Raw genomic sequence first — 56,540 nt, 5'->3', positions numbered from 1 at the left:
AGGATGGGGATGCCATCGGCGCTGATCGGCTGGACCGTGTTACGGCTCTTGTCGAGCACCTGGCGGATGGCTTCGAGGTCTTGCAGGACGTGCGCGGGAGGCTTGGTGCTGGTCATGAAATCAGACACGTGACAGCTGATGGTCCTGTAGAGCATAGCCAAGCTTGCGGTAGAAGCGAAAACCTTCGCGCATCGCCTGGCGAACTTCGGGGGCTTCGACGACCACTTCGGCGATCCGGGCGAAACCCGCATGGCAGGGCGGCGGCGCCAGGCTGAGGTTGATCAGCAGCTCACCCGTCTGCTCGGCGGGCGTGGTCAGGCCGAGCACCACCGGGCTGTCGCTGGATGTTTCCGCAAGATCGTGGGGAACGAAGCTGTCCGGGCGGAAGGCCCACAGCTGGTCATCCAGACGCTGGCGCTGCTCGGCGTCGGCACAGTGCACATAGACCGGCATGCCCTGCTTCCAGGCCTTGTCCATCAGCCGGCAGGCGAAGGCCAGCCGCGCCGCGGGATCGGTGGAAGGCAGGACATAGAAATCGACACGGGTCATGGCGGATCACGAAGAAGGAGAGGGAAACGGCAAGGCCGCGACACAGGGGCGTCGCGGCCTTGGGCAGAGGCTTAGGCCTCGTTACTGCGGTCGAGCAGGTACTGCACCAGCAGCGGGACCGGACGACCGGTGGCGGCCTTGTCCTTGCCGCCGCTGATCCAGGCGGTACCGGCCACGTCCAGATGCACCCAGGGATAGGCCTTGGCGTAGCGCGCCAGGAAGCAGCCGGCGGTGATGGTGCCGGCCTTGGGGCCGCCGATGTTGGCCATGTCGGCGAAGGGGCTGTCCAGCTGCTCCTGGTACTCGTCGTGCAGCGGCAGTTGCCAGACGCGGTCGTCGGCGCGATCGCCAGCCTGCTTGACCTGGTCGATCAGGGCGTCGTCGTTGCCCATCAGGCCCGAGACCAGCGAACCCAGCGCGGTGATGCAGGCGCCGGTGAGGGTGGCGATGTCGATCACCGCCTTGGGCTGGAAGCGCTCGGCATAGGTGAGGGTATCGCACAGCACCAGGCGGCCTTCGGCGTCGGTGTTGAGGATCTCGATGGTCTGGCCGCTCATGCTGGTGACGATGTCACCCGGACGGGTGGCGGTGCCGCTGGGCATGTTCTCGGCCAGGGCCAGCAGGCCCACCACGTTGATCGCCGGCTTGAGCTCCATGAGGGCGCGGAAGGTGCCCAGGACGCTGGCGGCGCCGCACATGTCGTACTTCATCTCGTCCATGCCGGCGCTGGGCTTGATGCTGATGCCACCGGTGTCGAAGGTGATGCCCTTGCCGACCAGGGTGTAGGGCTGGGCATTCTTGGCGCCGCCCTTGTACTGCAGCACCACCAGGCGCGGCGGCTGGGCGCTGCCCTGGGCCACGGCGAGGAAGGAGCCCATGCCCAATTCGCTCATCTTCTTCTCGTCGAGCACCTCGACGGAGAGCCCGGCGTCCTTGAACTGCTTGCCCAGGGCCTTGGCCTGATCGGCCACATAGACCGGATTGCAGACGTTCGGCGGCAGGTTGCCGAAGTCCTTGGCGTAGGCGGTGCCGTGGGTGATCGCCAGGGCATGGGCCAGGGCGCGTTCGGCTTCCGGCTGGGAGGCCTTGGTGGTGACCAGGGTCAGCTTCTTCAGTGGCCGCGGCTCGGCCTTCTTGCTCTTGAAGCGATCGAAGACGTAGTCGCCATCGGCCAGGGTCTCGGCCAGCAGGCGCAGGCGGGCATAGCCGTCACGATTCTTGACCGGCACATCGCCGAGGGCGATGGCGGCGTCGCTGCCGCCCAGGCTCTTGAGCACACTCAGGGCGCCGCTGGCCAGTTTGCGGTACTGGCGGTCGGACAGCCCTTCGCTGGCGCCGCTACCCACCAGCAGCACGCGCTCGGCCTTGAGGCCGGGCAGGTTGGTCAGCAGCAGGGTCTGGCCGGCCTTGCCGGCGATGTCGCCGCGCTTGACGGCCGCGCTCAGGGCGCCGGAAGTGGCAGCGTCCACGGCGCTGGCCGCTGCGTCGAGCGCACCGCCTTCACCGACGGCCACGACCAGCGTGGCGGTTTTCAGGGTTTCCGGACGAGCGTTTTTGACGACGAATTCCATTAGGAGAAGCTCCCCAAGACAAACACATGAGTTCGCAGGATATAATGCGGGGCTTTCGCCAGGGCCTTTCCCGGCGATCGGCCTTCAACGGGTGGGCCTTGCAACGCAAGCCATGCAGCCGAGCTAGTGTGAGCGTTCGCGCCAGAGCCTGACAACCCTGGAGAATCCTGTTTGATCGTCTTCCGCTATCTGTCTCGAGAAGTTCTCACCACCCTCGGCGCGGTCAGTGCCGTGCTGCTGGTGATCATCATGAGCGGCCGCTTCATCAAGTACCTGGCCCAGGCGGCCCAGGGCCTGCTGGATCCGGGTGTGCTGCTGCTCATCATGGCCTACCGCATCCCCGGCTTCCTGCAGCTGATCCTGCCGCTGGGGCTCTTTCTCGGCTTCCTGCTGGCCTATGGCCGACTGTACCTGGACAGCGAGATGACCGTGCTCACCGCCACCGGCCTGAGTCCGCGCCGCCTGCTGGCCTACAGCATGGCGCCCGCCGCGCTGGTGGCCCTGGTGGTTGCCTGGCTGAGCCTGTCGCTGGCGCCCCTGGGCGTGCAGAAGGTCACCACCATCCTCAACCAGCAGGACGCCATGACCGAGTTCGACACCCTCGAACCCGGCCGCTTCCAGTCGCTGCGGGACAACTCGCGGGTGACCTACACCGAGCGCCTGTCGGCGGATCGCAGCCAGCTGGGCGGCGTCTTCATTTCCGAGCGCAACACCTCCACCGCTGGCGGCAAGGACCGTGGCGTGGGCGTGCTGGTGGCCGACACCGGCCGGCAGGAAATCCACCCGGACGGCAGTCGCTACCTGATCCTGCAGAACGGCTTCCGCTACGACGGCGTCCCCGGCCAGGCCGACTACCGCGCGGTGCAGTACGACACCTATGGCGTGCTCCTGCCCAAGCCCGCTGTCAGCGAGGACATCAGCGAGCGTGACGCCGTCACCACCGGCGAACTCATGCGCAGCAACGAGCTGCAGTATCGCGGCGAACTGCAATGGCGGCTGTCGCTGCCGATCCTGGTGTTCATCGTGACCCTCATCGCCGTGCCCCTGGCCAAGGTCAATCCGCGCCAGGGCCGCTTCCTCAAGCTGCTGCCGGCGATCCTGCTGTACATGGCCTACCTGTCGCTGCTGATCGCCGCCCGCGGCGCCCTGGACAAGGGCCGCCTGCCGCCGGCCATCGGCCTGTGGGGCGTGCACCTGCTGTTCCTGGTGCTCGGCCTGCTGCTGGCCTTCTGGGAACCGCTCAAGGCGCGTCTGCGCGGTCACAAGCCGGAGGTGGCGGCATGAACAAGCTCGACTGGTACATAGGGCGCACCGTCTTCGTCAGCATCCTCGCGGTGCTGGGCGTGATCGTCGGCCTGGCCCTGCTGTTCGCCTTCATCGACCAGCTCGGCGATTTCGATGACAACTACGGCGTCGCCGAGGCGCTCAAGTTCGTCCTCCTGACCTCGCCGCGGCGCGCCTACGAGATGCTGCCCATGGCCGCGCTCATCGGCTGCCTGATCGGCCTGGGCACCCTGGCCAGCAGCAGCGAACTGATCGTGATGCGCGCCGCCGGTGTTTCCCTGGGGCGCATCGTCTGGGCGGTGATGAAGCCGATGTTCGTGCTGCTCATCGCCGGCATCCTGGTCGGCGAATACGTGGCGCCCTGGTCGGAAAACCTGGCGCAGAGCGGCCGCGCCCTGGCGCAGAGCGCCGGCAAGGCGCAGAGCTCGCGCCATGGCCTCTGGCATCGTCAGGGTCACGAGTACACCCACGTCAACGCGGTGCAGCCCAATGGCCTGCTGCTGGGGGTGACGCGCTACGAGTTCGACGACAATCGCCACCTGCTGCAATCCAGCTTCGCCCAGCGCGGCATCTATCGCGGCGATCACTGGGAGCTGGAAAACGTCAGCATCACCGACTTCGGCAATCGCCAGACCAGCATCCGCCAGGAGCCCAAGGTGATCTGGAACGTCGAGCTGACGCCGCAGGTGCTCGACACCGTGATCATGGAGCCGGATGCGCTGTCGATTTCCGGGCTGTGGTGGTACATCCACTACCTGGCCGATCAGGGACTGAGCAACAAGAGCTACTGGCTGGCGTTCTGGTCGAAGATCTTCCAGCCGCTGGTGACCGCCGCCCTGGTGCTGATGGCGATCTCCTTCATCTTCGGCCCGCTGCGTTCGGTGACCCTGGGCCAGCGGATCTTCACCGGGGTGATCATCGGCTTCGCCCTGCGGATCTTCCAGGATCTGCTCGGGCCATCCAGCCTGGTGTTCGGCTTCTCGCCGCTGCTGGCCGTGCTGGCACCGGCGCTGCTCTGCGCCGTGGCCGGGGTGCTGTTGCTGCGCCGGGCTGGCTAGGGCCGCCCGGCGGCGCCGCTCGCTAGGCGGCGCCCTTGCTCGCTGCCGGCTGCGGCTGCAACCAGCCGGCGTGCGCTTCGCAGAAGTTCAGGATCCGCTGCACCCGGCGGATCTGATCCCGATGGCGGCATTCGCCCACCACGGTACGCACCAGCAGATCGACGTTCTGCATGTGGATCAGGCGCAAATCCGCGCTCATGTCGGGGCAGGCTTCCATCTCGTCGATGCGCGTCTCGCAACGCGAGAGCAGCCGCTCGATGAAGGCCGGGGAGAAGCGGGCGGGGGTCTGGGCCGTTTCCAGGTCCTCGACCGCCACCTGGGAGAGGGGGGAGAGCGTTTCCATGCGCAAGATCTCGCGTCCGTATCGATGTCTTACTATTGCATGCTTTGCCCTTGCGTTTCAGCTGCCGGTGGTCAGCTGGCTATCCGGTCATTTGCGGGGCTCAGCGCGGATGTCCGGGTGCTTCTGTCGCCACGTCGAGCAGCGCTGAACGCGCCTTAAGATAAGACTGCTTCTGCTGCAAGTCGGCCGGATGATCGATGGTGAGCCCGGCCAGATAGCCCTGCCAGGCGGCCAGGTAGGCCTTCTGTGCATTGCGCAGCCGTCGATCCTGGCCGGCGGGTAACTGGTCCGTGGCAGACTTCTCTTCGGCAGCGGCCCGAGCCTGGCAACTGCTCAGCCGCTGACGAAAGTCCGCCAGGCGCCCCTCTTCGCCCGCCAGGCGGGCGTTGTTGCCGTGCAGCACCAGCAATTCGCAACCATAGAGGGCGCTGTGCAACCGGGCCTGCAGCGTCCAGCTGGGCGAGCGATCCAGGTCGATAGCTGCACCTGCTGGCGTGACCGGTTGCTGCACGGCGCAGCCAACCAGGGTCAGCAGCAGGGCGAGTAGCAGGGGAGGGCGCAGGCGCATCTTCCGGTCTCGGTAAGCCTTTGGCAGGCGCCAGCCTACTGGTAACGCTGCCATTCCCGATACTTGTCCATCAGGTGGTCACCGACCGCCTGCCGGTGCTTGCAGTCCTCGCCGCTCAGCGTACTGGGTTCGCAGACGGAGCCGGCTGGGCTGTAGTGGTTGCAGCCGGTCAGTAGCAGGGCGAAGCCTAAAAGCAGAATTTTCAAGAGACGTACTTTCGCGAGTTCGAAGAGCGGGCGTTGAATTTCCAGAGTTCTAGCTAGCTAGTTATTTCGGCTATACACCTTCAAGCGCAACAGGATTGACCCGCTACTGATTTTGAAGGAGGTACCGAGGGTCGCTTCAGGTTGCTATGGTCGTCTATTTAGACGACAGGAGGTCATATGGATATAGTCAGAGGATTGTGACGCGGTTCTCATAAGGTAAAATGCTGCCCGCTGCGCAATGCAGTTTGCCAATGAAGGCATCGGAAGTCTGCCAAGGGAGTCAGCATGAAAGTCTTTCGTACCACCGTCACCGTTTTGTCTGCCGCCTGTCTGCTCACCCTGAGTGGCTGTGCGAGCATCGTCGGTAACAGCCAGTATCCGGTCGCTGTAAAGAGCACACCCGCTGGTGCCAGCTTCACTATCAAGAATCGTTCGGGCGAGCTCGTTCACACCGGCACCACCCCCGGAACCGTGACACTCAAGTCGGGCAGCGGCTATTTCACGGGTGAAGCCTACACCGTCACCTTCCACAAGGATGGCTACGCCGATACCACGACCCAGCTCAGCAGTAGCATGAGCGGCTGGTACTGGGGCAACATTCTTTTCGGCGGTCTGATTGGCATGCTGATTGTAGATCCGCTGACTGGTGCCATGTACAAACTGCCGGACTCGTCGAGCGGTGATCTGGGCGCTCCTGTCATGGCCAAGAGCGCCGGGCAAGACCTGACGATGCTCACCATCGATCAGGTGCCAGCAGACCAACGATTGAAGCTGATTCGTGTGAACTGAAAGAAGGCCCGTCATGAACGGGCCTTTTCGTATGTCTGCTCCAGAAAGCGCTGTAGGCGCTCGAAGGTCCGGTTGAAAACCGGAACGAAATCAGCGGGCACAAAAAACCGCCTTGAGGCGACGGTTTCTTGGGCTTCTAGGCAGCATAGGGACACCGGGAAGGTACAGCTTGGTGCCCGGGGAGGCTCGAACCAAAGGCTGTGTGCTGCCGTTCATGTGGTTTTTTTGCTGCGTATTGCCTGTCTACTCATAAATCTACTCGCTATTATTTTGCGTCTACTTAAAGCGTGAAATTTTGGGGCGTAAGAAAACGCACCACAGTCGATCGGTCGTGATGTGCATTTTGGGCGTGGGGTTAGCCGCGGCTCATTGGCCGGACAGTGTCAGTCGTGTTGACCATAGTCTTATTAATGCAGCAGTCTCTCGGTAGCCGGATACGCACTCGTTCAAGGATGACCAATCATCTCGATGCCAGTCGTTACCTACGGATGTACCGCATGCGATCTTAGGTGCTCTGACGTCGACAGGTGGGGCTACAGGTATTCCCTGTATGGAGAGCTTAAGGTACGGATGCGGGTCGCCATTGGCTGGTGCCGCGCATGCGATGACCTTGGAGTGATTGAAGTCCTACCTGATGCAGCTGGCGAGCTGGAGCTTCAACAAACGTTGGAGGCCTACCAGGTCGAACTTAGCGAGGTGTTTGCCAATGACCCACCCCGAAAGCGCTGGTGGCAGTTGTCGTCTATAAAAAGTACCAAGCAATCAAACTTGGAGTACTACATCAAGTCAACAGCGGAGGCGCTCGCTGAATATCAATTGGCGCGCAAGGCTTTGTCCTCAAGAGCAAGTCGTGGGCGCTGTCTGCGCTGTGGGTCTGATGATTGCCTACAGCTACCACCACATGAAGCCAAGTACTACGATCCGGAGCCAGTGCCTGAGCCTATTGGCCTTGAACATCCAGGGTGTAGCGGTCAGCTGACAATCTTCTGTGATGACTTACGCTTTAATATTCGACTGACTGAAAAGTCTTACAACCTTGAAGGTTTACTGGTTGATGAGAATTATTCGGGCGTTTGAAGGCGGCGTGCTCAAATTGTTTAACAGACATTGCCGGATCTGCCCGGTTGTGTGAAGCAGTGAGATGATGGCTCAATTCTGCGCCATCCTTGTTTTGCTGGACACCAAGGTGAAAACCTGGCCAGTGGAAATCAAATCTAATTTTGGTGGTAACTTGGGTCGATTAAATCCAACGACTAACAATTCAGTTTTTGGCTGCTAAAAATTTTGTATAAAAAAAGGGTGGAAATCTCTTTCTACCCTTCTCATAAACGCTTGATTTTTAGTGCAAAAACTGGTGCCCCGGGGGAGACTCGAACTCCCACTCCTTTCGGAAACGGATTTTGAATCCGCCGCGTCTACCGGTTCCGCCACCGGGGCAATGGCGGCGGAGTATAGGGACGCGGGCAGGCCCGGTCAATCTAAAGTGCTTTGGTGAAAAAGGTCGCTTCCGGTAAGCTGTGCGGCCTTTCGAGATCTACCTGCCATGCACGTCGCCGACTTCCATTTCGACCTTCCCGAATCCCTCATCGCCCGTCATCCGCTGGCCGAGCGCCGCGGCAGTCGATTGCTGGTGCTCGACGGCCCCAGCGGTGAGCTGAGTCATCGCCACTTCGCCGATCTGCTGGGTTATCTGCGACCAGGCGACCTGATGGTGTTCAACGATACCCGGGTGATACCGGCGCGGCTGTTCGGCCAGAAGGCCAGTGGCGGCAAGCTGGAGATCCTGGTGGAGCGGGTGCTGGACGGAGAGCGGGTGCTGGCCCATGTGCGCTCCAGCAAGTCGCCCAAGCCGGGCAGCCGCATCCTCATCGACGGCGGTGCCGAGGCCGAGATGGTGGCGCGCCACGACGCCCTGTTCGAATTGAAATTCGCCGAGCCGGTGCTGCCGCTGCTGGAGCGGGTCGGCCACATGCCGCTGCCGCCCTATATCGACCGGCCCGACGAGGCCGAGGATCGCGAGCGCTACCAGACCGTCTATGCGCGCAATGCCGGCGCGGTGGCCGCGCCCACCGCCGGACTGCACTTCGACGAGCCGCTGCTGGACGCCATCCGCGCCAAGGGCGTGGCGACCGCCTTCGTCACCCTGCACGTCGGTGCCGGCACCTTCCAGCCGGTGCGGGTGGAAAAGATCGAAGACCACCACATGCACCGCGAGTGGCTGCAGGTCGACCAGGCCGTTGTGGATGCCGTGGCCGCCTGCCGCGCCCGTGGCGGCCGGGTGATCGCCGTCGGCACCACCAGCGTGCGTTCGCTGGAAAGCGCCGCCCGTGATGGCGAACTCAAGGCCTTCGCCGGCGAAACGGACATCTTTCTCTATCCCGGCCGGCCCTTCCACGTGGTCGATGCGCTGGTGACCAACTTCCACCTGCCCGAGTCGACCCTGCTGATGCTGGTGTCGGCCTTCGCCGGTTACCGCGAGACCATGGCCGCCTATGCCACGGCCGTGGCCGAGGGCTATCGCTTCTTCAGTTATGGCGACGCCATGTTCATCACCCGCAATCCCGGGGCCCAGGGCCCGGAGAGCTGATATGAGTTTCATGAATTTCGAATTGCTGGCCACCGAGGGCAAGGCCCGTCGCGGTCGCCTGAGCTTTCCCCGCGGCGTGGTCGAGACCCCGGCCTTCATGCCGGTCGGTACCTACGGCACGGTCAAGGGCATGCTGCCCGACAGCGTCGCCGACATCGGTGCCCAGATCATCCTCGGCAACACCTTCCATCTCTGGCTGCGCCCGGGGACCGAGGTGATCCAGCGCCATGGCGACCTGCACGACTTCATGCAGTGGCAGGGGCCGATCCTCACCGATTCCGGCGGCTTCCAGGTGTTCAGCCTGGGCGCGCTGCGCAAGATCAAGGAGGAGGGCGTCTACTTCGCCTCGCCGGTGGACGGCGCCAAGGTCTTCATGGGCCCCGAGGAATCCATGGCGGTGCAGCGTGCCCTGGGCTCGGACATCGTGATGATCTTCGACGAGTGCACGCCCTATCCGGCGGACTTCGACACCGCGCGCCGCTCCATGGAGCTGTCGCTGCGCTGGGCCAAGCGCTCCCGCGAAGCCCATGGCGACAATCCCTCGGCGCTGTTCGGCATCGTCCAGGGCGGCATGCACGAAGAGCTGCGCCTGAGATCCCTGGAAGGGCTGGAAGGCATCGGCTTCGATGGCTACGCCATCGGCGGCCTGTCGGTGGGCGAGCCCAAGGAAGAGATGATCCGGGTGCTGGATTTCCTGCCACCGCACCTGCCGGCGGACAAGCCGCGCTACCTGATGGGCGTGGGCAAGCCGGAAGACCTGGTGGAAGGCGTGCGCCGCGGCGTCGACATGTTCGACTGCGTGATGCCCACCCGCAACGCCCGCAACGGCCATCTGTTCATCGACACCGGTGTGCTCAAGCTGCGCAACGCCGTGCACCGTCACGACGAGACGCCGCTGGATCCCACCTGCGACTGTTACACCTGCAAACATTTCTCCCGGGCCTATCTGCACCATCTGGATAAATGCGGGGAAATGCTGGGGAGTATGCTGAATACGATCCACAACCTGCGGTATTACCAGCGCGTGATGGCCGGTTTGCGCCAGGCTATCCAAGAGGGTAAATTGGCCGACTTTGTGGACGCCTTCTATGCTCGGCGCGGCCTGCCTACGCCGCCGCTCGACCGCTGAAAGCCCCTGTCCGATCGTCCAGGCGAAACGGCGCTCGCGCGTCCTTCGCCGGGTGCGTGAGCGGGGTGCCGAGGCGGTCGGAACGGCTGCGAGCGACCCCCGGCATCTCTTCTTTTTCCGTCATCCAACTCTGCAAGGAGTAGTGCAATGAGTTTTCTGATTTCCACGGCCCAGGCCCAGGAAGCTGCCGCGCCGGCCGCCAACGCTGCACCGGGAGGTGAATACATTCAGTTCATCTTCCTGATCGGCTTCGTGGTGATCTTCTATTTCCTGATCTGGCGTCCCCAGGCCAAGCGCACCAAGGATCACAAGAACCTGATCGGCGGCTTGCAGAAGGGTGACGAAGTGGTGACCACCGGTGGTATCGCCGGCCGCATCAACAAGGTCACCGACGAGTTCGTGGTGCTGGAAGTGTCCGACAACGTCGAACTGAAATTCCAGAAGGGCGCCATCGCCGCGACCCTGCCGAAAGGCACCCTGAAGGCGCTCTGAGCCTTCCTCAATCTAGCTAACACCGGGGCGCGCAAGGCGCCCCGCCTTTATCTCGGGCGGTGTCATGCTCAACAAATATCCCCTCTGGAAGTACCTGCTGATCCTGGCCGTACTGGTCGTGGGCGCCATCTATTCGGTTCCTAATCTGTACCCCGACGATCCGGCCCTGCAGATCAGCGCTTCCAGCACCGAACGCGCGGTGACCCCCGCCGAGGTCCAGCGTGTAGACGCGGCCCTGGCGCAGGCGAAGCTCGCCGTGAAGTCCAGTGATCTCAACGCCAATGGCAGCCGGGTGCTGATCCGCCTGACCCGCGCCGACGATCAGCTGCCGGCCCAGGAAGTGGTCCGGCGTACCCTCGGCGACGACTTCGTGGTCGCCCTGAACCTGGCTCCTACCACGCCGCAGTGGCTGCGCAAGCTGGGCGCCAGCCCGATGAAGCTCGGCCTGGACCTGTCCGGCGGTGTGCACTTCCTGCTGGCGGTGGACATGGACAAGGCCGTGGATGCGCGCCTGAAGGTCTATGACAACGAGGTCAAGACCCTGCTGCGGCGCGAGAAGGTGCGCTATCGCAGCATGCCCGACCAGAACGGTGCCCTGCAGCTTGGCTTCACCGACGCCGCCGACCTGCAGCAGGCGCAGAGCCTGATCCGCAAGAACTACAGCGATTTCGAGCTGACCACCGATACCCGGGGCGACCTGCAGGTGCTGCGTCTGCAGCTGACCGAGGCCAAGCTGCGCGAGATCCGCAACTATGCCGTCACCCAGAACCTGACCACGGTGCGCAACCGGGTCAACGAACTGGGCGTGGCCGAGCCGCTGGTGCAGCGCCAGGGCGCCGACCGCATCGTGGTCGAGCTGCCGGGCGTGCAGGACACCGCCGAAGCCAAGCGCATCCTCGGCAAGACCGCCAACCTGGAATTCCGCCTGGCCGCCACTGCGGACACCCCGCGCGCCTCCACCGAGAGCTTCGAATTCCGCGAGCCCGGTCGCCCGGCGGTGCCGCTGGAGCGTAACGTCATCATCACCGGTGACCAGGTCACCGACGCCTCGGCCAGCTTCGACGAAAACGGCCGACCACAGGTCAACATCCGCCTGGATGGCCATGGCGGCGATCTGATCAACCGCGCTACCCGCAGCAACGTCGGCCGCAGCATGGCCGTGGTGTTCATCGAGCAGCGTCCGGTCACCCGCTACACCACCCAGACCGTGGATGGCGTGCAGAAGGAAGTGGCGGTGCCCGGCTTCGAGGAAGAGCGGCGCATCATCAGCCTGGCGACCATCCAGTCGGCCCTGGGCAACAGCTTCCGCATCACCGGCCTGAACGGCTCGGGCGAGGCCTCGGAACTGGCGCTGCTGCTGCGTGCCGGTGGCCTGGCCGCACCCATGTACTTCGCCGAGGAACGCACCCTCGGCCCGAGCCTGGGCGCCGACAACATCGAGAAGGGCATCGATGCCTCGCTGTGGGGCATGACCTTCGTCTCGCTGTTCCTGATCGCCATCTACCGCTTCTTCGGGCTGCTGGCGACCATCGCCCTGGGCTTCAACATGGTCTTGCTGATGGCCTTGATGTCCATCCTGCATGCCACCCTGACCCTGCCGGGTATCGCCGGTATCGTCCTGACCATGGGCCAGGCGGTGGACGCCAACGTACTGATCTTCTCGCGGATCCGCGAAGAGATCGCCAACGGCATGCCGATCCAGCGTGCCATCCATGAGGGCTTCAGTCGCGCCTTCACGGCGATCCTGGACTCCAACCTGACGACCCTGCTGGTGGGCGCCATCCTGTTCGCCATGGGCACCGGGCCGGTCAAGGGCTTCGCCGTGACCATGTCGCTGGGTATCTTCACCTCCCTGTTCACCGCCATCTTCGTGACCCGTGCCATGGTCAACCTGATTTATGGCGGCCGGAACGTCAAGAAGCTGTGGATTTGAGGACGCGGCGATGAAAAAGACCATCAACTTCATGGGCGTACGCAATATCGCGTTCGCCATCACCGCGCTCCTGACCGTTCTGGCGCTGTTCAGCTGGTTCTACAAGGGGCTGAACTTCGGCCTGGATTTCACCGGCGGTACCCTGATCGAGCTGCGCTACGAGCAGCCCGCCGACCTTGGCAAGATCCGTCAGCAATTGCAGGGCGCCGGCTTCGGAGAAGCCGTGGTGCAGAGTTTCGGCGCCACCACCGATGTCCTGGTACGGATGCCGGGTGACGATCCCCAGCTGGGCCAGCAGGTGACCGGCGCGCTGCAGAAGGCGAGCACCGAGCGCTTCTCCCTGACCCGTACCGAGTTCGTCGGTCCGCAGGTGGGCGCGGAGCTGCGTGACCAGGGCGGCCTGGGCATGCTGCTGGCCCTGGGCGGTGTGCTGCTCTACGTGGCCTTCCGCTTCCAGTGGAAGTTCGCCGTGGGCGCCATCGTTTCGCTGGTGCACGACGTGGTGGTGACCCTGGGTCTGCTGTCGTTCTTCCAGATCACCTTCGACCTGACGGTGCTGGCGGCGGTCCTGGCCATCATCGGCTACTCGCTCAACGACACCATCGTGGTGTTCGACCGGGTGCGGGAAAACTTCCGGGTGCTGCGCAAGGCCAGTCTGATCGAGAACATCAACGTCTCGACCACCCAGACCCTGCTGCGCACCCTGGCGACCTCGATCTCGACCCTGCTGGCCGTGGCGGCGCTGCTGTTCTTTGGCGGCGACAACCTGTTCGGCTTCTCCCTGGCGCTGTTCATCGGCGTGCTGGCCGGTACCTACTCGTCGATCTATATCGCCAACGTGGTGCTGATCTGGCTGGACCTGAAGAGCGAAGACCTGATCCCGCCGCAAGCCAAGGAACTCGACGAGCGTCCCTGATGTCCCAGGCATGGCAAAGGGCCAGGTGCCCGCTATGACAGAGTAGTCAGGAGGTTGTAGTGAACAAGTCGATGCTCGTAGGTACGGTTCTGGGAGCCATCGTCGCCACCGCAGGTGGCGCCGTGGCGTACAGTTTCGTCGACCGCGGGCCTCAGTACGCCGAGGTCGTCGCCGTCCAGCCGGTCAAGGAAACGGTCAAGACCCCGCGCGAGGTCTGCAAGGAGGTCGCGGTGACGCACCGTAGGCCGGTTCAGGACCAACACCAGATCGCCGGGACCGCCGTAGGCGCGGTCGTCGGCGGTCTGCTGGGCAACCAGGTCGGCAACGGCAGCGGCAAGACCCTGGCGACCATCGCCGGTGCCGTCGGCGGTGGTTACGCCGGCAACAAGGGTCAGGAATACATGCAGAACCGCGACACCTACACCACCAGCCAGACCCGCTGCAGCACGGTCAATGACAGCAAGGACCAGGTGGTCGGCTATGACGTCAAGTACCTGCTGGATGGCAAGATCGGCCAGGTCCGCATGGACCACGAGCCAGGCAAGCAGCTGGAAGTGAAGAACGGCCAGGTGCTGGCCAGCCAGTGATCGGCGCTAGCGGCTGAAGCCCCCAGGGCTTCAGCCAACAAAAAACCCGCTACCAGGTGACTGGTAGCGGGTTTTTTGTTGGCGCTTGCGCGGTGGTTCGAGAGGGCTGTCGCTCCGGCCGGGTGCGCAGGGCGCCCTGGCCGGCGCCGTCATTTAGAGGGCGGGGCGGGGGGATTCTGCTTTGGGCCGAAGCCACCGCCGGGCGGAGATCCACGCCGGCGCCTCGAACAGACCGTTGATGCCGCGGGCTTCCAGCAGCTTGGCGATGGCCACCGGCACCAGGATGCCGAAGGCGCAGCCGGCGACGATATGCAGCAGGCCGTCGTTGATATGCAGGCCCTTGCTCAGGACGATGCGGGCGCCACTGCCGCTGAGCACGTGCATCACGTAGATGGGCATCGACAGCGCACCCAGGGTGAGCACCCACTGCAGCGGCCGCTGCGCCAGCACCATGCAGGTGGCGCTGACGAAGACGATGCCGTTCAGCGCCAGCACCAGGGTGGCCAGGCCGCGATCGGTGTAGACCAGGCCCAGCAGACCGTGGAACCAGTATTCGAGCACCACGAACAGCAGGCCGGAACCCAGCATCACGCGGCCGGCCTGCTCCTCGATGGCCTGCTTGAAGTTGTTGAACCAGACGCCGAAGGCGAAGAACACGAAGTTCTGCGCGGTAAAGGTGAAGAAGAAGTCTTCCGGGCCGGCGTTCTGGAACAGATAGACCAGGGCGCCAAAGGCGAACACGGCAAAGAAGGCCAGCGGCTTGGCCCAGCGATAGGCGAGCATGGCCAGGCAGAACACCAGGAACAGCGCATAGAGGAACCAGAACTGCTGGCGTGGTTCCCAGACCGTCAGGACTTCGCTGAAGCTGACGCCGCCATTGGTGTAGCGCGACATCAGCGCCTCCACCGAACCCTGGAGCAGCGACCACACCAGGAAGGGATAGACGATGGTGTCGATCTTGTTCACCAGCAGGCCGCCGGTGCCGCGCTTGACGAAGGAGTTGTAGAAGAACAGGCCGGAGAGGAAGAAGAACAGCGGCATGTGGAAGCTGTAGATGACGCTGTCCACCAGGCCGTGGAATTCGGCGTCCTGCAGGATGCCGGCGTTGAGCAGGCCGCGGACGACATGGCCATAGACGACCAGCACGATGCCTATGGCTTTCGCATAGTCGACCCAGAGATTGCGAGTGTTCATTGAATGATCCTTTTCAAAAGAGAACCTGTGCAGCTGAGGCCAAAACACTGGGGCAAACGAAAGCAGGGACGCTGCGGCGCCAGGACGCGCGTGGCGACAGGTTCGGTCATGGTAGGACTCCCGAAGGAACGACGTCCGTAAGTAGCCGGTTACAGGAAGGAGCTCCTTGCCCGCGCTCTGACCGTGGCTATCTGCCATTGTTCATGGCCTGTTTCCGGCGATACGTGACCGGGGCGACACTTTGGCCGCCCGAGGGGCAATTGTCCGACGAGCTGTAACCGGATGTTTAGAGGGAGTCTTTGACGAACTGCAGCTGCTTCTCCTTGAGCAGGGGCTCGTAGCGCGGCGAGGTATAGATCAGCAGGACCTGCTTCTTGCGCGCCGCCTGGGCGCTGAACTTGTAGACGACGGTATCGTGATCGAAGGCCAGATAGGCCTGGGCATCGTCGTCCTGATTCAGGCGCTCGAAGGCGGCGGCCGACGACTGGGAGGAGGGTTTGCCGTACTTCTGGGTGAGGCCTTCGGCAATCAGAAAGGACTGCGCCAGGGGCGTGACGATGGACAGGCGCAGGAAGCGGCCATCGATGAAAAAGGCGCCGGCCTCGACCTTTTCACCGGCGAAACCGAGGTCAGAGCATTCGAAATACTCGACGCCGACCACATCGATCTTGCGCGGCTGGAAGGTGCAGAGCTTTTTCGCCAGAAAGGCCTTCTGGTCGGTGCCGAAGGCAATGCCGGCGTAACCGTCCACGGCCCTTGCCGGCGCGGGGACGAGCACCAGCAGCGCCAACAGGGGCGCAAGAAGAGGCGACAGGTAGGACCTGACGGTCATGGTGATCCGGATTCCCTTCACGAAGGCCTGCAGGCCCACTCAACCCGACGGATGCTAAGAGCTCCGCCGGGGCTTTGCCACCGCTGTCGACGGCTTTTGTCGAGGGGTTCAGGGTTGGCGTCAGGCGATGCCGGGCGGAATCTGATCCTTGCCGTAATCCTTGAGCTTTTCCAGATTTTCCGGCTTCTGGTGCTCGGGGACGTCGTCGCCGTCGGCGGGGGTGTCCAGGGGTTCCTGATCGCGGGTGTCTTCGCTCATGGCAGCGCTCTCGGCAGGGGATGTCCGACTTTGAGGGGAGCGCCGCCCCGGCGGTTCCGCAGGATCAGCCGCCGCCGTCGTCGCTGAGCCAGCCTTCGCGGCAGGCCAGGCGCCAGGCGAGCAGTGCGGAGATCAGGCCACGCAGCGCCATGAAAGCGAGAAAGGCCAGCCACAGGCCGTGATTGCCGAGGCCGCGCAGCAGGCCGCCGAGCGGCAGCGCCAGCAGCAGGGCCAGCAGCATCGAGTTGCGCATCTCCCGGGCGCGGGTGGCGCCGATGAAGAGGCCGTCCAGCAGGTAGCTGACCATGGCGATCAGCGGCAGCATGGCCAGATAGGGCAGGTAGGCGTGGGCCGCCTGGCGCACCTCGGCGATGTTGCTCTGCAGGGCGACGAACAGATCGCCGCCGAGGGCGAAGGCCACGGCGAAGCCGAGGCTGGCCAGCAGCGACCAGCCGCCGGCGATTACCAGCACCCGCCGCAGGGTGGCGCCTTCGCGGGCGCCCAGAGCGTGGCCGGCCAGGGCCTCCACCGCATGGGCGAGGCCGTCGAGAGCGAAGGCGGTGACCAGCAGGCCATTGAGCAGCAGGGCGTTAACCGCCGCCGTGGTCTCGCCCAGCTGGGCGCCCTGGGCGGCGAACAGCAGGAATACCGCCTGCAGCGCCAGGGAGCGGATGAAGATGTCGCGATTGACCGCCAGCAGCGGCCGCCAGCTGGCGAGGCGACGCAGCGCCGGACGGTCGATCCGGCCGGACCACAGCCGCAGACGGCGCAGCACCAGCCAGAGGCCGAGCAGCATGCCGCTCCATTCCGCCAGGACCGAAGCCAGGGCGATGCCCTGCACCCCGGTGCCGAGGCCGAGCACGAAGCCGGTCACCAGCAGCAGATTCAGGGCATTGGTGGTGAGCAGCAGCACCAGCGGCGTGCGCGCACCCTGGGTGCCGAGCAGCCAGCCGATCACCGCGTAGCTGAGCAGCGCGGCGGGCAGGCCGAGCAGGCGCAGGTGCAGGAAGCGCGCGGCCAGGTCGGCGAAGGCGGGATCCAGGCCGAGCCAGGCGAGCAAAGGTTCCAGCGCCAGGCTGGCGGCCAGCAGCAGGAGCAGCGACAGGCCCACTCCCAGCAGCCCGGCCTGCAGGAGGATCTGGCGCAGGGCGGCGCCGTCGCGGCGCCCGCTGGCCTGGGCGGCGAAACCGGTGGTGCCCATGCGCAGGAAGCCGAGGATGCCGAGCAGGGCGGTGTAGAAGGCGCCGCCCATGGCCACCGCGGCGAGCTGGCGGGCTTCGGGCAGATGGCCGGCGATGGCACTGTCGACCAGGGTCACCAGCGGCACGCTGAGATTGGACAGGATCATCGGCGCGGCCAGGGCCCAGACGCGACGGTGCAGCAGGGGATGACGCCAGTCGGCAAGCAGGGTGGACATGGGCTAATCGCAGCGGCGGCGGAGGGCGCATTGTAGGCCAGCCGGACCGGCTGGTCCTCCGCCGCAGCGCCTGCGGGGGTCAGTCCAGCTGGCCGCCGCCTTCGCGCAGGTCCGTCAGGGTGGTCGCCGCGCAGGTGAGCGCCAGGCGCAGGCCGGCGACCAGGGTCTCCAGGGCCATGGACGGCGCCCCGGGCTGGTGTGCGGCCTGGGCCGGCAGATAGGGGATATGGATGAAGCCGCCGCGTACCCCGCTGCCCTGCAGGCGATGCTGCAGGCCGTAGAAGACGTGGTTGCAGACGAAGGTGCCGGCGGTCTGGGACACCGCCGCGGGGATGCCAGCGTCGCGCAGGACCCGGGTCATGGCCTTGATCGGCAGGGTGCTGAAGTAGGCCGCCGGGCCGCCGGCCACCACCGGCTCGTCGATGGGCTGGCGTCCGGCATTGTCGGGGATGCGGGCATCGTCGACGTTGATGGCGATGCGTTCCAGCGACAGTTCGGCCCGTCCGCCGGCCTGGCCGACCGCCACCACCAGGGTCGGGCGATGCCGCTCGAGCAGCTCATCCAGCACCCGGAGCGCGACGCCGAATACGGTCGGCAGCTGCGCCGCCACTACGGTCAGGTCGCCGAGGCGTTCGCCGTCAAGCCGGCGCACGGCCTCCCAGGAGGGGTTGAGGGCCTCGCCGCCGAAGGGGGCGAAGCCGGTGAGCAACAGGGTCATGGGATACCTCACATCAGCAGATAGAGCAGCACCACGTTGCAGGCCAGCACCGCCAGGGCGGTGGGGACCTGGGCCTTGATCACGGCATTCTTGTCATCCAGTTCCAGCAGGGCGGCCGGGACGATGTTGAAGTTGGCCGCCATGGGCGTCATCAGGGTGCCGCAGTAACCGGAGAACATGCCGATGGCGGCCATCACCGCCGGATCGGCATGATAGACACCCACCAGCACCGGCACGCCGATGCCGCCGGTCATCACCGGGAAGGCGGCGAAGCCGTTGCCCATGATGACGGTGAAGGCGGCCATGCCCACCACATAGACCACCACCGCCACCAGGCGCAGATCAAGGGCCACGTAGGCGGTGGCCAGGTGCGCCACCGCCTTGCCGACGCCGGCGTCGGTAAAGACCAGGCCGAGCATGGCCAGGGCCTGGGGCAGCACCAGCGACCAGCCCAGGGCATCGGTCAGGCGGCGCGACTCGCGCATCGCCTGGATCGGGGTGTCACGGGTCAGCCAGCAGGCCAGCGCCAGGGCCACCAGGGCGCCCAGGCCGAGGGAGACGAAGGTGACATTCTTGGGATCGAGCAGCGGCAGACCGGCGATCTGCACGTCCTTGAGCAGCACGCTGCCGATCACCGTCACAACGGGAATCGCCAGGGCCGGAATGAACAGGCGATTGCCCAGGCGCCCGGCGCTGGCGCGGGTCTCGCGTTCCGGGCGCGTCACGTGGTGACCGCTGCCCACCGCACCGCAGCCGGCCAGCACCGCCATCAGCAGCACCCCGGCGCCCACCCAGGCCGGCGGCAGGCGATCGCCGATGAGGAAGACCAGGCTGAACAGGCCCCAGAACAGGCCGCTGGTCCAGCGCTTGGGATGCTGACGATCGGCCAGGGTCATGACCGCGGTCAGCGCCAGGATGGCGCCGGCCAGCCAGAACAGATACTGGATCGACAGGATCATGGCTGCACCTCCTTGCGCGCGGTCAGCTCGCGATAGAGCTGGCGATCGAAGCGGTGCAGGCGCAGGGCGTGGATGAAGAAGGCGCAGAGCGCCGTGGGAATGCCCCAGAGGGCGATGTGCAGGGGTTCGACATCGAGCCCGGCGCCGAGCAGGAAGGTGTGCATCAGGGCGATGGCGCCAAAGGCGACGAAGATGTCCTCGCCAAAGAACAGCCCGACATTGTCGGTGGCGGCGCAAAAGGCCAGCAGCCGCTGGCGCAGGGCCTCGGGCAGGCGGCCATGGATCTTTTCGGCGGTGCCTTCGGCCATGGGCGCCAGCAGCGGCCGCACCATCTGCGGATGGCCGCCGAGGCTGGTCAGCCCCAGGGCCGCGGTGGTCTCGCGGACGAAGAGATAGAAGATCAGCAGGCGGCCGACGGTGGCGTTGCGAAAGCGCGCGATCCAGTTCTGCGCATGCAGGCGCAGGCCGTGGCGTTCGAGCAGGCCGATCACCGCCAGCGGCAGCCGGATGATCAGCGGCAGGGCGCGCGCCTTGATGAAGCCGGTGCCGATGGCGGCGAGCAGCGCCGCGGGGCTGAACTGGGCGGCGATCCCGGTGGCCACGGCGGCCAGGGCGACCACCAGCAGCGGATTGAATCTCAGCAGGAAGCCGACCACGATGACCGGCACGCCCAGCAGCGGCCAGAGGTTGACGGTGGTTTGCATGGGTGGATGTCTCCAGCGGGTCCACCGCGCTCCGGGCAGACGGTGCGGCGGACGATGGGAAGCCGCGGACGGCTTCGGCTGATCCAGGCAGTGCCCCTGGCACGGCTCGTTATTGTTGTCGGGCGTCATGTGGCATAACGCCGGCTGGCATCTTTCGCCGCCGGTGGAGCTGGCGTCCAGCAAATAAAACTGTTCGCCGCCGATAGGGAAAAGCGGGGCAGACAAGGCCGCTGGTGGGGGTAAAGTGGTGGGACAGCCTTGTCGAGGTCCCCATGAATCTGCGCTTTCTCGATACCTTCGTCTGGGTCGCCCGCCTGGGCAGTTTCCGCCTCACGGCGGAAAAGCTGTCCACCACCCAGGCCGCCATCTCCAGTCGTATCGCCGTGCTGGAGAGCGAGCTGGGCGTGCAGCTGTTCCTGCGCGATTCCCGCGGCGTGAGCCTGACCGCCGAGGGTCATCGGGTACTGGGTTACGCCGAACGGATGCTGGCCACCCAGCGCGAGCTGCACGAGGCCCTGGGCCATGGCCAGACCCTGGAGGGCCGCCTGCGCATCGGCGTGATGGATACGGTGATCCACAGCTGGCTGGATCAACTGATCGCCGCCGTCACCCAGACCTATCCGGCCATCGAGCTGGAGCTGACCGCGGACACGGCGCTGAATCTGGCCGAGCAACTGGCGCGCGGGCAGCTCGACCTGATCTTCCAGGCCGATCTGCTGCGCGCCGAGGGCATCCGCAATCTGCACCTGGCCAGCTACCCGGTGCGCTGGCTGGTGGCCAGCGACAGCCATCTGGCGCGACCCTACGCCAATCTGGCCGAACTGGCTGGCGAGCGCCTGATCACCTTTTCCCGCCATTCGCGACCACACCAGGACATCCTCGGCCTCTTGCAGCGCGAGGGCATCGCCGAACCACGGGTCTGCTGCATCAACTCGGTGGCGGCCATCATCAAGCTGATGGGCGAGGGCTTCGGCATCGGCGCCCTGCCGCCGGCCCTGGTGATCGAGGAATTGGCCCGCGGCAGCCTGATGCCCTTGCCACTGGCCGGGCCGCCGCCCTTCGATGTCCAGGCCAGCTGGCATGGCGGCGCCGGCCTGGCGCTGAGCGAGGCGGTGGTGGCCCTGAGCCAGACGGTGGTGGCCGACTGGTGTACGCGGCTGGGCCCGGAGCGCGCCTTGCCGGTGCTGGTCTAGCCCGGGTGTTTCAATGGCTTCTTATCGCCGGTGCCCGGAATCTTTTGTTGGACAGCGGCGCCCCGGCTTTCCGACACTCCAGCTACTTCCTCAGAGGATCCTGTCATGTCCGCTCGCCTGCTGCTCAATTGCGATTCCGGTGAAAGCTACGGTGCCTGGTCCATGGGCGACGACGCCCATGCCATTCCCCTGGTCGACCAGGCCAATCTGGCCTGCGGCTTCCACGCCGCCGATCCCCTGACCATGCAGCGCGCCGTGACCCTGGCGGTGGCCAATAACGTGCAGATCGGCGCCCATCCGGCCTATCCCGATCTGGTGGGCTTCGGTCGGCGACCCATGGCCTGCACCCCGGCCGAGGTGGAAGCCATGATTCTCTACCAGATCGGCGCCCTGGACGCCTTCTGCCGCGCCGCAGGCGTGCGCGTCGAGTACGTGAAGCCCCATGGCGCCCTCTACAACGCCCTGGTCAAGGATGATGCCCTGCTCACCGCCGCGCTCGCTGCCTGCGCCCGCTATCGCCAGGGGCTGCCGCTGATGGTGCTGGCCAAGGCCGACAATGACCGCGAGCGCCGACTGGCCGAGGCCGCCGGGGTGCCGCTGCTGCTGGAAGCCTTCGCCGATCGCGCCTATCTGGCCGACGGCTCCCTGGCGCCGCGTGGCCAGGCCGGCGCCGTCCACCACGATCCCGAACGCATCCTCGCCCAGGCCGTCGCCATCGCCCGGGGCGAAGACTTTCCCGGCTTCGATGGCCAGCCCATGCGGCTGCAGGCCGACAGCCTCTGCGTGCATGGCGACAATGCCGAATCCCTGGCAGTGCTGCGCCGGCTGCGCGCCGCCCTGGACACCCTATGATCGTCGGCAAACCCTTTGGCGTCGCGGCGCTGCTGCTCGAGCTGGCCGAGCATCCCGACGCCGAGCTGCCCCCGCGTATCGCCCGCCTGGGCGAGCGGATTCGCCAGCGCTTCGGCCTGGCGGTGACCGATCTGGTGGCGGGCTGGACCAGCCTGCTGGTGCACTACGATCCCCTACAACTGACCCTGGTCGAGCTGCAGGCCGGACTCGCCCCACTGCTGGCCGACTGGCCGGGCGCCGCGCCGGCGGGCGAGGGCGGGCGTCTGCACCAGGTGCCGACGCTCTATGCCGGACCCGACCTGGCCGAGGTAGCCGAGCGCTGTGGCCTGAGCGCGGCCGAGGTCATTGGCCTCCACAGTGGTCGCGACTATCAGGTGGGCGCCATCGGCTTCATGCCGGGCTTCGCCTTTCTCGGCGAGCTGGACGAGCGCCTGGCGCTGCCCCGGCGCAGCACGCCACGCACCAGCGTGCCCGCCGGCAGCCTGGCCATCGCCGAGCGCCAGACCGCGGTCTATCCGCAGGCCTCGCCGGGCGGCTGGAATCTCATCGGGCGCTGCCTGTGGACGGTCTTCGACGCCCAGGCCGAACCGCCGTGCCTGCTGGCGCCCGGGGATCGGGTGCGCTTCGTCCCGGTGGACGAAGCCGCCTTTCGCGCCCAGGGAGGTCAGCCATGAGCGGTCTCAAGATCATCAAGTCCGGTCCCCTCGCCCTGTTGCAGGACCTGGGGCGCCAGGGCTGGCAACACCTGGGCGTGGCCCCCTCCGGACCCATGGACGGCCATGCCGCGCGCTGGGCCAATCGCCTGGTGGGCAATCCGGTCGCGGCGCCGCTGCTGGAGATCGCCCTGGGCGGTGCCGAATTCGAAAGCGAGACCGACACCTGGCTGGCGCTGACCGGTGCGCCGCTGGACGCCCGGCTGGATGGCGAGCCGCTGCCGGCCTGGTCGTGCTTTCCGGTGCAGGCTGGCGCGCGCTTGCGCCTGGGCTTCGCCCAGGCCGGACAGCGCGCCTACCTGGCCGCCGCCGGTGGCGGTTTCCAGGCGCCGGCGACCCTGGGCAGCGTGGCCAGCAATCGCCGCGAAGGCCTGGGCGGGCTGGAGGGCAGGGGCGCGCCGCTCGCGGCCGGTCAGCGGCTGACCTGTGCGGCGGTGAGCGCGCTGCATAGCCACGGCTGCGGGCCGGCTGCGCGCTTCGTGCCGGACTATCGCGCGGTGCCGACGCTGAGGGTGATCCTTGGCGGCGACGCCGAGGCCTTCGGACCGGCGCAGCAGCAGGCGCTGTTCACGCAACCCTGGCGGGTCAGTCCGCAGTCCGATCGCATGGGTATCCGCCTGGCTGGCGACGTACCCCTGGCGCCGCCCCGCCGCCAGTGGTCGCTGGGGGTGGTGACCGGTGCCATCCAGGTACCGCCCGACGGCCAGCCCATCGTGCTCATGGCCGATCGCCAGACCATGGGCGGCTATCCGCTGCTGGGCTTCATCCATCCACTGGACCTGGCGCGCCTGGCCCAGTGCCCGGCCCATCACGAGGTGCGCTTCGCCCCGGTGGAACTGGCCGTGGCCCAGGCCGAGTGGCGGCGTTTCCTGGCCTTCTTCGGGGGTTGAGCACGCAGTCGGTCACGGCCGAGGAATCTTGTCCGCTTCGATGAGTCGCACGCTCAGGGGCGACGCCGACTTCCCTTTCTCGGCGTCTGGCTTGAAACTTGCCTCACACGTCCCCCTGTGACGACCGACAAGAAGGAGCTGGAACCGGCGATGAAAACTCCCAAACGCATCGAGCCGTTGATCGAGGACGGCTTGGTCGATGAGGTGATACGGCCCCTGATGAGTGGCAAGGAGGCGGCGGTCTACGTGGTGCGCTGCGGCAGCCAGGTGCGCTGCGCCAAGGTCTACAAGGAGGCCGACAAGCGCAGCTTCCGCCAGGCCGCCGAGTACCAGGAGGGGCGCAAGGTGCGTGGCAGTCGGGAAAACCGCGCCATGGCCAAGGGCTCCAAGTTCGGTCGGCGCGAGCGCGAGGACAACTGGCAGAATGCCGAGGTGACGGCGCTCTATCGCCTGGCCGACGCCGGGGTACGGGTACCCAAGCCCCACGACTTCCTCGACGGTGTGCTGCTGATGGACCTGGTCACCGACGGCAATGGCGAGGCCGCGCCGCGACTCAATGACGTGACCCTCACCGCCGAGGAAGCACTGCGCTATCACGAACTGATGATCGGCCAGATCGTGCGCATGCTCTGCGCCGGGCTGGTCCACGGCGACCTTTCCGAATTCAACGTGCTGCTGGCCGAGGACGGCCCGGTGATCATCGACCTGCCCCAGGCGGTGGACGCGGCCGGCAACAACCACGCCTTCCGCCTGCTGGCGCGGGACGTGGAGAACATGGCGCTCTACTTTGGCCGCTTCGCGCCTGAGTTGCGCACGACCCGCTATGCGCCGGAGATGTGGGCGCTGTTCGAGAAGGGCGAATTGTTCGCCAATACCCGCCTGACCGGCGAGTTCGCCGAGCGCGAAGACCAGGCCGATGTCCATGCGGTGATGCGCGAGATCGAGGCGGCGCGGCGTGACGAGGAACGACGGCAGGCGGCGCGTCGCGAACAGGATGAGCCCAGCGTGCGCGAAGAGCCGCCACCGCCCTGGCTAAGCTGATCGTGAAGCAGAACGATTAGCGCTGCGATGAGACGAACGGCCCCAGTGGTCGGGCGATGAACGGCGTCCTCTGGGCGCCAGCGCGCTAAACTTGGCACTGAACAGCACAGGACTCTTTTCATGCAAGGCCATCCGGACGTCATCAATTACCTCAACCAGCTGCTGCGCGGCGAGCTGGCGGCGCGCGACCAATACTTCATCCATTCGCGGATGTACGAGGACTGGGGCCTGATGCGCCTGTACGAGCGGATCGGCCACGAGATGGAAGAGGAAACCCAGCACGCCGATGCCCTGCTGCGCCGCATCCTGTTCCTCGAAGGCACGCCGGACATGCGTCCCAATGCCATCACCGTCGGCCAGACCGTACCGGAGATGCTGCGCGCGGACCTGGCGCTGGAATACGAGGTCCGCGAAGCCCTGGCCCAGGGCGTGGCCCTGTGCAACCAGCACAAGGACTTCGTCACCCGCGAGATCCTGGTGGTGCAGCTGGAAGACACCGAAGAAGACCACGCCTACTGGCTGGAGCAGCAGCTGGGCCTGATCGACAAGATCGGCTTGCAGAACTACCTGCAATCGCAGATGAAGGGCGGCACCACGCCCCATGGTGCCGGTCTCTAGCATCGGCTGAGCGGCGCCGCCAGGCGTCGCTCAGGACGTGCGGGCGTCGCCCTCCGGCGCCCGTGGCAGATAGAGCGAGATGCAGGTCCCCACGCCAGGCGTGGTATCGACCTGGATCTGGCCACCCGACTGGTGCACAAAGCCATGCACCATGGACAGGCCCAATCCGGTGCCTTGACCCGGTGGCTTGGTGGTAAAGAAGGGATCGAAGATCCGTTCCAGGATCTCCGGCGCGATGCCGCTACCGGTGTCGCTTACCTTGACCCGCACATAGTCTCCGGCAGGCAGATCGTCCGGTCGCTCGGGTGCGTCCGCGGGCAGATTGGCCGTGGACAACCGCAGCTGCCCGCCCTGGGGCATGGCATCCCGGGCATTGATCGCCAGGTTGAGCAGGGCGCTTTCCAGTTGCACCGCATCGATCACCGTCGGCCAGAGCGGCTGCGCCGGCTCGGCCCGGACCTCGATCGCCGGACCGACGCTGCGGCGGATCAATTCCTCCATGGCCAGCATCAGCTCGTTGACGTCGGTGGGCTTGGGTTCCAGGGTCTGCCGCCGGGAAAAGGCCAGCAGCCGCTGGGTCAGGGAGGCGGCGCGTGCGGCGTAGGCCTGGGCGCCACCGAGCAGCCGGTCGAGCTGGTCGGTACGGCTTTGCTGCAGACGACGCTCGATCAACTCCAGGCTGCCGATGATGCCGGCCAGCAGGTTGTTGAAGTCATGGGCAATGCCGCCGGTCAACTGGCCGATGGCTTCCATCTTCTGCGCCTGATGCAGCGCCTGCTGCGCCTGGGTCAGTTCGGCGGTGCGCTCGATCACCCGCTGTTCGAGGGTTTCGTTGGCGGTACGCACCGCCTGGAACAAATGGGCCTGCTCGATGGCGATGGCCGCGCGAGCGGCCAGGGCCGCCATCAAGCGTTCGTGACGGACGTTGAAGCGCCCCGGTTCGGGATGGCCGAAGAAGAGTCCACCCAGCACCGTCCCGTCACGGGCCACCACGGAGACGGCCAGATAGCTGCGCACCGGCAGGTGTCCGGGCGGCAGGCCCCAGTGCGGTGCGGACTGGCCATAGCGCGGATCGGCAGCCACATCGTCGGCACGTACCACCCCTCGGTTCAGCAGGGTCGGGTCGAACAGGGCCGTGGCGCCGGGCTCGCCAAGGCGCTCGAAATCGTCGCGCTCGGCACCGGATAGGGTGAAGAGCCGCAGGCCGCCGCCATCGGCGGTGACCTGATGATTGAAATAGGCACCGAAGCGGGCGCCCGTCAATTCCACCCCGGCATCGGTCACGGTCTGCACCAGGTGCGCCAGATCCAGCTGGCTGGCCAGTTCCGTGTCGATGCGCTTGAGGGCTTCCAGGGTGCGGGTTTCCTCGCGCAACTCGGCTTCCGCCTGCTTGCGGTCGCTGATGTCGACGAGGAATTCGAAGGCGCTGCCATCGGGCAGGCGCTTGGCGGCCACCAGGGCCCAGCCGGTCGAGCCATCGCGGCGCCGATAGCAACGCTCCTCGGGCGGCACCTGAGCATCGGCGCGTGGCAGTCTCGGTGCCGGCCAGGCGATGCGCCCGGCGGCCAGATCCTCGCGGCCATGGCCGCTCATGCGCAGGAAGGCGTCATTGGCATCGATCAGCCGCCCTTCGGCATCGAAGCAGAGGGCGCCCACCGTCTCGATCTCCAGGGCGGTGCGAAAGCGGCGTTCACTGGCTTCCAGGGCAGCCCGGGCCAGATGGGCCTCGGTGACGTCCTGCCCCTGGCAGAAGATGCCGATCACCTGGCCGTTTTCGTCGGTCAGGGGTTCGTAGATGAAATCCAGATACAGGGTGCGGACCGGTTCGCCCGCGGTCTCCAGGCGCAGCGGCTGGTGCTCGGCGACGAAGCGGCGACCGCTGCGATAGACCTGTTCGAGCCACTCGAAGTAGCCCTGACTCTGCAATTCGGGAAAGACTTCGCGCACCGTGAGGCCTTCGCGGGGTCGGCCATCGAACAGACGGCTGTAGGCGACATTGACGAAGTCGAAGACGTGGTCCGGCCCGCGCACGATGGCGACGAAGCCGGGCGCCTGCTCGAACATCCGCCGCTGGCGCGCGGCCTCGGCAGTACGCCGGCGCTCGTCGAGGATGCGCTGGGTGGTCTCGTGGCCCTGGTTGAAGATCCCGGCGATCTCGCCGCCTTCACCGCGGATCGGGGTGAAGCTGTAGTTCCAGTAGGTCTCGCTGACCACGCCCTGGCGGACCATCGGCAGCAACTGGTCGAAGACCGAAAAGCCCTGGCCGCTGCTCAGGACCTGCTCGAACTGCGGTCCGACCACCGGCCAGATGTCCTGCCAGACCTCCTGGGCTGGACGTCCGAAGGCCCAGGGGTGGCGTTCCGCGGGAATCGGTGCCCAGGCATCGTTGTAGAGCAGCAGCAGGTCGGGGCCCCAGTAGATGGCGGTGGGAAAGCTGGAATTCAAGCAGATGCTCAGGGCCGAGCGCAGCGATTGCGGCCACTGCGATGGCGGGCCCAGGGGCGAATCCGACCAGTCGTGGGTGCGCAAGCGGGCACCCATCTCGCCGCCGCCGGCGAGAAAGTCCAGTTCGTTCCAGTCGGCAATCTGCGCTGCCATCTATCGAGCCTCCCCCGGCCACCTCTGCAATTCCAGGCGTTCAGACCACAAGAGAGGCGAAACTGCAGGAACCTGAGCGGATTTTTTGGCTAGCGGCGGCCTTACAGCCGGGGCGCATAGCGCTCGATGGCCGCTGGCAGGGCCCAGCCGGCGGCGAAGGCCAGCACCAGCACCACCAGTGGCAGCAGCACCCACCAGGTCCGCGGCGGAATCGGCTCCAGGCGATTGCCGCCGGTCTTCTGCAGCAGCGCCAGGCTCAGGCCGCAGAAGCCCCCGGCGAGCAGGGCACCGGCGAGGACGTCGGTGGGCCAGTGCACGCCCAGGTAGACGCGGCTGAGGGCGATGAGTACCGCTGGCAGGGCGGCGATCACCAGCCAGGCGAGGCGCCCGCGCGGACCGTAGCGGCGCCCGACGAGGATGCCCAGGGTCAGGAAGAAGGCGAAGGAGGCCGAGCTGTGGCCGCTGGGCAGGCTGTAGGTGGTCAGCGGCTCGGCGAGCACGTCGGGGCGGGCACGGGCCAGCAGGTTCTTCAGCTGGCCGTTGGCCAGGGCGGTCCCCAGGGTGGTGCCCAGGGCGAACAGCAGCGGGCGCCACTGGCGGTAGGCGGCCAGCACCAGGATCAGCACGGCGGCGAGGATCAGCTGGGTGCGGAAATCGCCCATGCGGGTGATGACCACGGCGACCAGGTTGAGCCAGCCTTCGCGATGCTCCTGGACCAGCGCCATCAGGCCTTCGTCGAAGGCGCGCAGGTGGTGCCAGCCGAACAGCAGCGCCAGCAGCCCGGCCAGGCAGAGGGCGCCGCTGATCAGGGTAGTGCCGGCGCGCTCGCGCCAGGCGCCATGAGCCACCACCGTCAGCAGCACCGCGGCGCCACCGAAGACGATGCCGGCCTGTTGCCAGAAGCCCTCCGGCAGCGGCAGGCGAAAGGCCGCGCCGGTCACCCAGCCCGGGCCGAGATAGGCGATGGACCAGCCGGCGGCGGCCACCAGGCTGACGCTGACGAATTTGACCAGGGGCATGTCGAGCATGCCGGCGATCAGCGGCAGCAGCGGGCGCAGCGGACCGATGAAACGACCCACCAGCAGACTGGCCACGCCGTATCTGTGGATGAAGCCCTCGGCCGAGCCGATCCATTCCGGATGGGTGCGCAGTCCGGGCAGGCGGCGGATGCCTTCATGGAAGCGCCGACCGATGAAATAGGACACCGCGTCGCCGAGGATGCCGCCGAGAAAGCCCAGCAGCAGGGTATCGAAGAGGTTGAGCGCGCCGTTGCCGGCGGCGATGGCCACGGCGAACAGGATCACCGTGCCGGGTACCACCAGCCCGGCCAGGGCCAGGCACTCGAGAAAGGAGATGATGAAGATGGCCACGCCCAGCCACTGGTGGTGCTGGTTGATCCACTGGGTCAGGCCGTCTAGCAGTTCCGTCATCGAAAGGCTTCCTGGGGGCTGGGGGTTGCGTCCTCAGACCCATGGAGAAAGCCTTGGTTGCCTCAAGGACGCGGATCGAGACGCAACGCCTCGGGGCCGGGGGATTGTAAATCGCGCTCGGGAATTTCCCAGACCAATAACTGTGGCGGGGTTTGTCGGAAGGCGGGACTGGCGAAGTAGTCGCGCGCCGCGCCGGCGAAATGCCCGCCATCCTTGGCGAAGCGCCCGACGCTGGCGCCCAGGGCCTGCTCCAGGAACGGCAGGAAATTGGAATTGCGCGAGAAGGAAGTGCCGATTACCGCGACGTTGGGCAGGTCGCCATCGCCGAACAGGTCATCGCTGGGCTCGGCCGCGGCGCGGCTGTCGACCTGGGTCAGGCGCAGCACCTCGGGGGCGGGTTGCAGGCGTGGCGGCAGCCAGCCCAGGCCGGCCAGGCGCACCAGGTCTCCGGGTCGCGGTGCCGGCGCCAGCAGCGTGCGAGCGAATGTCCGTGCCGGGCTGGCCTGGAAGGGCAGCGCCTGGATGCGCAGCGCCAGGGCGCGAGCCGCGGCCTCGGCACCGGCCTCGTTCCAGTGGGTATCGGTGCGCAGGAAGGCGGCGCTGCCCAGGGGCGTGAGTGCCGTGGTCAGGTCGAGCACCGGCACGCGCGCGGCACTCAGCATCCGCATCCAGTCGGCGACCCGGTTGGCAAAGGCAGCGGGGCGTCGCAGTCCGCACAACCGGTCGGCGGCGATGCGACTCTTGTCCGGCACCACGGCGACCAGCAGCTGGATGTGCCGGGCGGCCAGTTGCCGGCGCAGCTCGATCACCGTCTGGGCGCGGGCGCGGGCGCGGGCATTGGCGCCGGCGTGGCGCGGGACCTCGAGTTCTTCGGCGAGAAACAGCCAGCCGGGGCAACCCTGGCGCACCCGCGGTCCGCTGTCGCCCAGCAGCAGCAGCCAGCTGGCGCCGCGCTCCAGGCGGGCGGCCGCTTCCGGCAGCGGCGCCTTGGCCAGCTCCTTGGCGATGTGGTGGGTGAGCTCGCCTTCGAGCAGGGCGTGGCGATCCACCCGTTCCGGCCAGAGCGAGAGGCGACCGGTCAGCAGTGCCCAGGCGCAGGACAGCAGGCCGATCACCAGGAACAGGGCGAAGACCACCCCGGCGAGCGGGGCCAGGCGTACGCTGCTGGCGCTGGGCGGCTGGGGTGCGGGTGAGGGCGGCAGGGCGGGAGCGCTCATGACGGCGGCCTCAGAACTGGAAGTAGAGGAAGGGCACGGCTTCGCGGCTGGCGATCAGCGCGAAGCAGAGCAGGAAGCCGGCTACCGGCCAAAGGGCACCGACACCGCGCAGCAGGGCGCTACCGGGCAGACGCGCCTCGATGCGCGCCTGCCACAGCGGGGCCAGGACGCAGGCCACGCCCAGGGCGGCGGCCAGGCCGTGCGCGGGTCTCAGGGGCACGGCCAGGGCAACGCCCAGGGCGAAGCCGTGCAGACCGAACTGGCCGGCGTACAGGGACAGCGCCGTGGCGAAGTCCGGCGCACGGAACAGCGTCCAGGCCAGGGCCACGAACAGCAGGGTCAGGCCGTGGGCCAGGGGTCGCGGCAGCGGGCGGCCGCCGAGTTCGTCCCAGAGCCGGTCCAGGCACAGCGCCAGGCCGTGCAGCATGCCCCAGAGCAGGTAGTTCCAGCTGTCGCCGCCGTGCCAGAGACCGGCGATGGCCATGGTCAGGAAGAGGTTGCGATAGGTGCGCCAGCGACCGCCGCGATTGCCGCCCAGGGAGATGTAGAGGTAGTCGCGCAGCCAGCTGGACAGCGACAGGTGCCAGCGCCGCCAGAAGTCCTGGATGCTGCGGGCGAGATAGGGCCGGCTGAAGTTTTCCGGGAAGTGGAAACCCAGCATCAGGCCCAGGCCGATGGCCATGGCGCTGTAGCCGGCGAAGTCGAAGAACAGTTGCAGCGAATAGGCCAGGCAGCCGATCCAGGCGTCAGCGAAGGACGGCTGGTCAAGGTGGAAGGCCACGTCCACCAACGGCGACAGGGTGTCGGCCACCAGCACCTTCATGCACATGCCGATCATGAACCGGCGCGCGCCGAGGGCGAAATTCTCGCGATTGAACCAGCGCTGGTTGAGTTCGCGGCGCACCCAGTCGTAGCGGATGATCGGCCCGGCGATGGAATGGCCGAACATGGAGATGTAGGTGGCGTAGTTGACGAAGCTGCGCTCCACCGGCACCACGTGACGATGGACATCCACCAGGTAGGAGATCGCCTGCAGCACGATGAAGGACAGCCCGGCCGGCAAGGCCACCTTCTGCCAGTCCAGCGGCAGGGCCCCGGCACTCACCAGCACCTGGCTCCAGGTGGCGGCGACGATGTTGGCGTACTTGTACCAGCAGAGCACCGCCAGGTTGATCACGATCAGCCCGGCGAGCAGCCGCAGCCTTGCTCGCGAGCCTTCGCGCGCTCGATCCACCAGCAGCCCGCCGACCCAGGCCAGCAAGGCCAGGGCCATGTGCAGCAGCAGGAACAGCGGACTCAGCCAGCCATAGAACAGCCAGCTGCCCACCAGCAGCACCCCGTTGCGCCCGCCGGGCCGCGCCAGGGCGTAGACCAGCAGGAACAGCGGCAGGAAGAGGGTGAGGAATTCCAGCGAGGCGAAGACCATCGAGCGGCTGTCCTTAGTGGGCGATAGCGTCCTGGGTGGCGAGCAGCCGCGGACCGCTGGCGCCCGGCAGCAGCAGCACGCTATAGCGCTCGCCGGCCTTGAGTTCGCCCAGGTCCAGCGCCGCGCCGGTGGCCTGGCCGGCGCAGGTCAGCTGCACCTTGAGCGCCACGGCGTTGAGGCTGCGCCGCTGCAGGGTGCCATCGGCGACGTCCTTGAAGATCTCGGCATTGCGCCCGGCCGCCTGCAGACCCGGGGTCGTGCACTGCGGATCCAGGCTGTAGAAGGCCAGCGAGGCCTTGAGGGCGTTGAAGTCGTCGGGTTGCTCGCGCACCAGGCGCTGCACCAGCGGTGTGCCGGGCAGGACCACCAGGGTGGCGAATTCACCGGCGGCCACGGTCAGATCAAGCGGTGCCTTGGCCGCGCCCTGGACCAGTTCGCCCTGGATGGCCTTGGTCGCCGGCACGGTCAGGTAGTCGGAGACCGGCTTGCCGGCCTCCAGCTGCAGCCGCGCGGCGGAGCCGGAGGCCTGCAGCGCCAGGGGCTGGCTGCCGGCGTTGACGAAGCGGAGGAAGGCCGAGTCTTCGCTGGGGCCGGTGGGGTAGAGGGACACCTCGGCCTGGGCGATCCCGCCCACCAGCAGGCCGAGCAGCAGCAGGGCCTTCACTGGGCGGCTCCCTTGAGCTTGTCGGCGGGCAGCTTGTTCAGGGCGTCGACGATGGCCGAACTCCAGGACTTGTAGCCCGGACCGGTCAGGTGCTGGCCGTCGATGGTGGCCCACTGGCCGGGCTTGGCGAAGCTCAGCGAGTCGATGTAGCTGCAGGGCGCGACGTTGCTGGCGAGGAAGCCGGACATCAGCTTGACCCGCTCGAAGGTCTTGCCGTACTTGCCGCCCTCGGTGCCCCAGGTCGGGCCGACCCAGGCGCAGTGGGTCTTGGTGGCGCCGATGGCCTTGGTCAGGCTGGTGGTCTGCTGCCAGACCCAGGTCTTGGGAAAGCTCGGATTGGTGTAGCTGGCCATGGTGTCGCCCATGACGATCAGCACCAGGTCGGGCTTGTCGGTGGCGATGAGTTCACTGATCGGCTGGGTGGCGGCCTTGCCGCCAAGCACCACGGCCTTGTCGCCGTTGCGCCGCTCGGCGCCGCCGCAGGTGCCGGGGGTGACCTTGAGCCAGTCGCCGGCGTTGGTGCCGCAGATACCCAGGGTGTGCACCTTGGCGCCCTGTTGCACCAGGCTGTCCTGCAGGGTGCCGATCAGGTAGTCGGGCGTGGCCAGGTGGCTGTCGCCGATCATGAGAATGGTAAGGCCGGTGAGGAGGCTGGCTGCCATGGGAGCTCCGTGACTCAGTTGTCGTAGGGGGAACGATAGGGACTGACCGGCAGGGCGAGTGCACGGTCCTGGGGTTCCAGCGCATAGCGCAGATAGACGCCGCCATTGAGCTGTTGGAAATCGCGGCCGTTGTCGACGCCGAGGTTGCCGCCGACGAACAGCTGGCGCCCGAGCTGGTACTCGGTGGCGCCATGGAGGCTGTAGCCGAGGCTGGTCTTGTTCTGCCCGCCATAGACCGCCGGGGCGCCGAGCGCCTGGCTCGCCGCGGCCTGCAACCGGGCGTCGGTCGGGTAGAAGTCGGCGCCGTCCTGCACGATGCGCTGCACGCCCACTGCGCCGCGCAGCTGCCAGGTCCAGCGGTCGGTGCGCTGCGACCAGGTCAGGGGCACGCCCAGGGCATAGAAGCGCTGCGGACTGAAGTAGCCGCCATGGCCGTAGGTGAAGAAGGCCTGGTTGTTGTCGTAGGCGATGCCGGTGAGGGACAGGCCCAGGGTCAGGCGGCTGTCTTCGCTGTTGATCAGATAGCGGTACAGCCCGGTGCCCAATTCGGTGCGGCTGTTGTCGGCGACCTGGTTGCCCAGCAGCCGGTACCAGGAAGCATAGGCATAGGCGCCGAACTGGCTGTCGTCATAACCGAGCTGGCCGCGCACGCCGTTCGCGGTCACGCCGCCCCATTGCTGACCGGTACGGGTGTCTTCGCTGCCGGCAAAGGAGGTCAGGCTGTCGATCACCACGCGGCGCGAGGCCGAGAGGGTATAGCGGCTGTGGTCGGTCAGCGGCCGGTCCAGGCTTACCCCACCCACTGGCGTCGAATAGAGAAAGCCCAGGGGCGTGGTGCCGGCATCGGCCTTGAGGCCGAGCTGGGGATCGCTGTAGGCCACCGCGAGGCCCACGCCGCTGTCGCTCTGGCTGCCCGGCGAGGCGTCCGGCGCGGCCTGGGTGGCGGCCGGACCGCCACCGAAGCGACTGCGGGCAGCGCTGCCGACACTGCCGGCAGTCAGGCTGACCGGGGTCACCCGCACGGCCAGGCGCACGTCGCCCAGCGGGAAGTCGATCTCCAGCGGCGCCTCCACGTCGGTGAGCTTGCCCAGGCCGCGCTCGTTGTCGTTGCTGCGCACGGTGAGGCCCTGGGTGAGGCGCGCACTGCGGGTCTGCAGCAGGTCGTCGAGGGCGCGCTCGGCAGCGCTGTCCGGCGGGGCGGCGGGCGCGTCCGCCAGGGGCGCGGCCTTGGCCGCCGCCAGCAAGTGGTCGGCGGTCGGCGGAATGGCCTGGCTGGCCAGGGTGGCGCTGCCGCGGCGCGGGCCGAAGGGATTGGCCGGTGCGCTGGCCAGGGGCCGCGCGGTCTCGGCGTCGCGGCGCTCCACCGCCACCACCTGGCGCAGCAGTTCGGTGGCCCGGCCGTCACGGCCCAGGGCGCGATAGAGACGCGCAGCCTCGGTCAGCACCGCCACGTCGTCGGCGGCCAGGGTGACGGCGCGTGCGAGGGCGCGCTCGGCATAGGCGTTGTCCCGGGCGCGCACGGCGGCATCGGCCGCACCCAGTTGCAAGCGGGGATTGTCGGGGGCGCGACGCAGCAGGGGGTCATAGAGGCGCAGCGCCTTGTCGGCCTCGCCATTGGCCAGGTACAGCCGCGCCAGGGCGGCATTGGCCAGGTCATCGTCCGGGCGCTGGGCCAGGGCCGGCGCCAGGGTGTCGTAGGCGGTGACCAGATCGCCGCGCTCGCGCAGCTGGTCGGCCTGGCGCACCCGGTAGCGATAGAGCAGGTCCTCATAGCCCTGGCGCTGCGTGGCGCTCAGGCGCTGACCCTGGAGGTCGTGCAGCAGGGCGTTGACCTCGTCGTCGGCGCCACTGCGCAGCAGTACCTCGCCGTATTGCAGGCGCAGGGCGGGATCGGGCGTGCGTTCGCGGGCCAGGACATCGCGCAGCAGGCGCAGCCCGTGTTCCGGGTCACCGGCCTCGGCATAGGCCGCCGCCAGGCCACCCAGGGCGGCGGCGCGCTCGCCGGCCTGTGGCTCCAGGGCCGCCAACTGGCGCCGCGCGGCCTGCTGCTGGCCGCGGCGGGCCAGGTCGCGGGCGGCGCCTACCCTGGCATCAAAGTCGAGATCGGTGGCCAGGGCGTTCATGGCCGGCGTGCGCTGGGCCGGCGGGATGCGCCCGAGCAACTCGCGCGCCGCCGCGGGATCCTGCTGCTCCAGGGCGAACAGGGCGCGGACATAGAGCGCCTCGGGGCGTTGCGGGTCCTTGGCCAGGCCGCTGTCCAGGGTCTGCCGTGCCGCCTGGGCCTGGCCCTGGCGCAGCTGCAGGCGCGCCAGGGCGAGCAGCGTCCAGACATCGTCCGGATCGGCGCGCCGGGCGTCTTCCAGGGCGCGACGGGCGCCCTGGAGATCGCCACGGCCTTCGGCCAGCTTGGCTTCCTGCAGGGCCTGGGTGGCCTTGAGTCGATCCAGGTTGCCGAGCTTGGCGCGTTCGGCCGGGGTCAGGGTGTCGAGCAGGCGCAGGGCCTCGGCCGGACGCTCGCTCTCGGCCAGCAGGTAGATCAGGCCACGGCGGGCTTCCAGATTGCGCGGATCCTGCTGCAGGATCCGCCGATAAGCGGCCTCGGCGGCGTCCAGCTGCCCGGTCTGGGCCTGCAGCCCGGCCAGGGCCAGCGGTGCTTCCGGACGCTTGGCGTCCAGCCGCAGCGCCTGCTCCACCCGGGCGCGAGCGGTAGTGAAGTCGTTGGCCTGCTGGGCCTGCTGGGCCTGGCGGGCCTGGGCGAGCAGCGCCCAGTAGCGCACCTCGGCCAGCGGCGCCTGCCAGCGCGCGCCGCCCGGTTGACGGCTGGCGCGGCCCAAGAGGTCCTCGGCGTCGCTGAAGCGCTCCTGGCGCTGGCGAACGATACCCAGTCCGCCCAGGGCGTTGGCATCGTTGGGGGCCGTCTTGAGGCGGGCCTGGAAGGCGCTTTCGGCCGCGCCCAGTTCATTGCGCCGCAAGGCCTCGATGCCGCGCGCCAGTTGCGGATCAAGGCCGCCGCTTCGACTCAGGGCACGGCCCTTTTCCAGCTGGGCGCGCAACTCGGCGTCATCCGGATGCTGACGCAGGTAGGCCTCGAACAGCGGTGCCTCGGCCGGATCGGGCGGACCGCTCCAGACCAGCGCCTGGCGCCAGTATTCGGCGGCTTCGCCACCGATGTCCTTGCGCGTGCTCAGCTCCGCCAGGGCCTGGATGCCACGGCTGCGACTGGCCGGAAAGCGCGCCAGGTGCTTGGCCTGGATCAGCATCAGCGCCGGATCGCTGGGTTGCGGCTTGCGCAGGCGCTCGATGCCCGGGCCGGCTTCCTGCCAGCCATTGGGGGTGTAGGCGAGGATGTCGTAATACTCCCGCGCCAGATCGCCCTGGGGCAGCCGACCGCCGAACAGCTGGCGATAGAGCGCCAGCGCCTGCACCGGCTTTTCTTCGCTGACAAGCTGGCGGGCATCCGCCAGGCGCTGGGGATTGTCGCCACTGGCCAGGGCGATGTCCTGCTCCAGTTGCAAGGCCTGCTGGGGCGCGGGTTTGAGGGCTTGCAAGCGCCGCAGATAGGCCTGGGCCGCGGGCAGCCGGTCAGCCTGCACCTCGATCAGCCCCAGGCCGTACAGCGCCTCGGGCTGCTGCGCATCGAGTTCGAGCAGCTTGTTCCAGGTTTCCTGGGCGCGGGGCGCATTCTTGCGCGCCTGCCAGAAGTGGCCTTGCTCGATGAGCAGCGCTTCGGGCGTGCCGGCCGCCAGGGCCAGCGGTGGCAGCAGCAGACCGGTCAGCAGGGTAGCCAGCAGCGGCGTACGGATCATGGTCTAGCGCTCCAGCCGCTGACGGGCACGGGCGCGCAGCGCCGCATACAGCAGACTGGCCAGCAGGGCCACGCCCAGGGCGCTCAGGCCCAGCATCAACAGGGGATGACGCGCCAGTTGCCAGCGGACATAGAGCAGCGGCCCCAGGCTGCCGACGTGATAGGTCTCGTCGGCTACCAGGCTCTCCACCTGCTGGCCTCGCACCATGGCCAGGCTGCCCTGCAACCCCTGGGCATAATCTTCCCGGGTGGTGAGGGCGCGGCTGATGTCGGCCAGGCCCTCCGGGCGGGCGGCGACCAGGGCCACCACGCTGCGACCGCTCTTCAGCGGTGACTCGAAGCCGGCCACGAAGGCGCCACCGGCACCACCACTGGCGCTCAGCGCCGCGCGGCTGCGCTCCAGACTGATCTCGTTGTCACTGCTGAACCACTGGCGCACCTTGAACGCCAGGTCGGAAACCTCGAAGCGCTGGCCGTTGCCGGCGAAGCCGGCCGGCAACTGGGCGGCCCAGCGTTGCAGCAGCGGCTGGTCGGCGCCGCTGGCGATCAGCAGCAGGTCCTTGTCGGCCAGGCCCTCGACCTCGCCAGCGCGGGCCACCGTCACCGCGGCGGCGGGATAGCCGGTGGAACTGCCGAAGCGGCCGAGCACGTTCAGGTAGCTGTCGATTTCCGCCGCGCTGGGCGCATCGGGCAGGATCACCGCGGTTTCGCTCAGATCCGCCAGGCGGGTGAAGGGAAAGCCGCTGTCCTTGAACACGCCCAGGTTGGGCAGGGCGATGAAGTGCCGATAGCCGGACAGGTCCAGGGTCGAGTCCGGTTCCAGGGTGCCGCGCATGTTGTCGATGATGACGTCGCGGCATTCACCCTGCTTGAGGTAGTCGTACATGAAGCGGAACTGCAGGCGGGCCTGCAGCGCCTCGCCCTCCAGCGGCAACCGCACCTCGGCCTCGCGGGGCAACTCCTCGTCCTTGATCAGACCCTGCAGCCCCTGGTCCAGGTGCTCCTGGGACGGCAGGGGGATGGACTGCACGAAGCGGTCGTTGAAGCTCACCAGCAGCGAGGAATTGGTCGCCACCGGCTGCGGGGTATAGCGGTATCTGAGGTGCAGGGGCAACCCTGGTTGCGCCAGAGGAACAGGTCCGGGGGCAGTCGCAGCGGCACGGTCACCGTCCCCGGAGCGTAACCGGAGACGCCGAGTTCCTTGGGCGTCGCCAGCTCGCCCAGACGCACCGGCCGGTCGCTGGGCAGCCAGTTGGGCGCATCGTAGGGCTTGCGCGGTTGCAGCGCCTGCAGGGTGTCGATGGTCATGCCCTGGCCGGACAGGGTCTGGTGACCCAGCGCCACGGCGCTCGCGGCGCGCTTGAGTTCGTTGGCATCACGCCCGGAGATCACCAGCAGCTGGCCCTGGGGATCGAAGGGGTTGACCAGGATGTCGACCCGGGCCGCCGCCGGTGCCGGCAGACTCAGGCCCAGGGTCTTGGCGCGCTCCTCGCTGGTGACCAGCACCACCGCATTGCCCTTGGCCGGCAGGGCGCTCTGGCTGCTGGGGAAGCGGGCGCCGCGATAGCTCGCGAGGGCGCCGAACCAGGAGGTCAGGGTGCCGGCGGCCTCCAGGGTGCCGTTGTCGGCCGCACCGGCGATGACGAAGGGCAGCTCCAGCTGCCGGGCATCGCGGCGATCGAAAAAGGGCTGCGGCAGGCGCGCCAGGTCCGGTGCCAGGTCCAGACGGCTGACCTGGATGTCCAGGCGGCTGCCATTGCTCACCTTGGCCCAGAGGCTGGAATGCAGCGGGTCTTCGCACTGCATGGTGTAGTGGCCGATCAGCTGGATGCTCAGGCGGTTGAATTCGGTGATCAGTCGCGGCGGGATGTCCACCATCCGGGTCTGGGGCGTACCGGCGCCTTCCTTGGGCAGCGGAATGCTGGCGGCGACCTCGTCTTTGACCAGCACATTGAGCTGGGACAACTCCGGCAGCAGCGCCGGGGAATAGGTGTAGTTCAGCGTCACCTTGGCCGCGCTGACGATCTCGTCGGCGCGGATGTCGAAGCCGACCCCGTCGCGGCTGTCGATGCCGCGCAGGTTGAAGGGATAGACCGCACCGAGCTGCTTGAAGCTGTTGTCGTAGCCGCTGCCGGCCAGGGCCACGGCCACCGGGGGGGGCGCTCTGGGCCAGGGCGATGGCGGGCGCGGTTGCCAGGGTGGCGAGCAGGAGCGGAGCGAGACGAAGCGACACGGTCATGGGCGGTCCAGGGAGGCGGAAGAGGAGGGCGCCGTGCGCCGGGAGGGTCGGCTCAGGCGCCAGACATTGCGATTGAGATCGGCGATACCGCGCAGGCCGATCAGACTGACCTCGCGCAGCGAGCCCAGCAGGGAATCCGGGCGGTGATTGCCCCAGGCCTCGGCCCAGAGATCGGCGCGGGAAAAGGTCATGCGCACCAGCTCGCGCTGCTCGGTGACGCTGAGTTCGGCGAAGCGGGTGCCTACCGCGCCGGCGCGGCTGAAGGCCACGGTGGCCGGGAAGCGACGGCTGCGACCGTTGCGGCTGAGTTCCACCTCCACCGCGCTGCCCTCGGGCAGGTGCAGGCCCGCGGGCAACTTCAGGCCGATGCCGCTCTGGGAGAAGTCCAGGGTGCTGCACTCCAGGCGGCTGCCATCGGCGAGGACCAGTCCGGCCGGCAGCGTGGCGGCCACCCGGGGTTCGGCGCGCACCTGGCGCGTCTCGCTCGCCACGGCCACCGCGGCACTGGCGATCACCAGGTTGTAGAGGGTCCAGACCAGGTTGATGGCGACCGTGGTCACCGCCGCGGGATCGCCGAAGAACAGCCGGCCGATGCCCACGCCCAGGCCGAGCAGATTGAGCGCCAGCAGCACGATGTAGGGGCGCGCCAGCTCCCAGTCGAAGTAGTCGCTGGCGATGATGCCGCCCTTGTCGGTGACGTTGAACTTGCCCAGCCGCGGGTTGATCAGCGCCAGCAGCGTGGGCCTGAGGATGTACCAGGCCAGCACGGTCTCGTAGACCTCGTTCCAGAAGGAGTGGCGGAATTCGCCCTGGATACGCGAGTTGGTCAGGTTCGAGTGCAGCACATGGGGCAGCACGTAGCAGGTGATCAGCAGCGCCGAGGCGTGAAAGATCTGCGCACTGAACAGCAGATAGGCCAGCGGTGCGGTAAGGAACACCAGCCGCGGCAGGCCATAGAAGAAGTGCAGCATGGCGTTGAGGTAGCAGAGCCGCTGGCCGAGGGCGAGACCCCTGCCCAGCAGTGGATTGTCCATGCGAAAGATCTGCGCCATGCCGCGGGCCCAGCGGATGCGCTGGGCGATATGGCGCGACAGGCTCTCGGTGGCCAGACCGGCGGCCTGGGGAATGCCCAGGTAGGCGGTGTTGTAGCCGAGCCGATTGAGCTTGAGCGCGGTGTGGGCGTCCTCGGTCACCGTCTCGGTGGCCACGCCGCCGACCTCTTCCAGCATGGTGCGCCGGATCACCGCGCAGGAGCCGCAGAAGAAGGTGGCGTTCCACAGGTCGTTGCCATCCTGCACCAGGCCGTAGAACAGCTCGCCCTCGTTGGGCACGGTGCGAAAGGTCTTGAGGTTCTTCTCGAAGGGATCGGTGGAAAAGAAGAAGTGCGGGGTCTGCAGCATGGCCAGCTGCGGGTCCTTGATGAACCAGCCCAGGCAGACCTGCAGGAAGGAGCGCGTCGGTACGTGGTCGGCATCGAAGATGGCGATGTACTCGCCGTCGGTGACCTTCAACGCCGCATTGAGATTGCCGGCCTTGGCATGCTCGTTGTTCTCGCGCACCAGGTAGGAGACGCCGGCGGTCGCGCAGAAGTGGCGGAAGTCCTCACGCCGGCCGTCGTCGAGCACGTGCACCCGCAGCTTGTCGCGTGGCCAGTCGATGGCCTGGGCCGCCAGGATCGACAGCTTCACGATGCTCAGGGCTTCGTTGTAGGTGGGGATGAAGACGTCCACGGTGGGCCAGGCGGCCGGATCGGCCGGTAGCGGGACCGGGGTGCGGCGCAGCGGCCAGATGGTCTGCAGATAGCCGAACACCAGCACCGCCAGGGCATAGAGTTCGGCGGCCACCAGCCCGTAGCCGAGCACCATCTCCAGCGGCGTCTCGAAGCCCAGGGTGCTGGTCAGGCGCCAATAGAGATAGCGCAGCGACGCCAGCAGCGACAAGAGGACCAGCGCGATCACCGGCAGCCGCCCGGGCAGCCGGCGCAGCAGCAGGGCCGCGCCGAAGCAGCCGATGGCGAACAGCGCCTGCTCTTCCAGTGCCAGGGGCACGCTCACCAGCAGGACGCCCAGCAGCGCGGCGGCTGTCCAGGCCAGCAGCTGCAGCCAGAGCGGCGCCGCTGGCGGGGTGGGCGTTGCCTCGGCAGCGCGCGCCGCGCGGCGCTGGCGAACCTGTTCCAGGCGGTCGAGAACGCTCATGGCTAGGCGCGCGCGGCGTGCAGCACGGGCGAGCGGCGATCGCCCAGCAATTCCTCGCCCAGCTCGGCCAGGCCGCGCGCCCAGGCGTCCTGGACGCTGGCCAGACCCCGGCCCAGCGCCAGGGCCTGCTCCAGGTCGGGGCTCTCCGGCAGAACACCCAGCAGGCGTTCGCCCCAGGAGTGCGCCACGATGGCGGCGATATCCTGGCTCAGGGGCCGGGCGGGATCGACCCGGTTGAGCAGGTGCAGCGGAGTGACCTGACCGCTGCAGCGCTGCCACTGACGTTCGAGGCGCGGCAGACTGGCGTAGCCGGTCGCATCCGCGGTCGTTATCCCCAGGACACGGGTGGCCAGGGCCATGGCCTGCCGACTCAGGGGCGTCGAGCCGGTGGGGCAATCGAGGATCACCAGGGTATCGGCCGGGACGTCCAGCGCCTGCAGGCGTCGGGTCAGCCATTGGGTGTCGGTGGCCAGGGCCTGTTCCAGGGCCTGCAGATCCAGCTCGTCGGCAGCGCCGAAGGGCACCAGGCGCAGGTGGTCGTCCACCGCCAGGCAGACGGAGAGCGGCGTCCTGATCGAGCCGGTGGTAGACGAAGCTTCCTGCAGCAACAGCGAAAACAGCACGTTCTGGCTATCCAGCTCCACCAGCAGCACCGGTTGACCGCTGCGGCTCAGGGTCTGGGCCAGTCCCGCGGCGATCACCGTCTTGCCCGTGCCGCCGCGCCCCGACATCAACGCCAGGACCGGATTGGCCAACGGCGGCAGCGTGCGACTCAGCGCCTGATCCAGGGCGACGACCGCCTGACTGGCCTGGCGGCTGCTATGCAGCTGCGCCAGCTCCCGCGACAGCGGAGGCAGGGCGCCCGGTTCCGCCTGGCTGGCCGCCTCGGCCACCGTGATGACCGCTTCGGCCTGGGCGCTCGGCACAATCTGTGGCTGTGGCTGTGGCTGTGGCTGCGACGCGGCCGGCGGGGTCGCTTCGTGCAGCGCCGGCTCGGCTGCTTCGAACTCATGGTAACGCTGGGGATCACCGCCGAATGAGCGGAACAGATTGGCAATATCCAGCGAACGGACCATGGCAGATTCCGAAAAGGTAAGGGATCTGGGGCAGGTGCTTGACGTCAAAATTATGGCTAAAAGCCATCAGGTGTCATTTTTTGCGGATACTGTCACGCGGGGTTCGTGACGCACCAATTGAAAATGCATATGCGGGCATCGAAGCGGAGCGAACGGATAGTCTCGCTTTTAGGCGCCGGCTCGCTGCCATGGTTAGATCGCCTCGCGTACCCGTCAACGGCACCCCTGGTGCAGTGCGGACGAAAGGCGCGGCCCGGGGATGGGCCGGTCACGGGGGCGACGAACGCGGGGATGAGCGGTCGTTTCGGTGGCGACGGGCAGGGTGCCAGCGGCAAGAAAAAGGCCCGCGGGTGCGGGCCTTTTTCCTTATTCCTCGTTGCGCGAACGGTAGGGCTGTGGCCGCGAGAGTTGCGGTCGGCCTTCCTGCTCTTCGAAGAAGTAGCGCAGATAGAGGTTGCCGTTGACGTCGCGCTCGTCCTGGGAATTGTCCATGCCCAGGCGACCGCCCAGGGCGAACTGCCCGCTGAGGCGGTATTCGCCATTGGCGGAGAGGCTGTAGGCCACGCCGGTCTTGCTCTTGCTGCCGTATTGGCCTTCGCCGGCGGCTGCCGCGGCGGCCTGCAAGGCAGCGTCGTCCGGATAGCGATCCGCGGCGTCCTGGCGAATGGTCTGCACGCCCAGCATGCCCTGCACCTGATAGGCCCAGAGATCGCCCCGCTGCGCCCACACCAGGGGTACGCCAATGGCGAAGTAGCGCTGCGGGCTGAAGTAGCCGCCATGACCGTAGGTCAGGTGGTTCTGGTTGTTGTCATAGCCGATCGCGGTGGCCGAGAGGCCCACGGTGAACAGGCTGTCCGGGCCATTGCGCAGGTAGTAGTAGACGCCGGTGCCGATCTCGAAGCGGTCGTTGTCCTTGACGTCGTGGCCGGTCAGGCGATGGGCTGCGCCATAGATGTAGGAGCCGTAACGACCATCGTCGTATCTCAGCCGCGCCAGGCCGCCGTTGTCGGTGACGCCGCCCCACTCCTGGCCGGTACGCGGATCGCGGATGCCGCCGTAGGACGCCAGGGAATCGGTCACCGAACGCCGTGACACGCTCAGCGCATAGAGCAGGTTCTCGCTGAGGCTGCTCAGCGGGCGTTCCAGGGTCGCGCCGCCGACCACGGTGCTGTATCTCAGGCCCACCGGCGAGACGCCGATGTCGCCCTTGAGCCCTCGCCCGGCATCTTCCACTGCGATGGATGCCGCCACGCCGTTTTCCTTCTGGCTGCCGTCGCTGCTGCTGTCGTTGATGCGGGTCGGGGTGACGCGCACGGCCAGACGCTGGTCGCCGGCGGGGAAGGAAATCTCCAGCGGAGCGCTGACGGTGGTCTGGCGTGAACTGCCACTGGGATCGTAGCTGCGTACGCTCAGACCCTGGGTGATGCGGATGCTCCGCTCGCGCTGCAGCTGGCCGAGGATCTGCTCGGTGGCCAGGCTGCTCGACAGGCTGCTGGTGGGCACCACGGACAGGTCGTTGAAGGGGTTGTTGGCAGCCTTCTGCGCCTGCAGCGGATCGCTCCAGGCGTAGTCGGCGCCGCCGGCGTTGCCACCCGCGGCGGCCGGAACGGCGGCCAGGGCGTCATCGCTGCGGGTCTGCCCGGGCAGGGTGGCGAAGGGATTGTCGCTGGCGCCGGCGGCGCGGGCCGCGGATTCGCGCTCCTTGCGCTCCACCTGCACCACCTGCTCCAGCAGGCCGGTCGCGGTGCCGGCCATGCCGATGTCGCGGTAGAGCAGGGCGGCGCGGCGCAGCACCAGGGGATCGCTCTGGCCAAGCTTGACCGCCTGGTCCAGGTACTGGCGGGCGGTGACGCTGTCCTGAGACTTGGCGGCGATTTCGGCGGCGCCCAGATAGAGCTCGGCGTCCTTCGGCTGGTCGCTGAGCACGTCGCGATAGAGCTGGCGGGCCTTCTGGGTGTCGCCGCTGGCCCGGTACATGCGCGCCAGGGCGGCTTGGGCGGCCTTGTCGTCGGGACGGGCCTTGAGCGCCGGCGCCAGGGTGTCGTAGGCGGCGGCCAGCTTGCCCTGGTCGGTGAGGCGATCGGCCTGACGGATGCGGTAGCGGGCGAGGAGGTCGTCGTACTGCTGCTTCTCGCCGCTGTCGAGCACCACGCCCTGCAGGTCGCGCAGGACATTACCCACGGTCTGGTCCTGGTTCAGCTGCAGCTGGATGCTGGCGTAGTGCAGCTGCATGGCGGGTGCCGGGCGGGTATCGCCGGTGATCATCGGCTTGAGCAGGGCCAGGCCGTGCTCGGGATCGCCGGCGGTGGCGAAGGCCTCGGCCAGGTCGCCGATCAGATCCGGATTGCGCCCGGCGCGGGCTTCCAGGCGCTGCATCAGGCTGCGCGCTTCCTCGCGGCGACCCTGCTTGGCCAGGGCCACGGTCTCGGCCAGTTGTTCGTTGAAGGTGATGCGTGCGGCCAGGGCGTTCATGTCCGGCGAACGCTGCGCCTGGGGAATGCGCATCAGGGTCTGCATGGCGCGCTGGTATTCACCCAGCTCGTTGGACAGCAGGGCACTGGCATAGAGCACCTCGGGACGCTGGGCGCCATCCTTGACCAGGCTGTCCACCAGATCGCGGGCGGCGCGCGGCCGGCCCTGGCGGACCTCCAGGCGGGCCTGGGCCAGGCGCAGCCAGGGATCTTCCGGGGCTTCCTTGCGCGCCTGTTCGAGCAGCCGCGAGGCGCCCTGCAGATCGCCCCGCGCTTCGGCGGCTTCGGCTTCCTGCATGGCCTGGCCGGCACGCAGGCGATCCAGGCCCTTGATCGGGCTCTTGGCGCTCGGCTGCAGATTCTTGGTGAGTTGCAGGGCTTCTTCGGTGCGGCCCAGCTCGTTGAGCGCGGCGATGCGCCCATAGTAGGCGTCGACGTTGGCCGGCTCGCGCATCAGCACCTGGCGGTAGGTGGCCTCGGCCAGTTCCCATTGGCGTTTCTGGCTCTGGATGCCGGCAAGGAACAGCTGCGCCTCGACCGCTTCGGGCTTCAGCCGGATGGCTTCCACGCTGAGATCCCGTGCCTGGTCCAGCTCGCGCTTGTTCTCGGCCGCGTGGGCGCGCTCCAGCAGATGATGGTAGCGCGCCTCGTCCAGCGCCGGCTGCCAGGTCTTGCCGCCTTTCTGCACGGCCTGGGTCAGCAACTGCTCGGCATCGGTCCAGCGCTGCTGCGCCAGGCGGGCGCTGCCCAGCTTGCCCAGGGCATCCGGATCCTGAGGCGTCTTCTTCAGCTGGGCTTCCAGCGCCTGGACGGCGGCCGCGGTCGGCGCGGCGTCGGCAGCGGCGGCCCAGGTCGCGTCGGCATGGATCAGCAGGGCGAGCAGACCAAGGGACAAGGTGAGGTGCTTGGGCATGGTTCTTTCCGTGAAGACTGGTAGGCGTCGCTGCAGCACCTGGCGCAGAGCTGGAACGATTTCGGCTATGTAGGGAATAGCTGAACGCGAGCTGAACGGCAAATACAGCCGGGGATGATTCCCGACAGGCCGTGGCGAGTCAACCAGATAGCGCAGGCGAATGCCACGGCCAGGCCCCCCGGCGCTGGCCGCGCAGGGCCCGGCGACGCTATACTCTGCGGCTTTCCCACCGTCTTTCGCAGGCCGCCGACCATGACCGAGTCCGTCTCCGCCTACATGACCCGTCTTGGCCAGGCTGCCCGTGCTGCGTCGCGGGTCGCCGCCCGGGCGAGCACCGCCCAGAAGAACCGCGCCTTGCTCGCGGCCGCCGCCGCGCTGGACGCTCGCCGTGCCGAGCTGACTGCTGCCAATGAGCAGGACCTGGCAGCCGCGCGCGCCAATGGTCTGGAACCGGCCATGCTGGATCGCCTGGCGCTGACGCCCCGGCGCATCGACGACATGATCGAAGGTCTGCGCCAGGTGGCGACGTTGCCCGATCCCATCGGCGAAATCCGCGACATGAGATACGTGCCCTCGGGCATCCAGCTGGGCAAGATGCGCGTGCCGCTGGGTGTCATCGGCATCATCTACGAGTCACGCCCCAACGTGACCATCGATGCGGCCAGCCTCTGTCTCAAATCCGGCAATGCCACCATCCTGCGCGGCGGCTCCGAGGCCATTCATTCCAACCAGGCCATCGCCGCCTGCATCCAGGCAGGTCTGGCCGAAGCCGAACTGCCGGCCGAGCTGGTCCAGGTAGTGGAGACCACCGATCGCGCGGCCGTGGGCGCGCTGATCACCATGCCCGAATACGTCGATGTCATCGTGCCGCGGGGTGGCAAGAGCCTGATCGAACGTATCAGCCGCGATGCCCGGGTACCGGTGATCAAGCACCTGGACGGTATCTGCCACGTCTATATCGATCGCGCTGCCGATGTCGACAAGGCCATTCGCATCGCCGACAACGCCAAGACTCAGCGCTATGCGCCCTGCAACACCATGGAGACGCTGTTGGTCCATGCGGCCATCGCCGAACGGGTGTTGCCGCCCCTGGCCGCCATCTATCGCGACAAGCAGGTGGAGCTGCGCGGCTGCGAGCGGACCCGAGCGCTGCTAGGGACCGACGTCCTGCTGGCCAGCGAAGCAGACTGGCGCACCGAATACAACGCACCGATCCTGTCCATCCGGGTGGTGGACGGCCTCGATGCAGCCATCGAGCACATCAATGCCTATGGCTCGCAGCACACTGATGCCATCGTCACCGAGAATTACAGCGACGCTCGGCGTTTCCTGACCGAGGTCGATTCGGCGTCGGTGATGGTCAATGCCTCCACGCGCTTCGCCGATGGCTTCGAATACGGCCTGGGCGCCGAGATCGGCATTTCCACCGACAAGCTGCACGCCCGCGGGCCGGTGGGCCTGGAAGGGCTGACCAGCGAGAAATACGTGGTCTTCGGCGACGGTCACGTCCGTAGCTGATGAGCAGCCTGCCCATCCGCATCGGCCTGTTCGGCGGTACCTTTGATCCCGTGCACATCGGCCACCTGCGCGCGGCGCTGGAGGTGGCCGAGGCACTGGCGCTGGACGAACTGCGGCTGATCCCCAGCGCTCGACCACCCCATCGCGAGGCGCCCAGCGTCTCCGCCGAGGATCGGCTGGCGATGGTGCGCCTGGCGGTGGCCGACGTCGCGACCCTGGTGGTCGATGACCGGGAACTGCGCCGGACGCGCCACTCCTATACCATAGAGACCCTGGAAAGCCTGCGCGCCGAACTCGGCGATGAGGTGCAGCTGTTGCTCATGCTGGGTTGGGACGCCTTCTGCGGCCTGCCGGGCTGGCATCGCTGGCGCGAATTGCTGGAGCTGTGCCACATCCTGGTCCTGCAACGACCCGACGCCGACAGCGAGCCCTGCCAGGAATTGCGCGATTTCCTGGCGGCGCGCAGTCAGCCCGATCCCCAGGCCCTGAAGGGGCCGGGCGGGCAGATCACCTTTATCTGGCAGAACCCGCTCGCGGTGTCCGCCACCCAGATCCGCGGCCTCCTGGCCACCGGGAAGTCCATCCGCTTCCTGGTGCCCGATGCCGTGCTTGACTATATCCGGACGCACGGCCTCTATCCGGCGTCCTCCGAACCGAGGTAAGAGTTACACCATGCAAAGCGAACAACTCGTCCAGGTGGCCATCGCCGCCCTGGAAGACATGAAGGCCCAGGACATCATCTCCCTGGACGTCCGTGAAAAGACCAGCGTGACCGACATCATGGTCATCGCCAGCGGCACCTCCAGCCGCCACGTCAAGTCGCTGGCCGACAACGTGCTGGAAAAGGTCAAGCAGCAGGGCGTACGCCCGCTGGGCAGCGAAGGCCTGGAAGGCGGCGAATGGGCGTTGCTCGACCTGGGTGACGTGGTCGTCCACGTGATGCTGCCGACCACCCGCGAGTTCTATGACCTCGAGCGCCTCTGGCGCGGTGCCGAGCAGAGCCGCGCCGCCCACGGCGAATAACGCCGGTGCGCCTGCGTCTCATCGCCGTCGGCTCGCGCATGCCGCGCTGGGTCGAAGAGGGCTGGCACGAGTACGTCAAGCGTCTGCCGCCGGAACTGCCGCTGGAACTCGTCGAGATCCCGCTGCAGACCCGTGGCAAGAACGCCGACGTCGCCCGGCTGATCCGTCAGGAGGGTGAGGCCATGCTGGCCAAGGTGCAACCGGGCGAGCGCGTGGTGACCCTGGAGGTCACCGGCAAGCCCTGGAGCACCGAGCAACTGGCTGAAACACTCCAGCAGTGGCGCCTGGAAGCCCGCACCGTCAACCTCATGGTCGGCGGTCCCGAGGGTCTCGCGCCCGAGGTGCAGGCGCGCAGTGAACAGCGCTGGTCGCTCTCGCCGCTGACCCTGCCGCATCCGCTGGTGCGCATCCTCGTCGGTGAGCAGCTCTATCGCGCCTGGACCGTACTGGCCGGCCATCCGTATCACAAGTAGTCCGTACCTGCGATGTCGCAACCCATACGCCTCAAGGACCACGAGAAAGACGCCCAGCTCGTCCGCGCCCGCGTGACGGTCGGGGCGGTGCTCTTTCTCGTGCTCGCCTGCGTTTTGGTGGCGCGCATGTACTACCTGCAGGTCATCCAGCACGACTACCACTCGACCCTGTCGGAAAACAACCGGGTCCATGTCCAGCCGATCCCGCCCACCCGCGGCCTGATCTACGACCGCAACGGCATCATCGTCGCCGACAACCGTCCCAGCTTCAGCCTAACCATCACCCGCGAGCGGGCCGACAACTGGCGGCAGACCCTCGATACCCTGGTGCAGGTGCTGGGCCTGACCGAGGAAGACCGCGAGCTGTTCGAGAAGCGCATGAAGCAGGGCCGGCGGCCTTTCGAGCCGGTACCGGTGCTGTTCGAGCTGACCGAGGAGCAGATCGCCAAGATCGCCGTCAACCAGTTCCGCCTGCCCGGGGTCGAGGTGACGGCACAGCTGGTGCGTCACTATCCCATGGGCGAGCACTTCGCCCATTCGGTGGGCTATGTCGGGCGGATCAACGAACAGGAGCTCAAGCGCCTGGATCCGGTCAACTACAGCGGCACCCACCACATCGGCAAGACCGGCGTGGAGCGCTTCTACGAGCCCGAGCTGCACGGCGAGGTGGGCTACGAAGAGGTGGAGACCAACGCCCGCGGCCGGGTGCTGCGGGTGCTCAATCGCACCGACCCCAAGCCGGGCAAGGACATCGTCCTGACCATCGATTCGCGCCTGCAGGCCGCCGCCGAAGCCGCCCTGGGCGGGCGCCGTGGCGCCATCGTCGCCATCCAGCCCAAGACCGGCGAGGTGCTGGCCATGGTCAGCCAGCCGAGCTACGACCCCAATCCCTTCGTCACCGGGATCAGCTTCAAGGAATATTCCGAGCTGCGCGACTCCATCGATCGCCCGCTCTACAACCGGGTGCTGCGCGGCCTCTATCCACCCGGTTCGACCATCAAGCCGGCGGTGGCCATCGCCGGTCTCGACAGCGGTGCCACCACGCCCCAGGCGAAGGTCTTCGATCCGGGCTATTACGAGCTGCCCAACTACGACCACAAGTACCGTAACTGGAACCACGGCGGCGACGGCTACGTGGACATGGACACAGCCCTGATGAGGTCCAACGACACCTATTTCTACGACCTCGCCCACAAGATCGGCATCGATCGCCTCTCCGAGTACATGGGCAAGTTCGGTCTCGGCCAGAAGGTCGCGCTGGACATGTTCGAGGAAGCGCCGGGGCTGATGCCGTCGCGCCAGTGGAAGCGTGCCACCCGCCGCCAGGCCTGGTTCCCCGGCGAGACGCTGATCCTCGGGATTGGCCAGGGCTACATGCAGGTGACTCCGCTGCAACTGGCCCAGGTCACATCGCTGATCGCCAGCCATGGCCAATGGATTCGTCCGCACCTGGCCAGGACCCTCGACGGTCAGCCGCCGGCAGACCCCAATCCCATGCCCGACATCGAGCTCAAGGACCCGAGCTATTGGGACAGGGCCATCCACGGCATGGAAATGGTGGTACAGAATCCGCGCGGTACCGCGCACAAGCTCAATGTCGGTGCCCAGTACCGCATCGCTGGCAAGAGCGGTACCGCCCAGGTGGTCGCCATTCGCCAGAACGAGAAGTACAACTCGGCGGCGCTCAAGGAGCGCCACCGCGACCACGCCCTGTTCGTCGCCTTCGCCCCGGTGGACAATCCGCAGATCGCCGTGGCGGTAATGGTCGAGAACGGCGAGTCGGGTGGCGCCGTGGCCGGACCGGTCGCGCGTCAGGTGCTCGACGCCTGGCTGCTCGATGAGCAGGGCCATCTCAAGGCCGAGTACGCCAGGCCCACTACCGCCGCGGCCACCGCCGCCGCGACCAAGGTGCAGCCATGAGTCTTGCTCCCAACTTCGATCGCACCATCCCCGAAGGGGACGTGATGAAGCGGCGCGCCACCCTGCTGCAGCGGCTGCACATCGATGGCCCACTGCTGATCCTGCTGCTGATGCTGGGAGCGACCGGGCTGTTCGTCCTCTATTCCGCGGGCGGGCGCAATCTCGACCTGCTGTTCAAGCAGGCCAGCTCCTTTGGCCTCGGGCTGGTGGCCATGGCCGTCGTCGCCCAGCTCGAACCGCGCTTCATGGCGCGCTGGGTGCCCCTCGGCTACGTGATCGGCGTGGCCCTGCTGGTGGTGGTGGACGTCATGGGCCACAACGCCATGGGTGCCACCCGCTGGATCAACATTCCCGGGGTCATCCGCTTCCAGCCGTCGGAATTCATGAAGCTCTTGATGCCCATGATGATGGCCTGGTACCTGTCCAAGCGCAGCCTGCCGCCCAACTTCAAGCACAGCCTGATCAGCCTGTCGCTGGTGGTGGTGCCCTTCGTGCTGATCCTCGACCAGCCCGACCTCGGCACCGCCATGCTGGTGCTGGCCTCGGGCGGCTTCGTGCTGTTCGTCGGCGGCCTGCAGTGGCGCTGGCTGATCGGCGCGGTGAGCGCCGCGGTGCCCATGGCCGTGGCCATGTGGTTCTTTGTCCTGCACGATTACCAGAAGCGCCGGATCCTGACCTTCCTCGATCCGGAGATGGATCCGCTGGGCGCCGGCTGGAACATCATCCAGTCCAAGGCCGCCATCGGCTCGGGCGGGGTGTTCGGCAAGGGCTGGCTGCTGGGTACCCAGTCTCATCTGGATTTTTTGCCGGAAAGTCACACGGACTTTATCATTGCCGTCCTCGGCGAAGAGTTCGGCATGGTCGGCGTCTGCCTGCTGCTGGTGCTCTATCTGCTGCTGATCGGTCGCGGCCTGACCATCACGGTGCAGGCCCAGACGTTGTTCGGCAAGTTGCTTGCCGGCGGCGTGACCATGACCTTCTTCGTCTATGTCTTCGTCAACATCGGCATGGTCAGTGGCCTCTTGCCCGTGGTGGGCGTACCGCTGCCCTTCATCAGCTATGGCGGCACCTCGGTGGTCACCTTGTTCACCGGGTTCGGAGTTTTGATGTCGATCCACACGCACCGCAAGTGGATCGCCCAGGTTTAACACGCAACAAAGAAGGGTTAGATGCCGACAATGGGATGGATGCGTCGCTGCCTGCTGAGCCTCGGGCTCGCGGGGGCGATGGGCGTGACGACCGGCGTCGTCGCGGGTGACTACGACGCGGCACCGCTGACGCGCGACTTCATCGCCGAGATGAGTCAGAGCTATGGCTTCGCTCCGGAACAGCTGCAGGCGCTGTTCGGCGAGGTCGAGCGCAAGCAGGCCATCCTCGACGCCATCTCGCGACCGGCCGAGCGGATCAAGCCCTGGAGCGAATACCGCCCCATCTTCATCACCGATCGGCGCATCGCCCAGGGCGTCGATTTCTGGAAGGCCCATGAAGAAGCCCTGGCCCGCGCCGAGCGCGAATACGACGTGCCGGCCCAGTTCATCGTCGCCATCATCGGGGTGGAAACCTTCTACGGTCGCAACACCGGCAACTACCGGGTGCTGGATGCGCTGTCGACCCTGGCCTTCGACTATCCGCCCCGCGCGCCCTTCTTCCGCAGCCAGCTGCGCGAATTCCTGCTCTTGGCCCGCGAACAGCAGGTCGATCCGCTCAGCCTCACCGGTTCCTACGCCGGCGCCATGGGCCTGCCGCAATTCATGCCGGGCAGCTTCCGCGCCTATGCGGTGGACTTCGACGGCGACGGCCACATCAACATCTGGTCCGATCCCACCGACGCCATCGGCAGCGTGGCCAACTACTTCAAGCGCCACGGCTGGTCCGGTCGCGGACCGACCGCCATCCGCGCCCAGGTCAGTGGCGAGCGGGTGGAGGAGGGCGTGGTGGCCGGGATCGAGCCGGTCAAGAGCGTCGCCGAGCTGCGCGCCCTGGGCTGGAACGCCCAAGACCCTGCCCTGCGTGACGATTTGCGTGTAACCTCGTTCCGCCTCGACGGAGACAAGGGACCGGAGTACTGGATGGGCCTGCCCAATTTCTACGCCATTACCCGATACAACCGCAGCGTCATGTACGCCATGGCGGTGACCGATCTGGCGAACGCCATCGCCGCGCGCCATGCCGCGGAGGGTGCCAAGCCGTGATGCGCCTGACTGCCCTGGCGCGCCTGGCCGGTTGCCTGGGCCTTGGCCTGCTGCTGGTGAGCTGCTCCAGCCAGGCGCCCAAGCCGACCGGCAAGGGCGTGGCCGGGCCGGGCGGCTACCTGCGTCCGCACCGTGACGGCGCGCCCTGGTGGGACGTGGACGTCAGCCGGATCCCCGACGCCGTGCCCATGCCCTACAACGGGCCACTGAAGAACAATCCCTACACCGTGCTGGGCAAGACCTATTTCCCGCTGACCGATTCGCGCAACTACCGCGTGACCGGCACCGCCTCCTGGTACGGCACCAAGTTCCACGGTCAGGCCACCGCCAACGGCGAGACCTACGACCTCTACGGCATGACCGCGGCGCACAAGACCCTGCCGCTGCCCAGCTATGTGCGGGTCACCAACCTGGACAACGGCCGCAGCGTCATCCTGCGCGTCAACGACCGCGGTCCCTTCTATTCCGACCGGGTCATCGACCTGTCCTTCGCCGCCGCCAAGAAGCTCGGCTACGCCGAGATCGGCACCGCCCGGGTCAGCGTCGAAGGCATAGATCCGCAGCAGTACTGGGCCCAGCGTGGCCAGGCGGTGCCCATGGTATTGGCCCAGCCGCGCCAGGCACCGGTGGCCCAGAAGACCACCGAGACGCAGACCTTCGGCGCCATCGAGACCTATACGCCCCCGGTCAACCAGCATGCCGAACCGGTGACGCCCGCGGCCGTCGACGCAAAAAAAAACGTTTCTGCCCCAGCCGCTGGGCTCTATCTGCAGGTGGCGGCCTTCGCCAATCCGGACGCTGCGGAATTGCTCAAGGACAAGCTCAGCGACCTGACCGGTGCCCCGGTGTTCGTCAGTTCGACGGTGCGCAACCAGCAGACCTTGCATCGGGTCCGCCTCGGACCGGTCCAGCCGGCTGAGGTCGCCCAGCTCCAGAACAGCGTACGCGTGGCCCGCCTGGGTCAGGCGTCTCTCGTGCAACCGGATTGAAGCAGGGATGCTTCATGACGCCCAGTCGCCGGCCCCAGCCGTCGTTATCCGCCTCGCGCGGATCGACGTGGACCGAGCGGTCTGGGTCCGCTGCTCCTGCCATACCCCAACCTTTCAGAGATTCGGATGACAATCGCAAAACTCGCTCGACGCCTGCTCCTCCTAGTAACGATCGCCTGTGTCCCGGCCGTCTGGGCGGCCGAGACAATGGTTCCGGCGGCGCCCCAGCTGGCCGCCAAGGCCTGGATTCTCATGGATGCCAACAGCGGCGCCGTGCTCACCGAATCCAACCCCGACCAGCGCCTGCCGCCGGCCAGCCTGACCAAGCTGATGACCGCCTACATCGCCACCCTGGAAATCAACCGGGGTCGCATCAAGGAATCGGACATGGTCACCGTCAGCGAGCACGCCTGGCGTACCGGCGGTTCGCGGATGTTCATCAAGGTCGGCACCCAGGTGTCGGTCGGTGACCTGCTGCACGGCATCATCATCCAGTCCGGCAACGACGCCAGCGTCGCCCTGGCCGAGCACATCGCCGGCAGCGAAGACGCCTTCGCCGACATGATGAACACCACCGCGCAGAAGCTGGGCATGCAGAACACCCACTTCATGGACGCCACCGGCCTGCCGGATCCGAATCACTATTCCTCGGCCCATGACATGGCAATCCTGGCGCGCGCCATCATCAATGCCGATGCCCAGCACTACGCCATCTATTCCCAGAAGGAATTCTTCTGGAACAACATCAAGCAGCCCAACCGCAACCTGCTGCTGTGGCGCGACAAGACCGTCGACGGCCTGAAGACCGGCCATACCGACGAAGCCGGCTACTGCCTGGTGGCCTCGGCCGTGCGCGATGGCATGCGCCTGGTCGCCGTGGTGTTCGGCACCAACAGCGAACAGGCCCGCGCCGCCGAGACCCAGAAGCTGCTGACCTACGGTTTCCGCTTCTTCGAAACCCAGTCCTTCTACAAGAAGGGCACCGAACTGGCCAAGGCGCCGGTATGGAAGGGGGACACCCGCGAAGTCCAGGCCGGTCTGGCCAACGACCTAACCATGACCCTGCCGCGCGGCCAGGCCAAGAAGCTGCACGCCGAGATGGTGCTCAATCCGCAGCTGATCGCACCCATCGCCCAGGGCCAGGTGATCGGCAAGGTCGAGGTGAAGCTGGATGACAAGGTGGTGCACACCGCCGACCTGGTTGCCCTGCAGCCGGTCGAGGAGGGTGGCCTCTTCCGTCGCCTGTGGGATAGCATTCGCCTGTTCTTCTACGGCTTGTTCAACTGATCCGTCACCCTGCAAAGGCCCGCATCCGCGGGCCTTTCACCCCCTGCCGACAGCGATCGGCCTGGAAGTCCGCATGACCGAAGACGTTCAACCCCCAAAGATCGAATTTCCCTGCCCGCGCTATCCGATCAAGGTGATCGGCGATGCCGGTGCCGATTTCGCCGAGCTGGTGCTCGACATCGTCCAGCGCCATGCGCCGGATCTGGAGCGCGACACCCTGGTGACCCGCGACAGTCGTAACGGCCGTTTCCTCTCCGTGCAGGTGCTCATCACCGCCACCGGCGTGGAGCAGCTGCAGGCCATCCACCAGGATCTGCGCGCCACCGGCCGCGTGCACATGGTGATCTGATGAGCACTCCCGCCCCGGCCAGCCTGGGCGTGCGCCGCTGGGGCCTGCGGCCCTACGCGGCGACCCTGGAGGCCATGCGCCGCTTCACCGACGAGCGCGACCCCGCGACCCCCGACGAACTCTGGCTGCTGCAGCACCCCGCGGTCTTCACCCAGGGGCAGGCCGGCAAGCCCGAGCACCTGCTCGCCGTGGGCGACATTCCGGTGGTGCAGGTCGATCGCGGCGGCCAGGTCACGTACCATGGTCCCGGTCAGCTCATCGCCTATGTGCTGCTGGATGTTCGCCGCAAGGGCCTGGGCGTGCGAGAATTGGTCAGCACCATGGAAGACAGCCTGATTGCGCTGCTCGCCGACTGGGGCGTGCAGGCCGTGGCCCGGGCCGATGCGCCGGGTGTCTATGTGGATGGCGCCAAGATCGCCTCCCTGGGCCTGCGCATCCGCAATGGCCGGTCCTTCCACGGCCTGGCGCTCAACGTTGACATGGATCTGGCACCCTTCCGCCGGATCAACCCCTGCGGTTATGCCGGCCTGGCCATGACCCAGCTCCGCGATCTGGTGACCGGGCCGCTAGCTTTCGACGAGGTCCGCGAGTCTCTGGTCCGTCACCTGAGTCTGCGCCTGGGCTACCCCGAACCGATCACCCTGGAATCGGATTGACATGACCACTACAGTACCTGTCTCTTATACACATCT

The 56,540-nt window shown here is 67.1% G+C and carries 50 protein-coding genes, 1 tRNA gene and 1 pseudogene (1 of these 52 running past the window's edge); 27 read left to right on the top strand and 25 right to left on the bottom strand.

Annotated elements, in window-relative coordinates:
- The 3 genes from GSQ95_RS10670 to GSQ95_RS10660 form a co-directional block, all read right to left on the bottom strand.
- Window positions 1-116 carry the 5' end (the start) of a hypothetical protein gene (locus tag GSQ95_RS10670; protein WP_158893430.1) on the bottom strand. 247 nt of this gene lie to the left of the window's left edge, so 116 of the gene's 363 nt are visible here — the first part of the coding sequence; it begins with the start codon at window positions 114-116; its stop codon lies beyond the left edge, outside the window.
- 4 nt (window positions 117-120) lie between these two features.
- Window positions 121-549, bottom strand: a complete 429-nt coding sequence (locus tag GSQ95_RS10665) for a DNA polymerase III subunit chi (protein ID WP_158893428.1) — start codon at window positions 547-549, stop codon at window positions 121-123.
- A 71-nt stretch (window positions 550-620) separates the two neighbouring features.
- Window positions 621-2,120: a leucyl aminopeptidase gene (locus GSQ95_RS10660; protein ID WP_158893426.1), complete on the bottom strand. Its 1,500-nt coding sequence runs from the start codon at window positions 2,118-2,120 to the stop codon at window positions 621-623.
- A 171-nt stretch (window positions 2,121-2,291) separates the two neighbouring features.
- Here GSQ95_RS10660 and lptF point away from each other — a divergent pair, with 171 nt between their 5' ends.
- A complete protein-coding gene (lptF, locus tag GSQ95_RS10655) occupies window positions 2,292-3,404 on the top strand; it encodes an LPS export ABC transporter permease LptF (protein ID WP_133863131.1) in 1,113 nt (370 codons plus the stop codon).
- The gene (gene lptG / locus GSQ95_RS10650) at window positions 3,401-4,462 is read left to right on the top strand and encodes an LPS export ABC transporter permease LptG (protein ID WP_133863132.1); all 1,062 of its coding nucleotides are present in this window, start codon (window positions 3,401-3,403) and stop codon (window positions 4,460-4,462) included. Before lptF ends, lptG begins: the two co-directional genes overlap by 4 nt.
- A gap of 22 nt (window positions 4,463-4,484) precedes the next feature.
- Here the strand turns inward: lptG and GSQ95_RS10645 are convergent, their stop codons facing one another.
- The 3 genes from GSQ95_RS10645 to GSQ95_RS10635 form a co-directional block, all read right to left on the bottom strand.
- Window positions 4,485-4,805, bottom strand: coding sequence for a hypothetical protein (locus GSQ95_RS10645; protein ID WP_158893424.1), 321 nt, complete (start codon window positions 4,803-4,805; stop codon window positions 4,485-4,487).
- Between the two features lie 100 nt (window positions 4,806-4,905).
- Window positions 4,906-5,373 carry a hypothetical protein gene (locus tag GSQ95_RS10640; protein ID WP_158893422.1) on the bottom strand — a complete coding sequence of 156 codons (468 nt, stop codon included), beginning with the start codon at window positions 5,371-5,373 and terminating at the stop codon, window positions 4,906-4,908.
- A gap of 35 nt (window positions 5,374-5,408) precedes the next feature.
- Window positions 5,409-5,579 carry a hypothetical protein gene (locus GSQ95_RS10635; protein ID WP_158893420.1) on the bottom strand — a complete coding sequence of 57 codons (171 nt, stop codon included), beginning with the start codon at window positions 5,577-5,579 and terminating at the stop codon, window positions 5,409-5,411.
- A gap of 285 nt (window positions 5,580-5,864) precedes the next feature.
- Between GSQ95_RS10635 and GSQ95_RS10630 the strand changes: the two genes are divergently transcribed.
- Together GSQ95_RS10630 and GSQ95_RS10625 are read left to right on the top strand one after the other, a co-directional pair.
- Complete coding sequence (locus GSQ95_RS10630; protein WP_158893418.1) at window positions 5,865-6,368, top strand: hypothetical protein; 504 nt, start codon at window positions 5,865-5,867, stop codon at window positions 6,366-6,368.
- 570 nt (window positions 6,369-6,938) lie between these two features.
- The gene (locus GSQ95_RS10625; RefSeq protein ID WP_158893416.1) at window positions 6,939-7,445 is read left to right on the top strand and encodes a hypothetical protein; all 507 of its coding nucleotides are present in this window, start codon (window positions 6,939-6,941) and stop codon (window positions 7,443-7,445) included.
- A gap of 275 nt (window positions 7,446-7,720) precedes the next feature.
- On the opposite strand, the gene GSQ95_RS10620 is transcribed toward GSQ95_RS10625, so the two are convergent.
- Window positions 7,721-7,805, bottom strand: a tRNA-Leu gene (locus GSQ95_RS10620).
- 106 nt (window positions 7,806-7,911) lie between these two features.
- On the opposite strand from GSQ95_RS10620, the gene queA reads away from it, so the two are divergent.
- The 6 genes from queA (at window position 7,912) to GSQ95_RS10590 (ending at window position 14,012) form a co-directional block, all read left to right on the top strand.
- Window positions 7,912-8,955 carry a tRNA preQ1(34) S-adenosylmethionine ribosyltransferase-isomerase QueA gene (gene queA, locus GSQ95_RS10615; protein ID WP_158893414.1) on the top strand — a complete coding sequence of 348 codons (1,044 nt, stop codon included), beginning with the start codon at window positions 7,912-7,914 and terminating at the stop codon, window positions 8,953-8,955.
- 10 nt (window positions 8,956-8,965) lie between these two features.
- The gene (gene tgt / locus GSQ95_RS10610; RefSeq protein ID WP_158893466.1) at window positions 8,966-10,084 is read left to right on the top strand and encodes a tRNA guanosine(34) transglycosylase Tgt; all 1,119 of its coding nucleotides are present in this window, start codon (window positions 8,966-8,968) and stop codon (window positions 10,082-10,084) included.
- Between the two features lie 147 nt (window positions 10,085-10,231).
- Entirely contained in the window at window positions 10,232-10,576 is a 345-nt protein-coding gene (yajC, locus tag GSQ95_RS10605) for a preprotein translocase subunit YajC (RefSeq protein ID WP_007162951.1), read from the top strand.
- A 64-nt stretch (window positions 10,577-10,640) separates the two neighbouring features.
- The gene (gene secD, locus GSQ95_RS10600) at window positions 10,641-12,509 is read left to right on the top strand and encodes a protein translocase subunit SecD (RefSeq protein ID WP_158893412.1); all 1,869 of its coding nucleotides are present in this window, start codon (window positions 10,641-10,643) and stop codon (window positions 12,507-12,509) included.
- A gap of 10 nt (window positions 12,510-12,519) precedes the next feature.
- Window positions 12,520-13,425, top strand: a complete 906-nt coding sequence (gene secF / locus GSQ95_RS10595) for a protein translocase subunit SecF (RefSeq protein ID WP_158893410.1) — start codon at window positions 12,520-12,522, stop codon at window positions 13,423-13,425.
- Between the two features lie 59 nt (window positions 13,426-13,484).
- Window positions 13,485-14,012 (top strand): glycine zipper 2TM domain-containing protein, encoded by a 528-nt coding sequence (locus GSQ95_RS10590; RefSeq protein ID WP_133863139.1) that lies wholly within the window; start codon window positions 13,485-13,487, stop codon window positions 14,010-14,012.
- A 153-nt stretch (window positions 14,013-14,165) separates the two neighbouring features.
- Here GSQ95_RS10590 and GSQ95_RS10585 read toward each other — a convergent pair whose 3' ends face one another.
- The 7 genes from GSQ95_RS10585 to GSQ95_RS10560 form a co-directional block, all read right to left on the bottom strand.
- The gene (locus GSQ95_RS10585) at window positions 14,166-15,206 is read right to left on the bottom strand and encodes an acyltransferase (protein WP_158893408.1); all 1,041 of its coding nucleotides are present in this window, start codon (window positions 15,204-15,206) and stop codon (window positions 14,166-14,168) included.
- A gap of 286 nt (window positions 15,207-15,492) precedes the next feature.
- The gene (locus GSQ95_RS10580) at window positions 15,493-16,038 is read right to left on the bottom strand and encodes a hypothetical protein (protein ID WP_158893406.1); all 546 of its coding nucleotides are present in this window, start codon (window positions 16,036-16,038) and stop codon (window positions 15,493-15,495) included.
- Window positions 16,039-16,158: 120 nt separating this feature from the next.
- Complete coding sequence (locus GSQ95_RS26120) at window positions 16,159-16,296, bottom strand: hypothetical protein (protein WP_007159685.1); 138 nt, start codon at window positions 16,294-16,296, stop codon at window positions 16,159-16,161.
- A gap of 64 nt (window positions 16,297-16,360) precedes the next feature.
- Window positions 16,361-17,713: an MATE family efflux transporter gene (locus GSQ95_RS10575; protein ID WP_158893404.1), complete on the bottom strand. Its 1,353-nt coding sequence runs from the start codon at window positions 17,711-17,713 to the stop codon at window positions 16,361-16,363.
- Between the two features lie 79 nt (window positions 17,714-17,792).
- Complete coding sequence (gene pcp / locus GSQ95_RS10570; protein WP_158893402.1) at window positions 17,793-18,431, bottom strand: pyroglutamyl-peptidase I; 639 nt, start codon at window positions 18,429-18,431, stop codon at window positions 17,793-17,795.
- A gap of 8 nt (window positions 18,432-18,439) precedes the next feature.
- Window positions 18,440-19,390: a DUF979 domain-containing protein gene (locus GSQ95_RS10565; RefSeq protein WP_007159682.1), complete on the bottom strand. Its 951-nt coding sequence runs from the start codon at window positions 19,388-19,390 to the stop codon at window positions 18,440-18,442.
- Complete coding sequence (locus GSQ95_RS10560) at window positions 19,387-20,094, bottom strand: DUF969 domain-containing protein (protein ID WP_158893400.1); 708 nt, start codon at window positions 20,092-20,094, stop codon at window positions 19,387-19,389. Before GSQ95_RS10560 ends, GSQ95_RS10565 begins: the two co-directional genes overlap by 4 nt.
- Before the next feature lie 272 nt (window positions 20,095-20,366).
- Between GSQ95_RS10560 and GSQ95_RS10555 the strand changes: the two genes are divergently transcribed.
- From GSQ95_RS10555 to bfr, 6 genes are all read left to right on the top strand, one after another.
- On the top strand, window positions 20,367-21,287 hold the full coding sequence (locus GSQ95_RS10555; protein WP_158893398.1) for a LysR family transcriptional regulator: 921 nt from the start codon (window positions 20,367-20,369) through the stop codon (window positions 21,285-21,287).
- 105 nt (window positions 21,288-21,392) lie between these two features.
- Window positions 21,393-22,139 (top strand): 5-oxoprolinase subunit PxpA, encoded by a 747-nt coding sequence (locus GSQ95_RS10550; RefSeq protein ID WP_158893396.1) that lies wholly within the window; start codon window positions 21,393-21,395, stop codon window positions 22,137-22,139.
- Entirely contained in the window at window positions 22,136-22,813 is a 678-nt protein-coding gene (pxpB, locus tag GSQ95_RS10545; RefSeq protein WP_158893394.1) for a 5-oxoprolinase subunit PxpB, read from the top strand. Before GSQ95_RS10550 ends, pxpB begins: the two co-directional genes overlap by 4 nt.
- Window positions 22,810-23,742, top strand: a complete 933-nt coding sequence (locus GSQ95_RS10540) for a biotin-dependent carboxyltransferase family protein (RefSeq protein ID WP_158893392.1) — start codon at window positions 22,810-22,812, stop codon at window positions 23,740-23,742. The genes pxpB and GSQ95_RS10540 overlap by 4 nt, the downstream gene beginning before the upstream one ends.
- Window positions 23,743-23,892: 150 nt before the next feature.
- Entirely contained in the window at window positions 23,893-24,783 is an 891-nt protein-coding gene (locus tag GSQ95_RS10535) for a PA4780 family RIO1-like protein kinase (RefSeq protein WP_017642530.1), read from the top strand.
- 120 nt (window positions 24,784-24,903) lie between these two features.
- Complete coding sequence (bfr, locus tag GSQ95_RS10530; RefSeq protein WP_007159675.1) at window positions 24,904-25,401, top strand: bacterioferritin; 498 nt, start codon at window positions 24,904-24,906, stop codon at window positions 25,399-25,401.
- 30 nt (window positions 25,402-25,431) lie between these two features.
- On the opposite strand, the gene GSQ95_RS10525 is transcribed toward bfr, so the two are convergent.
- From GSQ95_RS10525 to GSQ95_RS10475, 11 genes and pseudogenes are all read right to left on the bottom strand, one after another.
- Complete coding sequence (locus tag GSQ95_RS10525; protein WP_158893390.1) at window positions 25,432-27,999, bottom strand: ATP-binding protein; 2,568 nt, start codon at window positions 27,997-27,999, stop codon at window positions 25,432-25,434.
- 101 nt (window positions 28,000-28,100) lie between these two features.
- The gene (locus GSQ95_RS10520; protein WP_158893388.1) at window positions 28,101-29,429 is read right to left on the bottom strand and encodes a bifunctional DedA family/phosphatase PAP2 family protein; all 1,329 of its coding nucleotides are present in this window, start codon (window positions 29,427-29,429) and stop codon (window positions 28,101-28,103) included.
- Between the two features lie 62 nt (window positions 29,430-29,491).
- Window positions 29,492-30,646, bottom strand: coding sequence for a cell division protein FtsQ (locus GSQ95_RS10515; protein WP_158893386.1), 1,155 nt, complete (start codon window positions 30,644-30,646; stop codon window positions 29,492-29,494).
- A 10-nt stretch (window positions 30,647-30,656) separates the two neighbouring features.
- Window positions 30,657-32,072 (bottom strand): MBOAT family protein, encoded by a 1,416-nt coding sequence (locus tag GSQ95_RS10510; RefSeq protein ID WP_158893384.1) that lies wholly within the window; start codon window positions 32,070-32,072, stop codon window positions 30,657-30,659.
- Between the two features lie 13 nt (window positions 32,073-32,085).
- Window positions 32,086-32,736 carry an alginate O-acetyltransferase AlgF gene (locus tag GSQ95_RS10505; RefSeq protein ID WP_158893382.1) on the bottom strand — a complete coding sequence of 217 codons (651 nt, stop codon included), beginning with the start codon at window positions 32,734-32,736 and terminating at the stop codon, window positions 32,086-32,088.
- Window positions 32,733-33,398, bottom strand: coding sequence for an SGNH/GDSL hydrolase family protein (locus tag GSQ95_RS10500; RefSeq protein ID WP_158893380.1), 666 nt, complete (start codon window positions 33,396-33,398; stop codon window positions 32,733-32,735). The genes GSQ95_RS10505 and GSQ95_RS10500 overlap by 4 nt, the downstream gene beginning before the upstream one ends.
- Window positions 33,399-33,412: 14 nt before the next feature.
- Window positions 33,413-37,204, bottom strand: a complete 3,792-nt coding sequence (locus GSQ95_RS10495) for a cellulose biosynthesis protein BcsC (RefSeq protein ID WP_158973794.1) — start codon at window positions 37,202-37,204, stop codon at window positions 33,413-33,415.
- Window positions 37,205-37,207: 3 nt separating this feature from the next.
- Window positions 37,208-39,348 (bottom strand): annotated as a pseudogene (gene bcsB, locus GSQ95_RS10490) (cellulose biosynthesis cyclic di-GMP-binding regulatory protein BcsB).
- Window positions 39,349-39,438: 90 nt separating this feature from the next.
- A complete protein-coding gene (gene bcsA / locus GSQ95_RS10485; RefSeq protein WP_158894438.1) occupies window positions 39,439-41,637 on the bottom strand; it encodes a UDP-forming cellulose synthase catalytic subunit in 2,199 nt (732 codons plus the stop codon).
- A 2-nt stretch (window positions 41,638-41,639) separates the two neighbouring features.
- Window positions 41,640-42,713, bottom strand: a complete 1,074-nt coding sequence (locus tag GSQ95_RS10480) for a cellulose synthase operon protein YhjQ/BcsQ (RefSeq protein WP_158894441.1) — start codon at window positions 42,711-42,713, stop codon at window positions 41,640-41,642.
- 366 nt (window positions 42,714-43,079) lie between these two features.
- Window positions 43,080-46,097 carry a cellulose biosynthesis protein BcsC gene (locus tag GSQ95_RS10475; RefSeq protein ID WP_158894444.1) on the bottom strand — a complete coding sequence of 1,006 codons (3,018 nt, stop codon included), beginning with the start codon at window positions 46,095-46,097 and terminating at the stop codon, window positions 43,080-43,082.
- 252 nt (window positions 46,098-46,349) lie between these two features.
- Between GSQ95_RS10475 and GSQ95_RS10470 the strand changes: the two genes are divergently transcribed.
- From GSQ95_RS10470 to lipB, 11 genes are all read left to right on the top strand, one after another.
- Entirely contained in the window at window positions 46,350-47,615 is a 1,266-nt protein-coding gene (locus tag GSQ95_RS10470; protein ID WP_158894447.1) for a glutamate-5-semialdehyde dehydrogenase, read from the top strand.
- Window positions 47,615-48,277: a nicotinate-nucleotide adenylyltransferase gene (gene nadD / locus GSQ95_RS10465; protein ID WP_133863154.1), complete on the top strand. Its 663-nt coding sequence runs from the start codon at window positions 47,615-47,617 to the stop codon at window positions 48,275-48,277. Before GSQ95_RS10470 ends, nadD begins: the two co-directional genes overlap by 1 nt.
- A 10-nt stretch (window positions 48,278-48,287) precedes the next feature.
- Entirely contained in the window at window positions 48,288-48,638 is a 351-nt protein-coding gene (gene rsfS, locus GSQ95_RS10460; RefSeq protein ID WP_007159669.1) for a ribosome silencing factor, read from the top strand.
- A gap of 5 nt (window positions 48,639-48,643) precedes the next feature.
- Window positions 48,644-49,111, top strand: coding sequence for a 23S rRNA (pseudouridine(1915)-N(3))-methyltransferase RlmH (gene rlmH, locus GSQ95_RS10455; protein WP_007159668.1), 468 nt, complete (start codon window positions 48,644-48,646; stop codon window positions 49,109-49,111).
- 12 nt (window positions 49,112-49,123) lie between these two features.
- Window positions 49,124-51,031 (top strand): penicillin-binding protein 2, encoded by a 1,908-nt coding sequence (mrdA, locus tag GSQ95_RS10450; protein ID WP_158894451.1) that lies wholly within the window; start codon window positions 49,124-49,126, stop codon window positions 51,029-51,031.
- Window positions 51,032-51,075: 44 nt separating this feature from the next.
- Complete coding sequence (rodA, locus tag GSQ95_RS10445) at window positions 51,076-52,179, top strand: rod shape-determining protein RodA (RefSeq protein WP_133863160.1); 1,104 nt, start codon at window positions 51,076-51,078, stop codon at window positions 52,177-52,179.
- A 39-nt stretch (window positions 52,180-52,218) separates the two neighbouring features.
- Window positions 52,219-53,223 carry a lytic murein transglycosylase B gene (gene mltB / locus GSQ95_RS10440; RefSeq protein WP_372240078.1) on the top strand — a complete coding sequence of 335 codons (1,005 nt, stop codon included), beginning with the start codon at window positions 52,219-52,221 and terminating at the stop codon, window positions 53,221-53,223.
- On the top strand, window positions 53,223-54,212 hold the full coding sequence (locus tag GSQ95_RS10435) for a septal ring lytic transglycosylase RlpA family protein (protein ID WP_158894466.1): 990 nt from the start codon (window positions 53,223-53,225) through the stop codon (window positions 54,210-54,212). Before mltB ends, GSQ95_RS10435 begins: the two co-directional genes overlap by 1 nt.
- A gap of 126 nt (window positions 54,213-54,338) precedes the next feature.
- Window positions 54,339-55,499 carry a D-alanyl-D-alanine carboxypeptidase family protein gene (locus tag GSQ95_RS10430; protein WP_158894457.1) on the top strand — a complete coding sequence of 387 codons (1,161 nt, stop codon included), beginning with the start codon at window positions 54,339-54,341 and terminating at the stop codon, window positions 55,497-55,499.
- Window positions 55,500-55,572: 73 nt separating this feature from the next.
- Window positions 55,573-55,848: a DUF493 domain-containing protein gene (locus tag GSQ95_RS10425; protein ID WP_158894460.1), complete on the top strand. Its 276-nt coding sequence runs from the start codon at window positions 55,573-55,575 to the stop codon at window positions 55,846-55,848.
- Entirely contained in the window at window positions 55,848-56,504 is a 657-nt protein-coding gene (gene lipB, locus GSQ95_RS10420) for a lipoyl(octanoyl) transferase LipB (protein WP_158894463.1), read from the top strand. Before GSQ95_RS10425 ends, lipB begins: the two co-directional genes overlap by 1 nt.
- Window positions 56,505-56,540: the final 36 nt, after the last annotated feature.

Origin of the sequence: Pseudomonas sp. BAV 4579, from assembly GCF_009765395.1 — a bacterium.
Taxonomy (GTDB): domain Bacteria; phylum Pseudomonadota; class Gammaproteobacteria; order Pseudomonadales; family Pseudomonadaceae; genus Chryseomonas; species Chryseomonas aestiva.
This window is presented reverse-complemented; position numbering and strand designations above follow the sequence as displayed.

Bases quoted from the DNA above. Each gene is read 5' to 3' on its own strand.
- GSQ95_RS10515 (WP_158893386.1), bottom strand. From the start codon at position 30,646: ATGAGCGCTCCCGCCCTGCCGCCCTCACCCGCACCCCAGCCGCCCAGC.
- GSQ95_RS10575 (WP_158893404.1), bottom strand. From the start codon at position 17,713: ATGTCCACCCTGCTTGCCGACTGGCGTCATCCCCTGCTGCACCGTCGC.
- GSQ95_RS10535 (WP_017642530.1), top strand. From the start codon at position 23,893: ATGAAAACTCCCAAACGCATCGAGCCGTTGATCGAGGACGGCTTGGTC.
- GSQ95_RS10660 (WP_158893426.1), bottom strand. From the start codon at position 2,120: ATGGAATTCGTCGTCAAAAACGCTCGTCCGGAAACCCTGAAAACCGCC.
- lipB (WP_158894463.1), top strand. From the start codon at position 55,848: ATGAGCACTCCCGCCCCGGCCAGCCTGGGCGTGCGCCGCTGGGGCCTG.
- GSQ95_RS10640 (WP_158893422.1), bottom strand. From the start codon at position 5,373: ATGCGCCTGCGCCCTCCCCTGCTACTCGCCCTGCTGCTGACCCTGGTT.
- GSQ95_RS10475 (WP_158894444.1), bottom strand. From the start codon at position 46,097: ATGCCCAAGCACCTCACCTTGTCCCTTGGTCTGCTCGCCCTGCTGATC.
- GSQ95_RS10540 (WP_158893392.1), top strand. From the start codon at position 22,810: ATGAGCGGTCTCAAGATCATCAAGTCCGGTCCCCTCGCCCTGTTGCAG.
- GSQ95_RS10550 (WP_158893396.1), top strand. From the start codon at position 21,393: ATGTCCGCTCGCCTGCTGCTCAATTGCGATTCCGGTGAAAGCTACGGT.
- queA (WP_158893414.1), top strand. From the start codon at position 7,912: ATGCACGTCGCCGACTTCCATTTCGACCTTCCCGAATCCCTCATCGCC.
- GSQ95_RS10585 (WP_158893408.1), bottom strand. From the start codon at position 15,206: ATGAACACTCGCAATCTCTGGGTCGACTATGCGAAAGCCATAGGCATC.
- GSQ95_RS10500 (WP_158893380.1), bottom strand. From the start codon at position 33,398: ATGGCAGCCAGCCTCCTCACCGGCCTTACCATTCTCATGATCGGCGAC.
- mltB (WP_372240078.1), top strand. From the start codon at position 52,219: ATGCGTCGCTGCCTGCTGAGCCTCGGGCTCGCGGGGGCGATGGGCGTG.
- GSQ95_RS10425 (WP_158894460.1), top strand. From the start codon at position 55,573: ATGACCGAAGACGTTCAACCCCCAAAGATCGAATTTCCCTGCCCGCGC.
- GSQ95_RS10435 (WP_158894466.1), top strand. From the start codon at position 53,223: ATGCGCCTGACTGCCCTGGCGCGCCTGGCCGGTTGCCTGGGCCTTGGC.
- GSQ95_RS10645 (WP_158893424.1), bottom strand. From the start codon at position 4,805: ATGGAAACGCTCTCCCCCCTCTCCCAGGTGGCGGTCGAGGACCTGGAA.
- secD (WP_158893412.1), top strand. From the start codon at position 10,641: ATGCTCAACAAATATCCCCTCTGGAAGTACCTGCTGATCCTGGCCGTA.
- GSQ95_RS10625 (WP_158893416.1), top strand. From the start codon at position 6,939: ATGCGGGTCGCCATTGGCTGGTGCCGCGCATGCGATGACCTTGGAGTG.
- bfr (WP_007159675.1), top strand. From the start codon at position 24,904: ATGCAAGGCCATCCGGACGTCATCAATTACCTCAACCAGCTGCTGCGC.
- GSQ95_RS10560 (WP_158893400.1), bottom strand. From the start codon at position 20,094: ATGCAAACCACCGTCAACCTCTGGCCGCTGCTGGGCGTGCCGGTCATC.
- rodA (WP_133863160.1), top strand. From the start codon at position 51,076: ATGAAGCGGCGCGCCACCCTGCTGCAGCGGCTGCACATCGATGGCCCA.
- bcsA (WP_158894438.1), bottom strand. From the start codon at position 41,637: ATGAGCGTTCTCGACCGCCTGGAACAGGTTCGCCAGCGCCGCGCGGCG.
- tgt (WP_158893466.1), top strand. From the start codon at position 8,966: ATGAATTTCGAATTGCTGGCCACCGAGGGCAAGGCCCGTCGCGGTCGC.
- lptG (WP_133863132.1), top strand. From the start codon at position 3,401: ATGAACAAGCTCGACTGGTACATAGGGCGCACCGTCTTCGTCAGCATC.
- GSQ95_RS26120 (WP_007159685.1), bottom strand. From the start codon at position 16,296: ATGAGCGAAGACACCCGCGATCAGGAACCCCTGGACACCCCCGCCGAC.
- rsfS (WP_007159669.1), top strand. From the start codon at position 48,288: ATGCAAAGCGAACAACTCGTCCAGGTGGCCATCGCCGCCCTGGAAGAC.
- GSQ95_RS10480 (WP_158894441.1), bottom strand. From the start codon at position 42,713: ATGGTCCGTTCGCTGGATATTGCCAATCTGTTCCGCTCATTCGGCGGT.
- GSQ95_RS10580 (WP_158893406.1), bottom strand. From the start codon at position 16,038: ATGACCGTCAGGTCCTACCTGTCGCCTCTTCTTGCGCCCCTGTTGGCG.
- mrdA (WP_158894451.1), top strand. From the start codon at position 49,124: ATGTCGCAACCCATACGCCTCAAGGACCACGAGAAAGACGCCCAGCTC.
- secF (WP_158893410.1), top strand. From the start codon at position 12,520: ATGAAAAAGACCATCAACTTCATGGGCGTACGCAATATCGCGTTCGCC.
- pcp (WP_158893402.1), bottom strand. From the start codon at position 18,431: ATGACCCTGTTGCTCACCGGCTTCGCCCCCTTCGGCGGCGAGGCCCTC.
- GSQ95_RS10665 (WP_158893428.1), bottom strand. From the start codon at position 549: ATGACCCGTGTCGATTTCTATGTCCTGCCTTCCACCGATCCCGCGGCG.
- GSQ95_RS10510 (WP_158893384.1), bottom strand. From the start codon at position 32,072: ATGGTCTTCGCCTCGCTGGAATTCCTCACCCTCTTCCTGCCGCTGTTC.
- GSQ95_RS10555 (WP_158893398.1), top strand. From the start codon at position 20,367: ATGAATCTGCGCTTTCTCGATACCTTCGTCTGGGTCGCCCGCCTGGGC.
- GSQ95_RS10630 (WP_158893418.1), top strand. From the start codon at position 5,865: ATGAAAGTCTTTCGTACCACCGTCACCGTTTTGTCTGCCGCCTGTCTG.
- pxpB (WP_158893394.1), top strand. From the start codon at position 22,136: ATGATCGTCGGCAAACCCTTTGGCGTCGCGGCGCTGCTGCTCGAGCTG.
- yajC (WP_007162951.1), top strand. From the start codon at position 10,232: ATGAGTTTTCTGATTTCCACGGCCCAGGCCCAGGAAGCTGCCGCGCCG.
- GSQ95_RS10495 (WP_158973794.1), bottom strand. From the start codon at position 37,204: ATGATCCGTACGCCGCTGCTGGCTACCCTGCTGACCGGTCTGCTGCTG.
- GSQ95_RS10565 (WP_007159682.1), bottom strand. From the start codon at position 19,390: ATGATCCTGTCGATCCAGTATCTGTTCTGGCTGGCCGGCGCCATCCTG.
- GSQ95_RS10470 (WP_158894447.1), top strand. From the start codon at position 46,350: ATGACCGAGTCCGTCTCCGCCTACATGACCCGTCTTGGCCAGGCTGCC.
- GSQ95_RS10520 (WP_158893388.1), bottom strand. From the start codon at position 29,429: ATGACGGAACTGCTAGACGGCCTGACCCAGTGGATCAACCAGCACCAC.
- GSQ95_RS10525 (WP_158893390.1), bottom strand. From the start codon at position 27,999: ATGGCAGCGCAGATTGCCGACTGGAACGAACTGGACTTTCTCGCCGGC.
- GSQ95_RS10430 (WP_158894457.1), top strand. From the start codon at position 54,339: ATGACAATCGCAAAACTCGCTCGACGCCTGCTCCTCCTAGTAACGATC.
- nadD (WP_133863154.1), top strand. From the start codon at position 47,615: ATGAGCAGCCTGCCCATCCGCATCGGCCTGTTCGGCGGTACCTTTGAT.